Genomic DNA, 55,831 nt, shown 5'->3' with positions numbered 1-55,831 from the left:
CTAGGGGTTGTCTTCAAATGTCACGCCCACATCAGGAGCGATGCGAGGGTGACGGCTGCCTGGTAGGACTCGGCGGTCTTGTCGTAGCGGGTAGCGATGCCGCGCCATTGCTTCAGGCGGTTAAAGCAGCGTTCCACCACGTTGCGACGCTTGTAGAGCTGCTTGTCGAAGACCGGCGGGCGCCCGCCCCGGCTGCCGCGTCGGTGCCGATTGCGGGCCTGGTCGGCCCGCTCGGGGATGGTGTGGCTGATACCCCGGCGTCGCAGCCAGGTCCGGATGGCCCTCGAGCTGTAGCCTTTGTCGCCCAGGACATGGGAGGGCCGCACGCGGGGCCGAGGCGGGGCACCCGTATCGCCTCCATCACGGCGGTGAACTGGGTGCAGTCGTTGGTGTTCCCGCCCGTGATCGTGAAGGCGAGCGGGCGGCCCAAGGCGTCACAGGCCAGGTGAATCTTGCTGGTCAGGCCGCCCCTGGAGCGTCCGAGGCCGGGGCTGCGGAGCCCCCTTTTCGGGCCCCGGCGGCGTGCTGGTGGGCCCGGACGATGGTGGAGTCGACCGACACCAGCCAGTCGATGTCCCCGGCCGCGTCGGCGTGCGCCTGGGCGGCCCGGAGCATCCGCTCGAAGGTGCCGTCCGGCGCCCACCGGCGAAAGCGGGTGGCAGCGTGGCCCACGGGCCGTACCGCTCCGGCACGTCCCGCCAGGCCGTCCCGGTGCGGAACTTCCACACGATCCCGTTGAGCACCTTGCGGTCGTCCAGCCGCTTCCGGCCCCGCAGTGACACCGGCAGCAGCGGTCCGACGAACTCCCACTCGGCATCGGACAGTTCATGGCGACGTATCACCCGACCATGATCCACCACTCAAGATCTTTTGAAGACGCGGCCTAGGGCCATGGGCATCGACATCCCCTGGGCGCGCAACGAGGTGGCCCGGTTTCTCCATCTGACTGACTACGAACCGCCAAAACCGCCACGCACCGGAAGCGCCGCTCCGGCCTTCCCCGGTTCCCGTTCCACCCACGGCTCGCAGGCCGGCATCGTCGCGAGCGCCCACGGGAGGGAGCCCGTGCGCTGTGGCGCAGTGGGCACCGCCGGGAAGCGGTCACAGCGGCCGCCAGGAAAGTCAACGCCGAGGCGCGGAAGAAGATCGGGCGCCGCGACGTCGGAGAGACGAAGCTCTTCCAGCGCGTGTTCTCGCTGGACGCCCCGAAGGCGGACCAACCCCGGTTGCGGCTCATGGAGGACGACGGGAGCGACACTTTCCGCAGTGTCCACCGCGGAGCCATGGCGTTTGCTGAAGGGTGTTACGCGGCGATCCGCAACCCCAACAGCCATGAGGACGGCCTCCCGGAGCTGCCGGAGCACGGGGCACTCGAACAACTCGCCGCCTTCAGTCTGTTGGCCCGCTGGGTGGACGCAGCGACCGTGCTGACCGTGTGAGTCCACAGCCCCTGGGCTGGGATCAGCGGACGAGCTCCGCGACCGCGCGGGCCGCGTCCCTCGCAGGCCGGCCGACGCCGGTCAGTGTGGCGGAGGCCGGCCCGGTCCAGTCGCCGTAGCCGAGCAGGTGCAGGCATGGTTCGGCCACGGCCTGAGTGCCGGCGGTGAGGATGTGGCCACGCGTTTCCCGCAGCTTGAGTGGGGCGAGGTGGGAGAGTGCCGGGCGGAAGCCGGTGCACCAGACGATCGTGTCGGCCTCGGCCCGCGTCCCGTCGGCCCATTCGACGCCTCCCGGGAGGAGGCGGGTGAACATGGGCGCGGCCTTGAGGCAGGCCGCCGTCGCGTGCCGCGCGTACGAGCGGGACGGCGACGATGTCGCCGAGCGAGGCGACGCCACCGGTATCCGTACGGCCCTCGTCGAGGGCGCGGCGGCGGACGGTGGCGTCGAACAGAGCGCGGCCGCCGATGCCGTCGGCCAGGAAGCGGGGCTGCCGCTGGGTGACCCAGGTCAGCTCGGTGTCGTAGGCGAGGTCGGCGGCGATCTGTGCGCCGGAATTGCCGCCCCCGACCGCAATACGCGGCGGCCCGCGATCTCCTGGGGCGTGCGGTATTCGACGGTGTGCAGCTGTGCGCCGCCGAAGTCCCCGCGCCCGGGTCACCGCCGGCAGGAAGGGGCGCCACCAGGTCCCCGTCGCGCTGATGACCGCCCGTGCGCTCCAAGACCCGGAGTCGGTCTCCACCCGCAGGAGTTCACCGTCCCGATGCACGCCCGCGACGCGCACCCGCCGCTGGACGGGCAGGTCGTAACGCTTCTCGTAGTCGCGCAGATACGACACCACGTGCGCCGCGTCCGGATACTCCTCGCGCGCCTGCGCCGGCATGAGCCACCCCGGCAGCGAGGAGAACGCGGCCGGGGAGAACAGATGCAGCGACTCCCAGGCGTGCTGCCAGGCGCCACCCGGCACGGCCTGGGCGTCGAGGATGACGAACTCGATGCCCGGTCGGCGCAGGTGGTACCCGACGGTGAGCCCGGCCTGACCGCCGCCGGCCACCACGACCTGGGTCGCCTGTGTCATGCGGCGGGCTACTGGGCGGGCGCCCGGCCGGGCATGAAGATGAGCGCCACCAGCGCCAGTCCGACCACCGCGCCGACGAGTTGCATGCCGATGAAGCCCGCGACCGAGCCCGGCGCGATGCCCGCGAAGGTGTCGGTGAAGGCTCGGCCGATGGTCACCGCCGGGTTGGCGAAGGACGTGGAGGAGGTGAACCAGTAGGCGGCGCCGATGTACGAGGCGACGGCCACGGGGGCGAAGCGCAGCCGGTCGGTGCGGGCCAGGCCGAAGATCAGCAAGATCAGTCCGGCAGTGGCGACGACCTCACCGAGCAACAAGTGTCCTGCCGAGCGGTCGTGCGTGGACCACTTCACCAGCTGCTCGCCGAACATCGCGTCGGCCAGGACGGCGCCCGCGATCGCGCCGGTGATCTGCGCGGGGACGTACACGGCCGCTTCCCGAAGGGTGACCCCGGCACCTCCGCGCCGTGCCGTCCACCACTCGGCGAGCGTGACGGCGGGGTTGAAGTGCGCGCCGGAGACCGGGCCGAGCAGGGCGATCAGAACGCCGAGCCCGAAGACGGTGGCCAGCGAGTTGGCCAGCAACTGGAGGCCGACGTCGTGGGTCAGCTCGGTGGCCTGGATGCCGGAGCCGACCACGACCGCCACCAGGGCCGCCGTGCCGACCAGTTCGGCGGCGGCCTTGGCGACCAGCGGGGTACGGGGCGGGGTGGCCCCCGGGGCGGGCTGCGGCTCGCCAGCGGGAATGGCGGACCCCGTGGCGGACTCATGGGTGGCGGTCAACAGGACTCCTCAGTGCGGTCGCCTCGGGCGACGGGTACTCGGGCGACAGGGGTCAGGGGGCCGGCGATCAGGGGCAGGACCGCTTGACGTTGTTCTCGGCAGTGACACGCGCGGTCTCCGCGAGGTCGGCGAACTGGCCGGCGAGGGATGCGATGACGTCGGGCTTGAGCCGGTAGTAGGTGAACCGGCCGCACGGCTCGGTCTCCACGACCCCGGCTTCGCGCAGCACCTTCAGATGGTTGGAGAGGTTGGTCTGCTTGACGCCCGTCTCCTCGATCAGGTGCGTGCTGCAGAGCGTCTCCTGGGCGAGCAGGGTGACGATCTGGAGCCGGAGCGGGTCGGCCAGAACCCGGATCAGATCAGTGTCGACTGATGTCATCATGGACTGATACTTTCACATCATTCGGAGCTGATATCAGCTTGCGCTGAACCCTGGGATCCGTATCCCGTCGAAAGGGCTTCTCATGACTTCGTCCCCACCTCCCGTCCTCCCCGATCAACGCCTCGCGGCCGGAGCCGCCCGGCTCGCCGTCCGCTACCGGGGCCGTTTCTCGACCGAGACCGTGCAGCGCCTCGTCGCCGACTCGTACGCCCAACTCGCCGAGCACGCCCACGTACGCACCCACCTGGTCGTCCTGGCGGAACGCTTCACGGCCGAGCGGCTGGACGCGCTCGCCCACGTCGAGGGAGGACCCGGCGTCGGGCTGCCGCGGGTGCTGTTCGTCTGCAGCCACAACGCGGGACGCTCGCAGATGGCCGCCGCGCTCCTGGCCCACCGGGCACAAGGTCAGGCGGTCGTCTCCTCCGCGGGCACGCACCCGGCCACCGCCGTGGAACCCGTGGTCGCGCAGGCCATCACCGAGGCCGGCGCGCACATCGCGAACGCCTTCCCCAAGCCGCTGACCGACGAGGTGGTGCAGGCCGCCGACATCGTCATCACCATGGGCTGCGGCGACGCCTGTCCGGTGGTGCCCGGCCGCCGCTACCTGGACTGGCCCGTCGCCGACCCCGAGGGCGCACCGATCGGCGTCGTGCGCATCATCCGCGACGAGATCGACGCCCACATCACCGAACTGCTCGATTCCCTGCCGAGCCGCTGAACCCCCTGTCCGGCGCCACCGGTCGCACCACCCGATCCACACCGTAAAGGAAGAACCGATGTCCTCCAGCCCGCTCGCCTCCGTGCTGTTCGTCTGCGTCCACAACGCCGGACGCTCGCAGATGGCCGCAGGATTCCTCAACCACCTCGCGGGCGACCGGATCGAGGTACGCTCCGCCGGGTCCATCCCCGGTGACCAGGTCAACCGGGCCGCGGTCGAGGCCATGAAGGAAGTCGGCATCGACATCTCCGACCAGAAGCCGAAGATCCTCACCACCGAGGCCGTCCAGGCGTCGGACTACGTCATCACCATGGGCTGCGGCGACACCTGCCCGATCTTCCCCGGTAAGAAGTACCTCGACTGGACGCTGGAGGACCCGGCAGGCAAGGGCGTCGAGTTCGTCCGCCCGATCCGCGACGAGATCAAGACCCGCATCGAGGCCCTGATCGCCGAGATCGAGGCCAAGCAGGAGGCGTGACCACGGTGGCCGCGAGAGATGACGTACGCGAGGTCATCGTCATCGGCCCCGCCGGATACACCACCGCCCTCTACACCGCCCGCGCCGAACTCAAGCCCCTTGTCTTCGGCGGCGCCATCTTCGTCAGCGGCGCGCTGACCACGACCACCGAGGTCGAGAACTTCCCCGGCTTCCCCGAGGGCGTCGACGGCCCGGTCCTCATGGAGAACATGCGGGCCCAGGCCGAGCGGTTCGGCGCCGAGATGATCGACGACGACATCGTCGAGGTCGACCCCACCGGTGACATCAACACCGTCACCGACGCCGCGGGCACGGTGCACCGGGCCAAGGCCGTGATCGTCGCCACCGGGTCCGGCTAACGCAAGCTGGGCCTGCCCAAGGAGGACGAACTGTCCGGCCGCGGTGTGTCCTGGTGCGCGACCTGCGACGGGTTCTTCTTCCGCGACCGCGACACCGCCATGGAGGAGGCCACCTTCCTCACCCGGTTCGCCAAGTCGGTGACCGTCGTGCACCGCCGCTCCACCCTGCGCGCCTCCCAGATCATGCAGAACCGCGCCTTCTCCGACGACAAGATCTCCTTCGCCTTCGACAGCGAGATCGCCGAGATCAAGGAAGCGGACGGCAAGCTCGCCGGGGTCGTGCTCCGCGACGTCCTCACCGGCCAGACGCGCGACCTCGACGTGACGGGCCTGTTCATCGCGATCGGCCACGACCCGCGCACCGAACTTGTCCTGTCGTTCCGGGCGACCGGGCACAGTTGGGCGATACGGCTGTAAACAGTCATAGACGGGGGCGCCAGGGGACCGCTTGCTGCCGCTTTGCGCCATCGCCGATGGCAAGGGCGGCGAGGCCGAGCAGAGACCGCGCGCGGGAACACCGGGCAGACACCGGCGCCCCCTGGCCGGATCAGCCGGACAAGGTACGCCGACGACCGCCCCGCCAATCTGAACAACCAAACCGTGGGGCACTGCGCGAGAGGGCCGAGCGACCCCTCAGGGCCGTTTCCTTTACGAGTCCTTCGGGGATCTTGGCGGCCCTTGCCGACCAACGCCCATCCATGACGTTTCAGCAGCTCAGACGTAGTAGCCGTGTCGGCGCTTCTCGGCCCTTGTCAGTCTGTTCCTGTCCTCGCGTCCCCAACGCGTCATCAATTGGATCCCAGAGGATCGGGCCGAGGTACAGGGGGAACGATCGCACCAGCTCGGGAAAGGATCGCCCAGCGTCCCTTCGTCGGCAGGGGAACCGACCGCCGTCATCGCCCCGCCGATTCCGTTGCCCGGAATCAGCGGCGGTGCGCCGACCTCTCTCCGCAGCCGACCCGCGACCGTCGGACCGCTCCCCCGCGTCCCGCTTCGGCGCCTCAGGGAGAGCGGCACCGGATGCCCGCGTGAGACGGCTATGGGGGGGGCCACCCAGATGGGGTGCGTGTCGAACACGGTCTCGAACCGCGCGGCCGCACCCTCCTCGACGCGCCAGATGTGTACGAACCGTGCGACGCCGGTCTTCCCGGTCGCGCGATGAACTCCGCTGTAGGTGCCGGTCACGAAGACCCTGTCGCCGGTCGGGCAGATCTCTGCCGGGGCGACCGTGAAATCGTCCCAGTCCAGCGCGAGCGGCCCCATGGCCTTCGCCAGGACCTCTTCGCCTCCGTGGTAGGTCCCCGCTGTCGGGCTGCCCGCTGCGACCGTCCAAGTAATGGCAGGAGAGAGGCAGTTCAGAAAGGCGGCGGTGTCACCGGCCGCCAGGGCACGGTAGACAGCGGCCACCAGATCGGCGCCGGCGGACTCGGCGGCTGTCGGCCCGTTGCCGGGGTGGACGACGGCGGTTGTGGACATGGGTGATCCCTTCCCAGTGGTGGGTAGTTGGCTGACGGAAAGCTATGGCCGAGGACTGCTCACAAAACAGGCCGATCCGGTGTTCACCTGCGCCTCGCACCGTGCTTCCGGCTGCGATCGGCCAAGAGGCGATCGCCTCGAGGAGCTCGGCCCGTGAAGGCCCCGGCTCCGGATGGCGAGGCGCTCCCGTGCCCAGCCGCACCACGCGTTCAGGGAGGCCGGGCGGGGCGAGGGCCTCGTCCGGGGTTGCCAGCATCGAGGCGACCTCACCCATGGCGCGCAGGATCTCGGGGTCACGGAGTTTGGCGGCTTCGAGGAATTGCCGGAAATTCCAGTCCGGGTCCTCGGGCTCGTAGGGGATGCCGGAGATCTCGCCGTCGATCTGGGCGAGGCGGTGCCGGTCCCAGGCGGCCAGGCCCTGATGGATCGGGGCGAGGGTCGCGTGCGTGGCCTCGTCGAAGGCGAGGGCGAGCTTCTCCGGTTCACCGGGGCCCGTGGTGCGTACCAGATCGCGCAGTATCGCCGCATGGACCATGCCCATGGCCATGCCGAGGCCGAACTGCGGGTTGGTGGCGGCCCAGGCGTCCCCGACGCTCACCAACCCGGTCGCGACGGGCTGTCCGTCGCGTACGAAACGGCGGATCCTGCTCTCCGTACCGGACATGGCGAGGACGCCGGTGATCGGCTCGCCGGTCGTGGCCCAGTGCGCGACGTTCGGGTACAGCGCCACCGCCCGCTGCCAGGCCGACTCCCGACGCAGTGCACGCAGGAGCTGGTCGCGGCCGGATACGGCGAGGGACAGGGCCCAGGTGTCCGAGTCGCCGGGAACGGTGATCGTGGACACGCTGTCGTGGTGGTCGAGTGGCCAGGCGGCCTGCGTGGGGAGAGTCCCGTCGGTGGACCTGAAGTACCGGGTGTAGAGGCGGAACCCGATGTCCGCGTGGTCGTCGACGGGCCTGGCCGCCCCGACGTCGGTGAGCATCTTCGACACGGGCGAGTTGCGGCCCGCCGCGTCGACGACCAGATCCGCGTCCAAGGCTCCGCCGTGCCGGGTGAGCACACCGGCGATGTGCGGCCGGCCGAGGGTCCGGTCGGTGCCGGTGAGCAGCGCCGTCACCGGGGTGTTCCGGTGGATGGTCAGGCCCGGGGTGCGCAGTGCGACGGCGGTCAGCGCGGCCTCGACGAGGGGGCGGCGGGCCGCGATCGTGTCGAACCGTTCGTCGTCCGGGCGGCGGCCGCCGACGGTCGGGAGGTTCCAGGCCCCGGCGAGCATGTTGTGGGCGCGCCCGCCCCGAGTCATGAGCTCCGCCAGTACCAGGGGAAGCTCCGTGGCCAGGAGCTGACACGCCCGCGGCATCATGATGTGCGGGTGGCGGAACTGGGTGACCCCGGGCCGCTCCCACGCGTCGGTGTCGGCGGGCATCCCGGTGTCCCGGTCGACGACCGCCACCTGATGCCCGTCCCGGGCGAGCAGCAACGCCGTCGTCAGTCCGACGACTCCGGCGCCGATCACGACTGTCCTCACCGTACGACCTCCTCGATTGCGGTCCTCACGGTGCGAACGATCGGCCCGGAAGGTGGCCGGTTCCCAGTCCGGTTCGCTGCTCACTTTCCGGAGGGCAGCACTCCGTACAGCTCCCGTCGCCAGAGCGCGTCGCACAGCCGGTCGATGCCACCGGTCAGATGCCTGCGATAGGTACTGAACGGCAGCCCGAGCCGCTCGGCGACCGCCTCCTGCGTGGGAGCCCCGCCCAGGTACGTGGCCACCACCGCCCGGTGGCACTTCTCGCCGCCCCGTTCCTCGCGCAGCTCTTCGACCGCCTGGACGAGGACGTCGCGCAGCGACATGCCGTACTCGACGGCGAGTTTGCTGCGCGCCAGCGGACTGCCGGCGAGCGCCTCGGGTTTGCTCATCCCGCGCAGCCGCGTCGAACTCCTGCCGGGACAGCACCACGAGCTCCGCCGGTGCGACCGTCGCGTGCGGCCCGTCAAGCATCACCCGGGTCTTGAGGTCCAGCCAGGGCCCTGGCGGCTGGGCCCGCCAGTCATGGGCGAAGAGGGTGTACGTGAAGTCGCCGACGTACGGCGCCTCGGCGACCGGTGGCATGTCGAAGTGCCGCAGATGCGGCCCCCAGAGGTCGGCGTCCCGCATCACGATGTACGACCAGGCGAGGCACTCGGCGCGGAAGATGTCGCCCATGGTGTGCCACTGGATGAGATCCATGGGTGCGGAGGGCCGCTGATAGGCGGGCGGGTACACGGAGAAGCGGGCGATGCCCAGATACTCGCCGTCGCGGGGCGGAGCGGTGGCACGCGCGTGCGCCCAGGCCGCCGCCACCACCGGGTCGGCATCCGTGCCGACCGGCTCTTCGAGCCGTAGCCAGGCGGCGAAGGCGACAGTCTCGCCGGTGTGCGTGGAGCGATAGATCCGGAACGCCCCGGGCTGCTCGCCCAGCCAGAAACGGACGATCGCCGCGGACGCCTCACCCTCGGCCTCGACGGTGAGTTGGAGCACACGGCCGTGATCCTCCGGGCCGCACGGCTCCTCGTACACCTCGCCCTCGGCGCGCCAGGAGTGGAACTCCGACATATGGCCGTCGCCGCGGTACATGTAGAGCAGCGCCCCGACGGCGGGCAGCAGCGACCCTTCCGGTACGGCCCTGGCCTGCTCGTACAGATGCCGGTGCAGCCGCAGATGCAGTTCCTCGAAGCCCTCACGGTCGCGCCAGCGCAGATCCGCTTCCAGAGCCTCGCGGACCACATCGTGCGGGAACAGGCCCTGTGGACTGGACTCGATGAACGGCAGCGAGCGCAGCCAGTGGAACAGCGGTCCGGCCTCCTCCTCGCCGAGCATGACCCTCAGCAGCGACTCCGACGTCATGTACGCGTGCGCGCACACCTCGAGCGCCCGTCGGTGGCGGGGAGAGGGCACCTCGCCGACGAGTTCGGGCAGCAGTGTCTCGATCACCTCGCGGCTCGGCTCCCAGCGCGCGGCCGCCCGTTCGTCCTTGACTCCGACGGCCGCCGCGAGCGCGAGCGCGAGGGGGTGGCCGCCGGTGAACGCGAGCAGCGGGGCGTGGGCGGGGCCCGGGACGCCGCGGGCGTCGAGGAAGGCCATGGACTCGTCCGGGGAGAGGTTGCGCAGTGCGGTGACGTGGAGGAGATCCGACCAGCCGGGATCGGTGGTCCACCGCGGATCGGGTGTCAGCCGGCCGGCGATCACCACGATCGCCCCGGCCGGCAGCCGGGGCAGGAACCTGTCTCGGAGCCACCCCTCAAGGCCCTGACATCGCTCGAAGGTGTCCACGAGCAGTACGGCACGCTCGTCCGTGAGCGCCGCCCGCGCCTCCTGCTCGAAAGCGGCAGGCGTGGCCTGGGTCGTGCGGCCGTCCACCTCGACGACCGTACGACCCGCGGAGCGTGCCTCCTCCGCGAAGCGCCGCAGCAGCATCGACTTGCCGATGCCACCGGGGCCGTGCAGGAACATGACGGTGAACGCGCGCATGTCGCCGGCGAGCGCCGCCCGGAACAGGGCCAGTTCCCCCACCCTGCCGGCGAACGCGCGGTCCCGTGCCGCCTGCACCCGCACGCCAAGTTCCTCCGTCATGCCGTAGTCATCCCCTTACAACTCCGTGCGGCGCCGCGCCGCTACGACCGTACCGAGGGTCCGATCCCGCTGCCGGTCGGCACCACCCACATCCCGCCGCCCCGGTCCCGCCGCCCGGATCAGCGCCGCTCAGCCCTCGCCCGGCCGCTCGAAGACGAACGCGTGCAGCAGGGCGTTGACGAGGTCGGGACGGGTGGCGAAGGCGAAGTGGTCGGCTTCCCTGTCAAGTTCTTCTGTTCAGTGCCGCATGGCGCCGCTCGTTGATCCACTTCCTATCGCCGACCAGGTCGTAAGGGCCTGCGGCGATGATTATCTAGGGTTGTCAAGCTGAAGCAGCAGGTCAGAGCAAAAGCAGGCGTTCTGGCACGTTAGGCAAGTCTGGTTGCAGAGGGGAGATCTCCAGGGCTGCCCGCTGTCGTGCCCACAGACATGTCTGAGGGCAACGACTGGCGGATATCTCCGGGAGCCCCCGACCACTGAGGTCCAGCACGTCGGCTCGCGAAGAGGTCCCGGTCCGCGCCTTTGCTGCGGTCACCCACCGGGCAGCCTGCCGCTGGTCCCGGTGATTATCTAGTGCTGTCAAGTGTCTCTACAGGTCAACGGGTTGAAGCGGTGTAAGGCAAGTTAGGCATGTACGAGTGGGCTTCGCTCGGCCGATACCGTGGAGGCGTTGATCGTCCATGGCGAGTACAAGGGAGGGGTGGCGGTCACGGACCCGACCGGGTGGGGAGACCTGTTCACGCGCGATGTCGCCCGGTAGATGCCGCATAGGTCGGGGCCCCACGCCTCGCGACGGGTTGATCAGTCCTGCGCCACGTTCGCCGCGGTCACATTCTCGATCACGCGGCCGAGTTTGGTCTTGGCCCGGGCCAGGTCCTGGATGCGTGCGGCGATGCGGTCGCGTTCGATGATGAGCTGGTCGAGCATGGCGGGGGTCGCGACGCCGGTGCTCACGCACGGCAGGAGTTCGGCGACGGTACGGCTGGAGGGGCCGGCCGCGAAGAGGTCCTGGATGAGCTGGACCCGCTCCAGGGCTTCGTCGGGATAGTCACGCTGCCCACCGGGGCGTCCACGCGATTCCAGGAGCCTATCGGTGGACGAGCTCAACGCTCTCCCAGCTCTGTCGCACGTGGCGGGGTGCGGTGCCCAAGTGTGGGGCCCGGCGCCAGCGGTTAGCCTTTCGTGCTGCTGCCTCCGGAGGCCCGGTATGCTGCCTAGCAGGCGGCCACGACCGCCGACCGCTGAAGGGGTTTTCCGCTCACGCCGGGATCCTCGTTGGTAGGCCAAGCTGTCTTTCGACGCATCGTGCACCTGAAACCGCCTGCCTTCAATGCAGCGTGTGCGTGGGGCGCGCTGCTGTATGGAGTCAGATATGCTTACGAACCAGCCCAGGAAGTCGCGGAAGCGCACACGGGAGATCCGAGAGCAGAGCCGGGCCACCGGCACGCGGTACACCGAGGCGATGCGGGCGAACGACCGCCCCCGAGCTGTCGGCCAGCAGTTGCCGTCGCGTCTGTCGCCCACCCGCACGCTGCTGTTGCCGCTCCCGCAGGACGCCTTGGGGAACCGACGAAATGCACTGGTCAGCGCATACACGAAGCCGACGAAGATCGTTTCCCGTGAATACGTTGATCGTTTCCCACCGCCCAGGTGAGTCGGCCTTCGAGGTTTGCGGGCGGGAAGGTCGCCGAGGGCAGGGTGGGCCTGCTGTTTCGACGACGCTTCCTGCCTGGCGGCGGTCGCCTCCATCGACGTTCCCCCGAATGGGTCGTGTGCTGATCGCACTACTCGCCGTGCTCGGCGTCGACCTCATCGTTGTCTTCGCCTGCGTCGTGTACGGCCGCAAGTACTGGGTGAAACGGCAACCCGGCGCATTCCGCGGCGCCATCCGGGTCGAGAGCGGAAAGATCGACGGCCTCCGGCCCAAGTGGAGCCGGGGGTACGGACGCTGGGTCCGCGACATCCTCGTCTGGACCAAGGCCCCATTTCTGTTCCGCAACGTACTCATCCCCGCCGACGCACTGAATCAGCAACGACCGGCCCGTGACGATGAGGTCAAACGGCTCGGCGACCAACCCATCGTCATCCGGCTGAAAGCAAATGGCACATTCGCCGAGGTTGCAGCCAGCGAAGACGACGCGACGGTGCTCCTGGGCCCGTACCACCGACCCTCGAACCCCGACGATCGACACCCAGGCGTACCAACCAGCACGTGACCAGGCCCGACAGGCCCTCCGAAACAGCTGGGCGGTCGGCGGGCAGCAGATGCGCTCCGTGACCAGCTGGCTGCAGTCGTTGACGCTCCCGCCGGTCGTGGAACTGATCACCGCTCCCACCAGCCATGCGTCGCATGCCCTGCCTTGTGGAGCGGTGGTGTGCGACGGCACACTTCGCATGTGAGGACGCTCAAGCCGACAGCACGAACCTTCGAGCTGGTGGCCGTGATCGCGGATCGACTGGCTCTCGACTTCGATGAGACCGTCGCCGAGATGGACGCCGCCGCAATCGAGGCGGTCCCGGCGTTCGGGTCCGACGCCGCGATCGCGGCCGAACTGACCGCGAACCACCGCGGCCACCTGCAGCGCTTCCTCAGCTTTGCCCGGCACGCGGAGTCACCCCTGCCGACCCCGATCCCGCCCGAGGCGCTCGACGGTGCCCGCACTGTCGCACGTCGAGGTATCGACCTCGACGCGATCTACGAGAGCGCTCGGCGTGCCCAGCAGGTCGTGCTCGAACGCTGGATGGCCTGCGCGTACGAGGCAGTCGGGCCCGGGCCCGAGCTGATCGGCGTCACCGAGCTCTCGCTCTCGCTCGCCTTCCGCTACGTCGACCACGCGCTTCGTGTCATGCTCGCCGAGGCCCAGCGCGAACGCGAGGAGGTGATCGGCGGCGCACTCGCCAGGCGCACCGAGACCATCCGGTTGATCCTCGACGGCGCCCCCATCGACCCTGCGGTCGCCACTCAACGGATCGCCTACGCGCTCGACCGGAGCCACACCGCAGTCGTCGTCTGGGCTGAGCCGCCCGGTGCGCCGCACGGAGCGTTGGAGTCGGCAGCGTTTGTGCTTGCCCGCGCTGCAGGCGCGCGCAAGCCGCTTACGCTTCCCGCAGGAACGACCACGCTGTGGGCCTGGATCGGTATCGACGGGGAACCACCCATCCAGGATCTGCGTTCGGCGATGGTTCGGACGCATGACAGCCTGCGCGCCGCGATCGGTCCCGCTCGACATGGAATCGCCGGCTTTCGTGCCAGCCACGAGGCTGCTCTCACCGTGCACCGTCTGCTCCTCGGCAACCCCGACAGCGAACGGCTCGCGTCCTACCGCGAGCTCGAGGTCACCGTGCTGGCTGCGCAGGATCCACGCCGGGCGGCCGAGTTCGTCGCGACCACACTCGGACCGCTCGCCGAGGAGGAACCTACGGCGGCACGACTGCGCGAGACGCTCCGCGTCTATCTCGAGGAGGCCGAGAACGCGCCCCGTGCCGCCGCCCGCCTGTACACCCACCGAAACACGGTCCTCAAGCGCATCGGGCGTGCAACCGAGCTGCTCGGCTACCAGCCGGGTGAGCGACGGCTCGCAGTCGAGCTGGCGCTCGAGCTCAGGCGGCGTCTCGGACCGCCCGCCGGCTGAGCGCGCCGGGGTCGGCCATAGCAGCAAGGACCCGCGCCTGGGCTCTGGTCGGCGGCGCGACTGCTCTGGCTGCGCGGCGTGCGTGCTGCTCCGCGCGCTCCGGGTGCGCCGCCTGACAGGGGAGGTGGGCATCGGCTCCACGGGAACCCCGGATGGAGGACTCGCCCCGGGCGTCGGTCGGCGCCCGGGGCGAGGCTTCGACTGCGTGGTTCAGACCCGCCTGAGCAGCGCGTCAGGACCCAGGTCGGCGATCGACCGGTAGCCGTCGATCGCCATAAGCAGGTCCGCTTCGGCCAGCAGCGATTTAAGGACGTGCACAATGCCGTCGTCGTCGCCGCCGAGCGCGAGCCCGTATGCGTAGGGTCGGCCGATCGCGACGGCGGTCGCGCCCAGGGCGAGGGCTTTGACGATGTGTTCCCCGCCGCGCACACCGGAGTCGAAGATGACCGGGGTGCTGCCTGCGGCCTGCGCCACTGCGGGGAGCAGCTCGATCGCGGGGATGCCGCCGTTGGCCTGGCGGCCGCCGTGGTTGGAGACGTAGATGCCGTCGACGCCGGCGTCGATCGCGCGCCGTGCGTCGTCGGGATGGCAGATTCCCTTGAGCAGGAGCGGCAGCTTGGTCATCGACCGCAGCCATGCCAGGTCGTCCCAGTTGAGCGTCGGGTTGGCGAACTCCGAGGCCCACACGAGTGCCGCGGCCCGCACATCCTCCTCCGGGGGCTTGGCGAGCTTGGCCCGGAACACCGGATCGGAGAAGTAGTTGGCCAGGCAATGGCCTTGCAGCTGCGGGAAGTTGCCGATTCCCAGGTCGCGTGGCCGCCAGCCCAGCTGCCAGGTGTCGAGCGTCACGACGATGCCCTTGAAGCCGGCCGTCTCGGCGCGCGAGACGAACGACTCCGCGACCTCGCGGTCCTTGGGGGTGTAGAGCTGGAAGAACCCGGGTGTGTCACCGAGGTGCGCTGCGACGTCCTCGAGCGGGTCGACCGAGAGTGTCGAGGCGATCATCGGCACGCCCGACTTCGCCGCGGCGCGCGCGGTCGCGAGGTCGCCGTGCCCGTCCTGCGCGCACAGGCCGATGACGCCGACCGGAGCGAGCAGGAGCGGTGTTGGCAGTGACATCCCGAAGAGGTCGATCGAGAGGTCGCGCTGGGCGGCGCCGACGAGCATCCGTGGGATCAGGCCCCAGCGGTCGAACGCGGTGACGTTGGCGTCCTGGGTGTACTCGTTGCCGGCACCGCCTGCGACATAGGACACGATGTCCGGCGGGAGGGCAGCGTGCGCGCGGGCCTCGAGCTCCGCGTAGGTGAACGGCAGGTTCTCGCGCACACCCGACAGGCCGCGCATATAGACCTCGAGCTGGAAGTCGCCGAAATTCGGCGTCGCGTTCGTCATGATCAGTCGGACCGGCGGGCGGCGGGCGAGGAGATGCAGGTGAGCCCGTACATGAGGTGGGCCTCGGGCGCGACGGCGTGGTTGCCCCCCACCGCACGCAGGATGTTCACCGCGACACGCTCGGGCGGGTAGCCGCGACGCTCGTACATTTTCTGAGCCCGGCCGGACCGCCCGTAGGGGTCGGTGCCGGTGACGAGGACGACACGGCTGTTCAGGTTTCTGACTTTCATGGCTGGCTCGGGTTCCTGATCGTGCACGCGGACGGTGGGACACACGCTCTCGCCGAAGCGTTCATCCCTTGTTGGCCATGACGGCCCAGCGTACGGCGATCCAACGTCCGACGGGCGGGGAGATGCGGCTCGCGTAGTACAGGGCGTGGGCCTCGAGGCCAGCGGGGGCGACGGCACGGTTGCGAGCGACGGCGCGCAGCATGGTCTTGGCGACCTTCTCGGGTCGGGCGCCGGTCCTCTGGAAGAAGCTGAGGACATTGTCTGCCCGTTCCTCGGTGTTTACCCCGCGGACCGGGCCCGTGCGGATGATCGGCGTGTTGGTCGGCCCCGGGCAGGAGGCGGTGACGCCGATCTTGTGGGGGCGCATCTCCATGCGCAGGGCCTGGGAGAGCCCGAAGACCGCGAACTTGGTGACGGAGTAGGAGGACATGGCGGGGCTGGGCATATAGCCGGCCGCCGAGGAGACGTTGACGACGTGGCCGCCGCGACCGCGCTCGATCATCCGGGGGAGGAAGCGTTCGCAGCCGTGCACGACGCCCTTGACGTTGATCGCCAGCTGCCGGTCCCAGTCCTCGGGCAGGGTGTCAAGGAGACCGCACCAGACGCCGACGCCGGCGTTGTTTATGAGCACGTCGACCGCGTCGAACCGGGCGTGCACGGCGTCGGCGAAGACATCCATTGCCGCAGGGTCGGCGACATCGACCGTCTGCGCGAACACCTCGCTACCGAGGGCGCGGGCAGCTGCCGCGGTCTCGTTGAGGCCGGCTTCGTCGCGGTCGCAGAGGACGAGCTTGGCGCCGCGCCGGGCACTGAGCAGGGCGGTGGCGCGGCCGATGCCGCTGCCGGCGCCGGTGATGAGGACGACCTTGCCGTTGAGGTTCTTGAGCTTCATGGGTGACTCCGGTCGAAGGCGATGGTTGATGCGGCGGGGCAGGCGCGCCCGACTTCCTCGAGGGCACGCGGGCAAGGAGTCCGGGATCAGGCTTCCTCGTGACGGGGGGCAGACGTCTCGTGGCGAGTGGGGCTCGGTGCGAGGGTGCGGCGCAGGAATTCGAGCTGATCGGCCAGCGCGTGCGCCTGCGCCGATCCCGTGTAGACGTCCAGATGGTCGATGGGGTACTCCACCAGCTGGGCCCGGCTGCCCGCCTTCGCGGCGGCCCGGCGCGCGGGCGCTGGTGGCACGAGTTGGTCGTGAGTCCCGGCCTGGATGAGCAGCGGGCAGGTCACCCGTGAAATGAATCTGATCGGTCGGTTGAACGCCACTTGGAGCGCTGTGCGTGCGCACACCTCGTTGCGCCAGCCCGGGCCGGCGACGGCGAGGTAGGCCTGCAGGACCCCGTGCTTGACCATGATCGCGTTCGAGCCGAGCTCTCCGCCGACCGGAACGAGGTGAGGGGTGCGGCCGGTGACTGCCCTCAGCGCATCACGAAGACCGTTGATGGTTGCCCTGACCAGGTGGAACGGGCCGCCGTTGCGCGCCAGTTGCAGAATGACACCGACGCCGTCCATCGCCGGCGTCATCGAGATGACCGCCGCCACGCGCTGGTCCCGGGCAGCGACCACGACGACGTGGCCGCCCGCGTAGGAATTGCCCCAGAGCACGATCCGGGCTGGGTCGATTCCCGGCAGCCGACGAGCCTCGGCGATGGCTGCGTGATAGTCCTGCCGCTGGCGCAGGTAGGAAACGTCCTGTCGTGGGGTTCCGGTCGAACCGCCGAACCCGCGGTAGTCGAAGAGCAGGACGTCAAGGCCTGCAGCCGCGAGGCCCTCGGCGTATCTCAGGAGACCGCCGTCGCGGGTGCCCCCGAAGCTGGGCGCCATGACGACGCACGGCCGTCCTCCTGCGCCGTCGAACGCGTCACTGGTCGCCGGGAGATGCCAGGCGGAGCACTGGTCTTTGCCACTGGGGAAGGTGATCTCGTGCATGGTTCCGTCCCTGGTCGGTCTGGAGTGGGGGTGCGGCCGATCGGGGGCCGCCGGCCCGAGCGCGCGCTCTGTCCGGCGCTGCGTCGTGGCGTTGGGCGACCAACGTAGGGCGGTGGTGCGCCGAGAGGAATAGCCGTACGCACATACTTTGGCTTCCGAGGTGTGCTGTGGCACACCGGGAGGTCGCAGGCCGGACAACAGCGCATCATGGCGCGGCAAATGCGTCCGGCCCCGGGATGGCGGGCTGCTCGTGGACGGGCAGCCCGCCATCCCGTCACTGCCGTCCCGTCACTGCCGGGTCATGGCGATCCGCCAGCGCTCCTCGATCGGGATCAAGTGCTCCTGGTTGGCCGCGGTAGCGGCCACGTCGATCTGCACCCACCGGATCTCGCCGGTGAAGTCGTTGCCGCGCGCCGGGTAATCCGGCGTGACGGGCGAGCCCGACTCGCAGCCCACGTCGGCTGTCTCGTCGCCGGAGAACACGATGGCCTGGGTCACCGGCAGCTGCCCGCGGCCCACCTCGGCACCGTCCAGGTAGAGCGTGACGGTGCCGCCCTTCACCGAAGCCGTGGCGGGGGCATACCGCGAGGCGATGTCGGAACGAGCCCGTCGGGACCGGCAGGTCAGAAGCCTGCTGCTGGCCGCACTCTCGACGGCAGGCCGGACGAGGGCATACACCTGTGGGAGTGCGCCGACCCGCTGCGGCTGCCGCAGCGGGGGGCGCCGTGGTCACCGTCGAGCGGGAGGCGGCGACGAACACAGCGCCGCCCGCGGAGCCCAGAGGTGGCCCATGCCCGGGAAGAGTGCCTGGGCACCGAAGCCCACGTCGTCGAGCAGGATCACCATGACGTTCGGTGCGCTACAGCCGCAGCGCGGCCTCCAGGTAGGCGGTGAGGGCGATCCGGCCGTGGCGGATCACGTCGGGGTCGGGATCGCGGCGCTCCCGGAAGGCCAGGTCCAGGATCCGGTCGCCGAGCTCGACCGCCATCACGAAGACCAGCAGATCGGTCTGCGGGTCGGCCAGGCCGTCCGCGACGGCAAGGTCGTGCAGGTGCTCGGCGATGCGCCGGTGGTAGCGCAGCACCTCGGCCCGCACCGTCGGCGAGACCCGCCCGTCCAGCCACAGCCGGGCGGCGTTGTGGTTGGCCTGGAAGTAGGCGGCGAACGAGTCGAGCTTGCGCTCGACGAGCTCCGTCAGTGACGAGGGCGTCCAGCCTGCCTCATCCGCGGCGAGGAAGGCGCCGAGCCGCTCAAGGTGCTGTTCCATCAGCGCGTCGAGGATCTGCTCACGGTCGACGAAGAAGCGGTAGAGCGACGGCGCGGTGATGCCGGCGCGCTTGGCGATGGCACGGGTGGTGACGGCCTCGACGCCGTCCTCCTCGAGGAGGAGGGCTGCGGCGTCGAGGATCCGTTCGACGGTCTCGCGGCTGCGGGCCTGGACCGGCTGTCGACGGCGGCTACGAACGGGCTGGTCCTGGTCCCGCCCGGCACTGGTCGATTCCTCGGGTTCTGGACTCTTGACGACTGCTGACATGGGTGGGAGCGTAACGCGACTCGCGTTAGCTTTCTAGAGGGGTGGCCACATGGCAGCTGAATCCGAGCCGCAGCATCTCGGCGTCGTCGTTATTGGAGCCGGGTTCGGTGGGCTGGCCGCGGCCCACTCGCTCAAGGGCGACGGTGAGGACTTCGCCGTGCTGGAGCGCGAGCAGGAGGTGGGCGGCGTCTGGCGGGACAACAGCTACCCCGGCTGCGCCTGCGACATCCCGTCGCACCTGTACTCGCTATCCTTCGCGCCCAACCCGCACTGGACCCACGCCTTCTCCCAGCAGTCCGAGATACGCGACTACCTGCGCCAAGTCGCCTGCGAGCACGGGCTGCTCCCCCACATCCGCTTCGGCTGCAGCCTGCTCGGGGCCGCCTGGGACGACACCGCCCAACGCTGGCGGATCGAGACCAGCGCCGGACCGCTCACCGCTGATGTGCTCATCGACGGCAGCGGCCCCATCGCCGAGCCGTCGCTCCCGGACCTGCCTGGTCTGGACGGTTTCGCCGGCGAGGTGTTCCACTCGGCCCGCTGGAACCACGACCTCAATCTGACCGGCCGCAAGGTGGTAGTCATCGGTACCGGTGCCTCGGCGATCCAGTTCGTGCCCGCGATCCAGCCGATCGTCGGGCGAATGACCGTGGTGCAGCGGACGGCGCCGTGGGTCACCCCGCGGATGGACCGTGCGACGACCCGCCTCGAGCGGCGGCTGTACGCAGCCGCGCCGTGGCTGCAGCGGCTGATACGCGGGCGGCAGTACTGGATGCGTGAGCTGGTGACGTGGAAGGTCATGGTGTCGCCGCGCGTTCGGCGGATCGCGACCAAGGCCGCGCTGTGGCACATGCGACGGCAGGTGGCCGACCCCGCGCTGCGCGAGCGGCTGACCCCGAACTGGGAGCTGGGCTGCAAGCGCATCCTGATCTCCAATGACTGGTATCCGGCCCTGTCGGCGCCCAATGTCGAGGTGGTCAGCGCCGGCGTCCGCGAGGTGCGGGCGCACTCGGTGGTCACCACCGATGGCCGCGAGCACCCCGCCGATGTGATCATCTTCGGCACCGGGTTCCATGTCGCCGACCCGCCACTCGCGGACCACTTGCGCGGACGCGACGGGCGGACCCTGGCCGAGTGCTGGAACGGCAGCCCGCACACCTACCTCGGCGTCACCGTGACCAACTTCCCCAACCTGTTCCGCCTCGGCGGCGCGGGCAGCGCGACCGGCCACAACTCCCATGTGTTCCAGGAGGAGTGCCAGGTGGCGTACGCGATGGACGCCCTGCATCTGATGCGCGCCCGCGGCATCACCAGTGTTGAGGTCCGCGCCGAGGAGCAGCGCGCCTACGTCGAGCAGCACACGGCGCGGCTGGCCGGCACGGTCTGGTCGGTCGGCGGCTGCAACAGCTTCTACCAGGGCGCCGACGGCGTGGCCTCGCTCAACTGGCCTGACGCGACCTGGAAGTACCGCCGCGCGACCCGCCGCTTCGATCCCGCCCCCTACGAGCTGCGCACCACCGCCGCCGTCGCACCCACCGCGAACTGAGCCCCCACGCTCTTCCACCACATCACGACAGAGAGACCTGGCCATGACCAACCTCGCGCACAACCTGACAGCCTCGGTGACACGCGACGACGACGCCCCCGCGATCCTCCTCGGCGACACGCTGCTGACCTATGGGGAGCTCGACGAAGCCAGTGCCCGCGTGGCGGGGCTGCTGCGCGACCGTGGCGTGCGGCCCGGTGACCGGATCGGCTGCATGCTGCCCAACGTGCCGCAGTTCGCCGCGGTGTACTACGGCATCCTGCGCGCCGGCGCCGTCGTGGTGCCGATGAATGTGCTGCTCAAGTCGCGTGAGGTGGCCTTCTACCTGGGTGACTCGCAGGCCACTCTGGTCCTGGCCTGGCACGGTTTCGCCGAGGATGCCGTGGCCGGCGCGGCCACCGCGGGCACCGAGTGCCTGCTGGTGACGCCGGGAGAGTTCGAGACCCTGCTCGCCGCCACCACCCCCCAGGCCGGGATCACGGAGTGCGAGGCGTCGGACACCGCCGTCATCCTCTACACCTCGGGCACCACCGGCACGCCCAAGGGCGCCGAGCTGACTCATGCCAACCTGACCAGCAACACCCAGGCCTCGATCGACCTGTTCTCGCTCACAGCCGGTGACGTGGTGCTCGGCGCGCTGCCGCTGTTCCACGTCTTCGGCCAGACCTGCGGTCTCAACGCCTCGATCGCCGCCGGCGCCTGCCTGGCACTGGTGCCGCGCTTCGACGCGCACGCGGTGCTGGAGACGATCCAGCGCCAGCGGGTCAGCATCTTCCAGGGCGTGCCCACGATGTACGTCGCGCTGCTGAGCCACCCGGAGCGGGCGACGTTCGACGTGGACAGCCTGCGGCTGTGCGTCTCGGGCGGCTCGGCGCTGCCCGTGGAGGTGCTGCACGCCTTCGAGGCCGAGTTCAGCTGCATCATCGTGGAGGGCTACGGGCTGTCCGAGACCTCGCCGGTGGCCTCGTTCACCCACCCCGACCGGGTGCGCAAGCCGGGGTCGATCGGCCAGCCGGTCGACGGGGTGGAGATGAGGCTGCTGGACGTTTCGGACGGCGTCGGCGAGATCGCCATCCGCGGCCACAACGTCATGAAGGGCTACTGGGGGCGCCCGGAGGCCACCGCCGCGGCGATCGACACCGACGGCTGGTTCCGCTCCGGTGACCTGGCCCAGGTTGACGAGGACGGCTACTACTTCATCGTCGACCGCAAGAAGGACCTGATCATCCGCGGCGGCTACAACGTCTACCCGCGCGAGATCGAGGAGCTGCTGTACACCCACCCTGCAGTGCGCGAGGCAGCCGTCGTCGGCATCCCCCACCCCGCGCTCGGCGAGGAGGTCTGTGCCGCCGTCGCGCTCAAGGACGGCGTCACGACCACCCCCGAGGAACTGCGCGAGCACGTCAAGGCCCAGGCAGCGGCGTACAAATACCCGCGGCACGTGTGGATCGTCGAGGAGCTGCCGAAGACGTCCACCGGCAAGATCCTCAGGCGCAGCGTCGAGGTGCCGGCGAGCGTGACCGCCGCCCACACCGCGGGCTGACCCCACCCCTGGAGGCTGCCTTCTGCCATCGGCAGCAACGGCAGAAGGCAGCCCCGGGTCTTCCTGTATCCCCCGCAGCCCCCGTACCGGCCCCTGCGTCGGCAGCCAGCGTCCCGACAACGAGAGAAGGAGGCGACATCGAATGAATGAAGCATCCACCGTAGCCATGCCGCCGCCCGCGGGGCAACCGACCGCCGGGGCAGCCGGCGAACCGGGCGGGACCCGCAGATACGCCTGGGGCGTGTTCGCGATGGCGTTCACACTCGTGATGTCCGACTATCTCTCCCGGCAGTTGGTCGTGTCGATGTTTCCGCCAACGACTATGGCCTGTACGACATGATCGGCAACGTGTGGGAGTGGACGCCGGAGTGGTACGCCGAGCACCGGCGCCTCGCGACCAACACCCCGACCTGCTGCGGCGCACCACGGCCGCGTGTCAACCCGGATGGCGGCGAGGAGGCGGACAGCGCCGAACCCGGTCAACACCAGCGCATCCTCCGCAAGGTGATGAAGGGCGGATCGCACCTGTGCGCGCCGAACTACTGCCGCCGCTACCGTCCCGCCGCACGGCTGCCCCAGCCGATCGACACCTCGACCTGCCACCTGGGCTTCCGCTGCATCGTCCGCCCGGCTGCGTGAACCGCCGGGCGCGTGCGCACGTGGACCATCGACGCCTTGCACCGCGATGGCGAGCGTGTGGTCCAGAGCCTCCTCCCCCTGCCCCAAGGAGAATCGCCATGTCGGCCGCAGCCACTCCCACCAGTCGCCCCACCGCCGAGCCGCTCCCGGCCACCGGGCTGACCCCCATCCCCGAAGCGGACCTGATCTTCCCCCGACCGCCGGTCTTCGACGATGCGGCCACCGAGCGGCGCCACCGCAAGGAGCGGCTGGCCGCAGCCCTGCGCCTGTTCGGCCGCTTCGGCTTCGAGGAAGGCGTCGCCGGCCACATCACCGCACGCGACCCCGGGTACCCCGACTACTTCTGGGTCAACCCGCTCGGTGTCTCCTTCAAGCACATCAGGGTCAGCGACCTCCTGCTGGTCAACGGTGACGGCGAGGTCGTCCAGGGGCGGCACAGGGTCAACCGGGCGGCGTTCGCGATCCACTCCGCGGTCCACCAGGCCCGCCCCGACGTCATAGGCGCGGCACACAGCCACTCGGTGTACGGCAAGGCCCTGTCGGCCACAGGCCAGCATTTGGAGCCGCTCACCCAGGACGCCTGCGCCTTCCACCAGGACCACGGTCTGTTCGACGACTACACCGGCGTGGTGAACGACCCCACCGAAGGCAGGCGCATCGCCGACGCTCTCGGCTCCCACAAGGCGGCGATCCTGCGAAACCACGGCCTGCTCACCGTCGGAACCTCCGTCGATTCCGCCGCGTGGTGGTTCATCACGATGGAGCGATCCGCTCAGGCGCAACTGGCAGCCAAGGCAGCCGGCCCGACCGTCAGCATCACGGATGAGAACGCCAAGCTGACCCACTCCCAGGTCGGCAGCGAGTTTGTCGGCTGGTTCCAGTTCCAACCCCTTTTCGAGCAGATCTCGCGGACCGATCCGGACCTGTTCGAATGAGCTTGCGGGCTGCCCCCGCACGCGACACAGCGGCGCCCGCGGCGTGCTGCGGCCACCCGTACGCCTAGAGGCACGGCCTCGACGGCGTGGCCGGCGTCAGTCACGTACTGCGCCGCCTGCTCGCCGAGTTCGGCCTCAACCCGGCCCTGTCCGGCTGGACCCGGCTCGCCGAGCGCACCCCTGGCGTCCTGGTCCGCGCCGGGGAGAGCCCCTGGTGACGGCCCGCCAAGTCCGATACCGAACCAAGCCCACCCAACCATCGCAGGAGCCAGCCATGACCGACCGCAAGACCGTCCTCGTCGTCGTACCGTCGCACGTCGGCGGACGCAAGGTCGGCGCCGTCTTCGCCGCCGCCTTCGCCGACCGGGCCGATGTAACGGTGGTGGAGGCCACCGGCGAGGATCCGGAGGCGCTGTCCCGCGCCCGGGTCCTGGTCACCGCCCTTGCACCGGTCACCGGGGCGGACATCCAGGCCGCGCCGCGCCTGGAGTTCGTCCAGTGCTCCAGCCACGGCTTCGACTACGTGGACCTGGACACCGCACGCGCCCGCGGGGTGACGGTGTGCAACATCGGCTCCACCGGCGCCGAACACCGGGAGGTCGCCGAGCACACCTTCGCGCTCCTGCTCGCGCTCGCCAAGCAGCTCGTCCCGGCTCATACCGCGCTCGCTGTCGGCGACTGGGCCATGGACCGCCTGCGGCCGTCGCTGACCGGACTCGCGGGCAAGACTCTCGGCCTGGTCGGCTTCGGGGTGGTCGCCCAGGAGGCGGCCCGCCTGGCAGCCGCGTTCGACATGACGGTGCTGTATACGGCGCGCAGCGAGCACGCCGAGGCAGCCGAGCGGTACGGCGCGCGCCGGGTGCCACTCGAGGAACTGCTGCAGCGCTCGGACGTGGTGTCGCTGCACGTCCCGCTCACCGAGGAGACCCGGCAACTGCTGGACGCCGACCGGCTGTCGCTGCTGAAGCCCACCGCATTTCTGATCAACACGGCCCGGGGCGCCCTCGTCGACCAGGAGGCCCTCGCGGACGCGCTGGAGGCCGGTCGGATCGCGGGAGCCGGCCTCGACGTCTTCGACCCCGAGCCCCCGGGACCGGAGCTTCGGCTGCTGCGCGCGCCCAACGTGGTGCTCACCCCGCACATCGCGGGCGCCACCCGCGACACGGTGCCCCGGATCGTCACAGCCGCGATGGAGAACACCACGGCGTATCTGGACGGCAAGCCTCCGCGCGACGTGGTCTACGGATGACAGGGAGAGCCGATCAGGGCACGCGGCTGTGCTGAACCCGCTAACGCCACGACGGTGTGGTCGACGGCGGAGTGCACAGCGACCCGTTGCCGCACGGTAATACGTACTACGAATGATTGGTTCCACAGATGACTTCTGCTCCGCGCCGCCAGGCGGATCGCCTCTACCACGAACTCCTCGCCCCCCAAGAGACCGAGGACGTGCGCGCGGCGGTGCGCGCGTTCGCTGAGAAGCACGTCGCCCCGCACGCTGCAGCCATCGCCGACGGGGATGAGCGTACGGACGGCTTCCCGCGGCATGTGTTCGACGCGCTCGCCGCAGCAGGCGTCCTCGGTATTCCGCTGCCCGCCGATGTCGGCGGCCACGGACTGGCTCACCCGGCGACCGCTGCGGCGGTTGCCATGGAGGAGCTGGCCTACTACTCCAGCAGCATCGCGGCCGTCTTCGACGTGCAGGGCGTCCTGGCGGGCAACTCGCTCAACCAGGGCACCGACGCGCAGCGCAAGCGCTGGCTTCCCAAGGTGGTCGACGGATCGCTGGTCGGCGCGTTCGCCACCACCGAGCCGGATGCCTCCAGCGACCTGTCTCCGCAGGCCGCGCAGACCGTGGCGACGCGCTCAGAGTCGGGGTGGGTCCTCAACGGCCACAAGTGCTGGATCTCCAACGCTCCGGTCGCCGGGTTCGTCCTGGTTCTGGCCCGCACTGGCGAGCGGCTGAGCATGTTCATCGTCGACACGGATCTGCCCGGCGTCGAGGTCGGCGTGCCCGACCGCAAGATGGGCAACCGCGGCCAGGTCACCGCCGACATGCACTTCAACAACGTCGAGCTCTCCGACGACGCACTGCTCGGCGGTGTTGAAGGAAAGGGCCTGCGGCACGCGCTGACCACACTGACGTACGGCAGGATCGCCATCGCAGCCGCTGGTGTCGGCATGGCCCAGGCCGCCTTCGACCACACGGTGGCCCACCTCTCGACGCGGCACACCTTCGGCCGACCGGTCGCCTCCAACCAGCACTGGCAGTTCCTGCTCGCCGACCGCGCCACCGAGATCGAGAACGCCCGTTCGCTCTACACCAAGGCCGCACTACGCCTGGACGCTGGCAATCCTTCTCCGGATCCGGAGGTCGCCATGGCCAAGCACTACGCCACGCGATTGTCGGTCGACATGGCGCGCGACGCCGTCCAAGCATTCGGCGGTCTCGGCTTCGCCCGCGAGCGCGGCGCTGACGGTCGACTCGGACCCGTTGAGGCGATCTACCGGGACAGCAAGATTGGTGAGATCTACGAAGGGACCAACGAAATCCAGAAGTGGGTCATAGCCCGCCAGATCTTCGGCCGGGACGTCATCGGCTGAACAGCCCGCAGCATCGCCATGGCACGTCACTGGTGAACGAAGTGGTTCCTGCGGTCCGGGCAGACTGCGTCTGTCCAGCCGGCGTCGCGGTCTTCATCGACCCGGCCACCATGGTCACCAGTCTGGGCGACCTGGAACGGGCTGGATACGCCGTGCCGGCACTGGGCATGATCGGCTGTCCTGAGCGGCGCCCGATCGCCGTCTGCGGTGAAATGGCCTTGTCGACCTCGCCGCCGAGGACGGCGAGGGGAAGCGCCCTGGAGGAGTCGACCATGAACGCGCGACCGGGCACCTCTGAGCCCCGCGGGCGGTCCGCGGCACGTGGTGCCCGGGTTGTGCTGGACGAGCAGGGTGCCGTCGCCGAGTGGAGTGCGCAGGCCCAGGATCTGCTCGGCTATCCGGCGGACGAGGCCCTGGGCCGCCCTGTGACGGCACTGCTGTTTGCCGGGGAGCGGTCGGCCTCCGCAGGCCTCACGGAGGAGACGCCGAGCCCTGGTGAACGGTTGGCCGCCCGGCATCGGGACGGGCACCTCCTCGATGTCCGCGCACAGGTGCGCCTCCTCGTGCAGGACGGCACCGTGCGCTGGGCAGTGGTCCTGAAAGCCGCAGACGGCACCGATGAGCAGGTGCTCGATACGGCACTGCTGAGGGCGCTGCTGACCGAATCCCCACTGGGAGTGCAGGTCCTCGACCCCGAGCTACGGGTCGTCCGCATGAACCTCGCCGGGCCGGGACCACGGGGAGTGGTGGGTGAGGAGGCCATCGGGCGCCTCGCTCGTGAGGTGGCTCCGGGCGTGATAGATGACGCTGCGGAGCAAGTGCTCCGATCGGTGCTGGAGACCGGTGAGCCGGTGATCGACTTCGAACACACGGGCCGCCCCCCGTCCGACCCCGATCACGATCACACGTACTCGGTGACGCTCCTGCCACTGAAGGATGAGAACGGAAGCGTTCTCGGGGTGTGCGTCACTTCGCAGGACGCGTCTGAGCGGCACCGGGCACAAGCGCGCCTGGCCCTGCTGGTGGAGGCGGGCACCCGGATCGGTACGACGCTGGACGTGATGACGACGGCCGAGGAGCTGGCCGTGGTCTCGGTGCCGGCCCTTGCCGACGTCGTCGCGGTGGACGTCCTGGACGAAGTGTTTCACGGTGAGGCGTCCCCGCCCGGGCCGGTGAGCGCCGAGGCGCTCGTGCGGCGCGCCGCTTTCCACGTTGCCCAAGGGCTGGACGTTCAGCCGGCGTACGCTCCGGACGAGCTGGTCCCGACCCACCCGTCGTTCTTCACCGCGTGCCTGACAGACCTGCAGCCCCGCCTGTTGCGTGACCTGAAGGCCGACCGCGAGTGGTCCACCCTTGAGCCCCACCGAGCCGACATCGTGCGCAGGGCCGGCACGCACTCCATGATGGTCGTACCACTCACCGCCCGCGGTGTGATGCTCGGCCTGGCCAGCTTCTACCGGACGAGGACCACCGATCCGTTCGAGGAGGACGATCTCGCCCTCGCCACCGAACTCGCCGCCCGGGCGGCCGTGTGCATCGACAATGCGCGGCAGTACGCGCGCGAGCACAGCGCGGCGCTCATCCTGCAGCGCAGCCTGCTTCCGCAGCGCCTCCCGGCCCAGAACGCGGTGGAGGTGGCCTGGCGCCACGAGCTCTCCCGAAACGTCGGGGACTGGTTCGATGTCATCCCGCTCTCCGGCACGCGGGTGGCTCTCGTGGTGGGGCACCTGGCCGGGCAGAGCATGCAGGCAGCGGCGGACATGGGTCGGCTGCGCAGCGCCATCAACGCCCTGGCCGCGCAGGACCTGGCCCCCGAGGAATTGCTCACCCAGCTGAACGACCTGGTGACCGGCCAGGCCGATGCCCAACCTCCCGACGACACCTCGGCAGGGACGCCTCTGGCAGGGGTCAGCTGTGTGTACGCGGTCTACGACCCCATCTCCCGACGGTGCACCTTCGCCCGGGCCGGCGAGTTGGCACCTGTGATCATCAAGCCCGAAGGCGCGGTGGAATTGCCCGACGTCCCGTTCGGCCCACCGCTGGGCCGCGGTCGTCCGCCCTACGAGACCGTCGAAGTGGAACTACCGGTGGGAAGCGCTATCGTCCTGTCCACCAGCAGCCTCGTCCAAGGCGGGGACCCGCAAACGGTGCCGGCCGGTCTGCGGCAGATCCTGGCCAGCCCCCACCGGCCCATGGAAGACACCTGTGACGCCGTGGTCCGCGCACACCAGGACAGCGGGGAGGACAGCATCACGTTGTTGCTGGCACGCACCAAAGGCCTCAGGGAGGGCCAGGTGGCGGCCTGGACCCTGCCGAACGACCCGGCGGTCGTCACCACCGCCCGCACGCTGGCCCGTCGGCAACTCGCCAACTGGAGCCTGGAAGAGTTGGAGCCCACCACCGAACTGATCGTCAGCGAGCTGGTCACCAACGCCATCCGCTACGCCAGCGGCCCCATCCATCTCCGCCTTATCCGCGACCTCACCCTCATCTGCGAGGTCACCGACGGCAGTAGCACCGCCCCGCATCTGCGCCATGCGTACGAGACCGACGAGGGCGGCCGGGGTCTCTTCCTCATTGCCCAGCTCACTCGCCGTTGGGGCACCCGTTACGCCGGACGGGGCAAGACGATCTGGGCCGAGCAGGCCCTCCCCCTGGCCGATCACGATCAGGTCGAGGCTGCTTGATCACCCGCAGGTTGCGTCCACGGAGGCGGTATACGGGTCTCCACCTGATCCGGAGGCTCGACCTCTGGCCTCAAGGCCAGCCCTCGACGTCATCGAGAACGCGGCCCTCAAGGCCGCCGACGGGTCGAAGATCGACGCCGACGCCACGGGGTTCACAAGCAACATGATTCGCGCCGACCGCACCGTGTACGACGCGCAGCGCAGGGTCGACGCCGACGCGCGGGCCCGCGCCAAGGCCCTCAGTGCCGATGCCGCTGCCGCCCTGACCGGCTACCTCGCCCTTGGCCTGCTGGTGATCGCCGCCCTCGTCACGGCCGCTGTCCTCGCCGGCCGCTCCATCACCCGCCCCCTCGACGCCCTCGCCCGCGAGGCCGACGACGTCGCCCAGCGCCGCCTTCCCGAGACCGTGGCCCGTATCCAGGCCGGCGAACTCGTCCCGGCCGAAGGCGGCGGACGGCCGCCCAGCAGCGCACAGGAAATCTCCCGTGTCGTCGCCGCCCTGCACAACGTCGAACGCACCGCCGTCGGCCTGGCCGCCGAGCAGGCCGTGCTGCGCCGCAACACCGCCGAGTCACTGGCCAGCCTCGGCCGCCGCAGCCAGGGGCTCGTGCGCCGTCAACTGGCCCTCATCACCGCCCTCGAACAGCAGGAGCTCGACCCCGAGGCGCTGGCCGAGCTCTTCGAACTCGACCACCTCGCGACCCGTATGCGCCGCAACGCCGAGAGCCTGCTCGTCCTCGTCGACGAACGCAGCCCCCAGATCAGCAGCGTGACCGCCGGCAGCCTCGAACTCGTGCAGTCCGCCATGGGCGAGGTCGAGCAGTACCGACGGGTCGCCCTGGCCGAGATCGAGCCCCGGCGGATCAGCGGCCGCGCCGTGGCCGAGCTGTCTCACCTGCTAGCCGAGCTCGTCGAGAACGCCCTCTCCTTCTCCCCGCCCGATCAGCCCGTGGACGTCCACGGATGGGGGGACGGCGACGACTACTGCATCGCCGTCGTCGACCACGGCGTGGGCATGTCCCCCGAGGGCCTGGCCCGCGCCAACGCCCGCATCTCCGGGGAGGAAGCCTTCCTCGTCGCTCCCACCCGCTACCTCGGCCATTACGTCGTTGGCCGCCTCACCCGCCGCCTCGGCGTCGAGGTCCTGCTCTCCGACACCCCCGGCGGGGGCGTGTCCGCTCTCGTCACCCTCCCCGCCCGGATCCTCGCCCCCGACGAGGCCCCGCCGCCGGACCGGCGGACGCACGTCTCCTCCATGCTCAACGGCTTCCGGGCGGGCGTCGCGCGCGCCGAAGCCAGATAGGAACAGCCCGTGACCTCCGCGCACCAGAACTTGGCCTGGCTCATCTCCGACTTCGCCCGCACCGCTGACGGCGTCACCCACGCGGTCGCCGTCTCCTCCGACGGCCTCCTCATCGCGGCCTCCGACGGCCTCAGCCGCGATCTCGCCGACCATCTGTCCGCCCTGGTGTCCGGCATCGTGTCCCTCACCCAGAACGCCGCCGACACCTACGGATTCCGCGGGATGAAGCTCGTCATGATCGAAATGCTCGACGGGTTCATGATGGTCAACCACATGCGAGACGGCTCCTGCCTCGGCGTCCTCGCCGGGGAGGGCTGCGACATCGGTCTCGTCGGCTACGAGATGGCCGTCCTCGCCGACCGCGCCGGCGCACTCCTCACGCCGCAACTCATCGGTCAACCCCATCCGTCTCCGTTCGTGCGCTGACGTGGGTCGCCGCTGCTGTCTGGACGGTGAGAACAGGACGCAGAACGTCGGGCGGGCAGGGACCGTGGTCCCTGCCCGCCCGACGTGTCCATGGTTCATGGCTTCCGGATCAGAGGTGCTTCGGTGCGGGCAGCGATGTCCTCGGCGGTGACCCCGGGTGCGGTCTCGACGAGCGCGAGGCCGGCCGGTGTGACGTCGAGGACGCCGAGGTCGGTGATGATCCGGTGGACGCACCGCTCGCCGGTCAGCGGCAGGGTGCACTCCTCGACGATCTTGGGGGTGCCGTCCTTGGCGGTGTGTTCCATCAGGACGATGACGCGGCGGGCGCCCTGGACGAGGTCCATGGCGCCGCCCATGCCCTTGACCATCTTGCCGGGGATCATCCAGTTGGCCAGGTCGCCGGTGGCGGAGACCTGCATGGCGCCGAGGACGGCGGTGTCGATGTGGCCGCCCCGGATCATGCCGAAGGAGAGCGCCGAGTCGAAGAAGGAGGCCCCGGGCAGGACGGTGACGGTCTCTTTGCCGGCGTTGATCAGGTCCGGGTCGACCTCATCCTCGGTCGGGTAGGGGCCGGTGCCCAGGATGCCGTTCTCGGAGTGCAGGACCACGTGGATGTCGGGGGGAAGGTGGCCGGGGATGAGGGTGGGCAGACCGATGCCGAGGTTGATGTAGGAGCCGTCGGTGAGTTCGGCGGCTGCGCGGGCGGCCATCTGGTCGCGGGTCCAGGCCATCAGGGTCGTACCGTCCTCTTCTCGATCTGCTTGTCGGCCGCCTGTTCAGGAGCGAGGGCCACGATCCGCTGGACGAAGACGCCCGGCAGGTGGACCTCGTCGGGGCTCAACTCACCGGGCTCGACCAGCTCTTCGACCTCGGCGACGGTGGTCCGCCCGGCCATCGCGGCGAGGGGGTTGAAGTTGGCGGCGGCGCGGCGGAAGACCAGGTTGCCGTGGCGGTCGCCGCGCCAGGCCCGTACGAGGGCGAAGTCGGTGGTGATGCCGTGCTCCAGGACGTGCGGGCGGCCGTGGAAGTCGCGGGTCTCCTTGGGAGGGGAGGCGACGGCGACCGAGCCGTCGGGGGCGTACCGCCAGGGCAGACCGCCCCGCGCCACCTGCGTTCCCACGCCCGCCGGGGTGTAGAAGGCGGGGATGCCCGCGCCGCCCGCGCGCAGCCGTTCGGCGAGGGTGCCCTGCGGCACCAGCTCCACCTCCAGCTCGCCGGACAGGTACTGGCGGGCGAACTCCTTGTTCTCACCGACGTAGGACCCGGTCACCCGGGCGATGCGTCCGGCGGCCAGCAGCACGCCCAGCCCGCGCCCGTCGACGCCGCAGTTGTTCGACACGACTTCGAGGCCGGTCGCGCCCTGCTCGTGCAGGGCCCGGATCGCGGCCTCGGGTACACCGCTGAGTCCGAAGCCGCCGACGGCCAGTGACGCGCCGTCGGGGATGTCGGCGACCGCCTCGGCCGCGCTCGCGCGGACCTTGTCCATGGGTGGGAGGGCCTTTCTGCTGCTACTGGTGAAGGGCGTCGGAGATCGACTTGACGCCGCCGTGCGCCGTAAGGCCGCCGTCGACCGGGATCTCGGCGCCGGTGATGAAGGACGACTCGTCGGACAGGAGGAAGACCACGAGCGGGGCGACCTCCTCGACCGTGCCGGTGCGGCCGAGTGGCGTCTCCCGGATGTTCGCCTCGCGGAACGCGGGCGCCGCGGAGGCGGTCATGTGCGTCTCGATGAAGCCGGGATGGATCGTGTTCAGGCGGATGCCGCGGGGTCCCAGCTCCATGGCGGCGGTCCGCGACAGACCGCGCAGCGCCCACTTGCTGGCCGTGTAGGCGACCGGGTAGTGGCCGGTGAGCGCGGCGGACGAGCCGACGTTCACGATCGAGGAGCCGGGTGGCATCAGCGGGGCCAGGTGCTGGATGCCCAGCAGCGGGCCGGTGACGTTGACCGCGTGGACCCGGGCCATGTCCTCGGGGCGTACGTCGTCGATCCGGGCCCGCCAGGTGACGCCCGCGTTGTTGACCAGGCCGTGCACCTGCCCATACGCCTCACGCAGGTCGGCGGCGAGTTCCGCCCAGTCCTTCTCGCTCGTGACGTCGAGACGGCGGCAGCCGGGTGACTCCGTGACGTCGGTGGCGATCACCCGGGCGCCCTCGCGGGTCAGCGCCTCGGCCTCCGCGGCGCCCTGGCCACCGGCCGCGCCCGTGACCACGACGACCCTGCCGAGGAGCCTCCCCCAGCCTTCGGCCGGGAGGTGCCCCCAGGGATGGAGATCGGTCACGGCCGCTCCCTCGTGCGGCGTCGGGCGACGGGAACGGTCATGGGGTCCGGGCCGGCCACCACGGTGTTGGAGACGGAGCCGATGCCCTCGACGGTGAGGGTGACCGTGTCGCCGGGCTTCAGGGGAGGCGGGGACTGCTCACCCCGTACACCCCACAGCTCGGCCAGGCAGCCGCCGTTTCCGCAGGTCCCGGAACCGAGGACGTCGCCGGGGCGGACAACGGTGCCGCGTGAGGCGTAGGCGACCATCTCCTCGAAGGTCCAGCTCATGTTGGACAGCAGATCCTTGCCCACGACCTCGCCGTTGATCTCGGCAGTGAGCGCCAGACGCAGGAAGCCGTCCGCGTCGCGGTACTTCCCCAGCTCGTCGGCGGTGACCAGGTACGGACCCAGCGTGGTGGCGGTGTCCTTGCCCTTGCAGGGGCCGAGGCCGACCTTCATCTCGGCGGACTGCAGGTCCCGGGCCGACCAGTCGTTGAAGACGGTGTAACCGACGATGTGGTCGCGGGCCTGCTCGGGGGTGAGGTCGCGGCCCTCCTTTCCGATCACGGCGGCGACCTCCAGCTCGAAGTCGAACACGCTCGACCCCGGCGGCATGGGGATGTCGTCGTGCGGCCCGTACATCGCGTAGGGGTTGCCGAAGTAGAACGTCGGGGCCGCGTACCACCGCTCCGGTACCCCGGCAGCCCCGTCCACGGACCGCCGTACGCCCTCGACGTGTTCCTCGAAGGTGACGAAGTCCCGCACGGTGGGCGGCTGGAGCGGCGCCAGCAGTCGTACATCGGAGACGTGGGGGCCGGCCGGCACGTCGAGCATCGCGGAGCCCGCGTCGAGCAGTTCGGGCAGACCTCCGCCCTCGGCGAGCAGGCCGGTCAGCGAGCTGACGCCGGGAAGGGGGTAGAGCGTACCGTCCTCTTCGACGACGGCCACCTGGCGTCGGTTGCGGTACTCGTACGTGGCGAAACGCATGGCGGTTTCCTGTCGGCTGTCGGCGTGAGGGGTGGGCACGAAGGCCGGGGGCGCGGCAGGGGAGTCAGGGCAGTGACAGGGTCACCGCGCCCCCGGGGACTCAGGGCTTCGCCGATCAGACCGGCGGGGCGACGAAGACGCCGCGGTCGACGTCGTTGAACGACTCCTTGGTGACCAGTTCGTTCATCGGGTTGGCCGTGCCCCACTGGTCGGTGACCTCGGGCTTGGAGAAGTCGTAGACGTGCGGGTGCCAGGTGTCCTCGTCCAGCAGCTCCAACTCCGTCGTGTACTCGACGGTGTTGCCGTGCGGGTCGAGGAAGTAGGTGAAGGTGTTGTCGCCCGCCATGTGCCGGCCCGGACCCCAGATCTTGCGGGCGCCGGAGCGGATGACACGGCCGGAGCCGCGCATGTACTCGTCGATCCCGCGCATCTCGAAGGAGATGTGGTGCAGGGAGGTGTGCGGGCCCTTGGCGATGGCCATGGAGTGGTGCTGGTTGCTGATCCGCATGAAGTGCATGACGTCGCCGATGCGCGGATGGCCGAGCGTGTCGGACAGCCGGAAGCCGAGGTGCTCCTCGTACCACGCCCTGGTCCTGTCCAGATCCGGCGAGTTGAGGACGACGTGCGACAGCTTGACCGGGATCGACTCCTTCTCCTCGATCTTGCGGTGCTGCCGCACCTCGACGTCGGCGGAGACCTCGATGGTGCGGCCGTCGACGTCGAAGAAGCGGAAGCCGTAACCGCCGCCGGGTGTTTCCACCTTGCCCGGCTGGGTGACCAGCTCAACACCCCCGGCGAGGAGTTGCTCGGCGAGCGTGTCCACGTCGGCCGGGCTCGCGGCGCCGTAGGAGACGAGGTCGAGGCGCTTCTCGTCGGCCTTGCGCAGCCGTACGACGTACTGCTCGGGGGAGCCCTCGGCGGCAAGGAAGGAGATGCCGGAGTCCTCGGCGACCTTGGTCAGGCCCCAGACGCCGGCGTAGAAGTCGAGTTGCTTGTCGTAGTCCGGCACGGCGAGGTCGACGTGTCGGAGGTGGGTGAGCAGGCGGTTACTCATGGGGTCCTCCTCAGACGAGGTTGAGCAGAGCGGCGGCGTTTCCGCCGCGGACGGAGTGGAAGTCGGTGTCGGGCAGGTCCGCGGCGCGCAGCGCGCCGAGCGGGTCGTCGGTGCCCATGTCGAAGGGGAAGTCGGAGCCGAGCAGGACCCGTTCCCGGCCGACCGCTCGCAGCAGCTCCCGCAGCACCTGAGGGTCGTGGACGAGGGAGTCGAAGTACAGCTGCTTCAGATAGCTGCTCGGTTCCCGCACACAGCCCCGGGCGTCGGGACGGGCCCGCCAGGCGTGGTCGGAGCGGCCGATGTGGGTGGGCAGGTAGCCGCCGCCGTGCGCCGCGACCAGCTTCAGGCTCGGATGACGGTCCAGGACGCCGGAGAAGATCAGGTGGGAGAGGGCGACCGCGTTCTCGGTGGGCTGGCCGACGGTGTTGGACAGATACCACTGGTCCAGGCGCCCGTCGAGGGTGCAGCCGAACGGGTGCAGGAAGAGGAGGGAGCCCGTCTCCTCAGCACGGGACCAGAAGGGTTCGTACGCGGGATCCGACAGTTCGCGGCCGGGCGCGTGCGAGGAGATCTCCACACCCCTCAGCCCCTGGTCCAGAGCGTGGTCGAGCAGGCCGACCGCGAGGTCGGGATGCTGGAGCGGGATCAGGCCCAGGCCGTGCAGGCGGTCGGGAGCCTTCGCGCAGTGTGCGGCGGTGCCCTCGTTGGCCAGCCGGCAGACCTTCTCGGCCAGTTGAGGCTCGGCCCAGTAGTGGTAGTGGGACGGCGAGGGGCTGACCAGCTGGATGTCCACGCCCTGCGCGTCCATGGCCGCCAGGCGCACCGCGGCGTCCGTCAGCTTCGGCACGCGCGCGCCGACCATCGGACCGCTCACTGCCAGGGCCGCCGGGCCGTTGCGGCGCGCGTCGAGGGCACGGGCCTCGGCGAGACCGGGATGACCGGCGACGGCCTCCTCGACCTCCGGGAGCAGGAGGTGGGCGTGGACGTCGATGGTCGGGGATGCGGTGGTGGTCACGGGCGCTCCTTGAGGAGGTTCATGGTGCGGCCGACCAGCCCGGCCATGTCGGCGTCGCGCACACCGTCCAGCTGCCACTGGCCGATCTGCATGGACCCCGCGACGACGGCGCGCACCCGGGGAATGCGGCGGTCGTAGTAGGCCTGGAGCAGCTCGTCGTCCCACTCCCGTCCGCTGGTGAGCAGCTCGGCGAGGACGAGGGCGTCCTCCAGTGACATCGCCGCGCCCTGGGCCAAGGTGGGCGGGCAGCAGTGGGCGGCGTCGCCGATCAGCACGACCCGGCCCCGGTGCCAGGAGTCCTCGACCAGCAGGCGGTCGAACCAGGTGTAGTTGACCTTCTTCGGGTCGGTGATGTGCTCGGTGATCTCCGGCCAGACCCCGCCGTAGCTCTGCGCCAGGCGGCGCATCTCGTCGGCGTAGGTGGCCGGGTCGATGGAGGTGCGGTCGCGGCACGCTTCGACGACGTACGCGTAGATGGTGTTCTCGCTGGTGGGGCAGTAGCCGGCGATGTAGGCGGGGCCGCCGTAGGCGAGGTCGGTGCGTGTCACGCTCTCGGGCCGCGGGGCGGCGATGCGCCAGATGGCCATGCCGGTCGGCTCGGGTTTGTCCGTGATGCCGATCGCGGCGCGGGTGGCGGAGTTGAGTCCGTCGGCGCCGATCACCAGGTCGTAGCGGCCCTCGCTGCCGTCGCTGAAGCGCACCGACACACCGTCGGCGTCCTGCTCCAGCGCTTCGGCGGTGATGCCGAGGCGAACGTCGGCGCCGGAGGCGCGGACCGCGTCGATGAGGATCTGCTGCAGTTGGGGGCGCTGCATGCCGATGGTGGCGGGCAGGTCCTTTCCGCCGGTCTGGATGTCCTCGGCGACGAACAGGACGGAGCCGTCGGGGGCGGTCACGCCCAGCGAGCCGAAGGCGTATCCGGAGGCTTCCACCTGTTCCCACACGCCCAGTTCGCGCAGGACCCGCAGGGCGTTGCCCTGGAGGGTGATGCCGGAGCCGGTGGTGGCGTTCCAGTCGGGCCTGGCCTCGATCAGGTCGACGGCGATGCCGGCACGGCGCAGCAGGACGGTGATGGCGTTGCCTGCGGCGCCGCCGCCGATGACCAGGATGGAACGGGCGGGGCTGGTGGGGCTGTCAGCCATGTCGGGGATACCTCCGGGGTTGGGCCGCGCGACTTCGGGCGGCGTGGGCTGCGGCTCGCCCGCTGCGAGTGCGGACCAGGGGTGGGGACGGGGGTGCGGAGCGGGTGGAGCGGTGGGGGCCGGATGCGCCGCTGCTGTCCGGGGAGGGGCGCATCCGGCAGCTGTGCGGGCTATTTGACGGCGATGGGGTTGACCGGGGAGCCGACGGCTCCGGTGATGGGCAGGGGCGCGGCGGTGAGCCAGAACTCGTACACGCCGTCGTCCGCGCAGTCCGCGGCGAGGGCGTCGAGGTCCCACATCTCGCCTATGAGCAGGCCCATGTTGGGGATGACGACCTGGTGCAGCGGCTGGAAGGCGTCCTCGAACTCGTTGGGCCGTACCTCGAAGCCCCAGGTGTCGGTGGCGATAGCGGCGATCTCGCTGCCGTGCAGCCAGCCGGCGGTGGTGAACGACAGGCCGGGCGCGGGCCCGCCCGCGTAGTCGCCCCAGCCGTCCCGCCGGGCGCGGGCGAGATGTCCGGTGCGGACGAGGACGATGTCGCCGCGGCCGACGCTCACCCCGTGGGCCTCGGCGGTCGCGGTCAGGTGCTCCGCGGTGACGGCGAAGCCGTCCGCCAACTCGCCGTCGGCTCCAACCACTTGGCCCACATCCAGGAGCACCCCACGCCCGGCGACGTACGGGGCCATGTGCTCGATGCCGGTGACGAGGTCGCCGTCGGAGGTGACGACCTTGTCGGCGCGCCGCCCGTTCCAGGCGAAACCGTGGTCGAAGATGTGCCCGAGCCCGTCCCACTGGGTGGAGCACTGCAACGGCATGGCGATCACGTCGTCGGCGCCGCCGATGCCGTGCGGGAAGCCCTGGTTGCCCAGGGCCGCGTCGGTCCCGGTGTCGAGCATCGTGTGCACGGGGTTGGTCCGCCGACGCCAGCCCTTCTGCGGGCCATTCATGTCGAACCGCTGCGAGAGCGAGAAGCTCACACCCCGCCGCACCAGCGCAGCGCCCTCGCGGCGCTTGGCCTCGTCGAGGAAGTTCAGCGTGCCGAGCACATCGTCCTCGCCCCAGCGCCCCCAGTTGGAGTACGCCTTGGCGGCCTCGGCGATCGCGCCCTCGGGGTCGTGGCGGTTCACGAGGCTTCCCCGACGCATCGGGTGCGCTGCGCACCCAGACCCGTGATGGACCCCTCCATCACGTCGCCGTCGCGCAGCAACCGTCCCCAGTGCATGCCGTTTCCGGCCGGGCTGCCGGTCAACACCAGGTCACCGGGCAGGAGTTGGGCCGTCCGGGAGATGTACGACACCAGGCGCGCGACCCCGAACAGCATGTCCTTGGTGGACTCGTCCTGCATGATCTCGCCGTTCAGCCTGAGCGTGACCCGCAGGTCACCGGGGTCGGCGATGGACCCGGCCGGAACGAGCCACGGGCCCAGCGGGGTGAAGCCGGGGGCGTTCTTGCTGCGCAGCCAGTCGGTGCCGATGGCCTTCATGTCCCGGCGGAAGACGGTGGCACGGTCGGTGAGATCGTTGGCGATCGTGTACCCGGCGACGTACTGCAGGGCCTCCTCGACCGTCACCTGGTAGGCAGGCTTGGCAATGACGGCCGCCAACTCCAGCTCCCAGTCCGGCTGTTCGGCCCAGGAGGGCAGGACGACATCGTCGTACGGGCCGGTGATCGCGCTCGGCAGACCGATGAACACGTAGGGCAGGTCCTCGGCGGCCCGGCGGTCCATGACCGCGGCGATCTCCTCGCGCGCCTCCTCGACCGTGCGCGGGTCGTCGGGGGAGCGGTGGGCGACCTCCAGGTCGATCACGTGCTGCCGGTAGTTCGCGCCGGACTGGAAGATCTGGCGCGGCTCCAGCGGGGCGTGCACCCGCAGGCCCTCCAGCGGTCGCCAGTCCAGGGCCGGCTCGTCCGCCAGGGCGTGCAGCACGGGCAGGGCCTCCTCCCAGCGCTCCACCACGGCACGCACGCTGGACGGCGCCCAGGTCAGGGCTGTGGTCAGGTCGAGAACCCGGCCCCTGGCCAGCAGACCGGGGAACGGTTCTCCGTCCGGAAGTGCGAACGTGCCGAGCACGAACGGGCCGGCAGGTTGCGCGAGCGTTGCCATCAGATTTCCTCCTGCTGGGATGGGGTCTACTGTGACCCCGATCGACCAATCACGGAAATTAATCCTGTGGATGCGCCATATCCATGTCGTGGATGACTCTCGCTGTTAGGTGATTGCCCGGTGAACCTGTCCCGACTCGACCTCAATCTGGTCCTCGCCCTGCGCGCGCTGCTGGAGGAGCGCAACGTCACCAGGGCCGGCGAGCGCATCGGCCTCAGCCAGCCCGCCATGAGCGCTGCGCTGTCCCGGCTGCGCCGCCATTTCGACGACGAATTGCTCGCCCGCACCGGCAACGCCTACGAGCTGACCCCGCTCGGCGCCGCCTTGCGCGAGCGCAGCGCCACCGCGTGCGACCTGCTGGAGCGGGTCTTCGCCAGCCAGGCCGACTTCGACCCGGCCGCGGAGAGCCGCGAGTTCACCCTGCTCGCCTCCGACTACGGGGCGGCCGTGTTCGGTGCCGCACTCGCTCGCACCCTGCACGAGGAGGCGCCCGGCATCCGGCTCACCTTCCAGCACCCGGCACCGTCCGTCGTGGAGAACACCGCCACGGTGCTGAGCACCGTCGACGGACTGCTGATGCCGCACGGCGTCATCGACGGCTTGCCCGCCGTCGACCTCCACCAGGACCGCTGGCTGTGCCTGGTCGCCGACGACCACCCCGAGGTCGGTGACGAACTCACCCTGGACCAGCTGGGGCGTCTGCCCTGGGCCGTCTACCAGCGTCCTTACGACGCCCCGGCGGCCCGCCAGCTCAGCATGATAGGGATCAGTCCCCAGGTGGAGGTGTCCGTGCAGACCTTCCAGCTGCTGCCCCTCATGGTCGAGGGCACCCGTCGGGTCGCGATGATCCAGGAGCGCCTGGCGCGCAAGGCGGTCCGATCCGCCGCGGTGCGTGTCCTGCCCTGCCCCTTCGAGGCGGTGCCGGTGCGGGAGGCGATGTGGTGGCACCCGGTGCACGCGCAGGACGCGGGCCACATCTGGCTGCGGCAGAAGGCCGCGGAGGTGGGCGCGACGCTGGCGGGCAACGGCTACGGCAATGGCAAGGGCCCGGGGAAGGCCGTGCCCGTCGACCGGAGCGCGGGGCTGCCGCCGGGCCGGCTCTGACCGGACCCGGCGGCAGCCCGTGATCGACGCGCTCTCGGCGGTCGTCCTGCGCACCGTCAGGCCAACTGCTCCGGCAACGGCCGGGGATCGACGGCGCCCACCCGGCGGCGGGCCGCCCACAGCCCCGCCGCGACGAGGGCGGCGGCCAGCCCCAGCACGCCCACCGCACCGGCGAGCGTGCCGACGGCAGACTCCCCGGCGAGCAGCACCAGCGGGCAGACGAACTCACCGCCGAAGAAAGCCGCCATCCACAACCCCGTGCCGCGGCCGCGGTCCTCGAACGCCAGGCGGGACATGGCACTGGTGAGAAGGGCGGGCAGCAGCATGCCGGTGCCCACACAGTTGACGACCGCCCCGATGACCAGCAGCGGGGCGTTGCCCGCGAGGAACATCACGCCGAAGCCGACCGCGCAGACCGCGAGAACGACGGGCAGCATCGGGTCGGGAGAACGCTTGAGCCGGGCGAAGGTGACCGCTCCGCCCACGGTGGCGGCACTGGCGATCGCGGTGGCCAGTCCGATCACGCCGGTGTTCTCCACCCCGAGGTCGTCGAGCAGGTACGACATCTCTACCGGGACGGTGTAGAAGACCATCGCCCCGAAGAAGGTGAGGGCACAGATGCCGCCCAACTGCCGCCAGGGGAACGAGCGGCGGGCCTCCGTCTCGGCCGGAGTCTCGTCACCGTCCGCACGGACCGCCGGGTTGGGCAGGGCGGTTGCCATCAGCGGGGCGAGCACCAGGCTCACGGCGTAGACCCAGAAGGGCACGCGCCAGCCCGCTGATCCGGCGGCGCCGCCGAGCACGAAGAAGACGGTGGCCGACGCGGAGGCGCACATGGTCTGCAGGGCGAGGTACTTCACCCGCCGGTGACCGCTGTAGTAGTCGCCGATCAGGGTCGTGCAGCAGGTCATGATCGCGGCCTCGGCGACTCCGACCAGGGCGCGGCTGGCGATGATGCCGCCCAGCGAGTCCAGCCAGAGCGGAGCCGTGCCGAACACGGCGTACAGGAGAGTGGCCACGATCAGCAGGCGCTTGCGGCCCACCCGGTCCACGATCACACCGGCGAACGGGGCCAGCAGCGCCAGCGCCAGCGCCGGAACGGTCAGCGCGAGGGGCACCAGCGCTTTGGCCCCCGGGACCGACGCGAAGTGGTCCTGCATCTTCGGCAGCACCGGGGCGATCAGCACCGCCCCCAGGATCGGCAGACAGCTGCCCGCCATCAGAAGGGTCACCCGCAACAGATGCGCCGGGCCCGACTCGGCGACGGCTGACGGAGCGGTGGCATCGACCGCGGCGGGAGGCGGCGGGGGCACGGAACCGGGCATGGCGACTCCAGGGGACGGCGTAAGGGAGCGGGCATGCCTCACGGGCACCGACGGCGCCCGGCATGCTGGGGGAACTCGCACGCCGGCAGCGTCCGGACAGCGGCGTGCGGTAGCGACGACTATGGGGGCGCCAAGGCGCCGGTGCCATCCCCAGCGCAATCCGAATCCCGTATCCGGGTTATCCACGCGGTGGATGGGGTGGGCAACTGTCACGCGGACGGAAGACGTGCACGGCCGGTCCTGCGCGCGAACAGCGGTGTCCCGGAACTCGGTCGTCCCGGCCCCCGGGACACCGCCCGCAGCCGGCAGCCGGCACGGTCGCGCACGCCAGGTAGCGTCAGCGGACAGGCAGCGGCAGGACGCGCCGATAGGCGGCGACGGCGACGACCGCGACCACCACATGCATCACCATCAGCGCAGCGACGGCCAGCGGCCCACTGCCGGGCGTACCGCCACCGAGCAGGGACAGGTCGGGCGCGAACGACACGACCACGAGCACGGGCACCAGCCACCGCAGCAGCCCCGCCGGGTTCTTGGCGACACGACGGACGACCGCCCAGCCGATGGCGCCAAGGACGACGCCGAACACCGTCAGCGGCGCGTACGCGGAGAGGTGCAGCGGATCGAAATCTTCCGACGCCCCCGCCGCGTGGGCGAGGAATGCGACCACCACGTTTCCGAGGACGGCCACGACAGCCGCCGCGAGAAGCCCCGCGACCACGGTCAGGCCGCGGGAGCGCGGCGCGGGCGGGGCGGACGATACGGCTTCGGGGACGGAACCGGACATGGGGACCTCCTGCGGAGAGCTCAAGAACGACAGGCGCAGCGCCAGAAAGGAAGGCGTTTGATTCCTCAAACACTGGAGACGCTACCCCCGAAATGTTTGATCAGGCAAACATCTCGGTTAGAGTGGCCGCCATGACATCCCCCCGGTGGCTCACTCCCGAAGAGCTGCGAGCCTGGATCAACTTCCTCGACTGCTCGACGCTGCTGAGCGACTACCTCGATCAGCAGTTGCGGCGCGACGCGGCCACGACGCACGCGGACTACAGCCTCCTGGCCCGCCTGTCCGTGGCACCCGACCGCGCCCTGGGGATGTCCTTGCTCGCCGAGCAGTTGAAGTTCACCCGCAGCCGCCTCACGCGCGCGGTGATCCGCCTGGAGGAGTCGGGCTACGTGCGGCGCCGGGAGGATCCGGCCGACGGACGGGGACAGCTGGCCGAACTCACCGAGGCCGGCATGGAGTTGATGGCCAAGGCCGCCCCCGGCCATGTGGCTGCCGTCCGCCGCGTGGTGTTCGACGCCCTCAGCCCTGAACAGGTGGAGCAGCTCGCCACCATCACCGCCACCGTGGTCGCATCCCTCAAGCAGGCCGGCGAGGAGGACGCCTACCCGTCGGCCCTGCCGTGGCATCGCCGCTGACTCCGAGAACCTCGAAGTCCGACAACCATCCCGGGTGGCCACAAGGCCACCTGCCCAAGCCCGTTCGGGAGAACGCCATGCGCGTCGCGATCACCGGGTCCACCGGACTCATCGGATCCGCCCTCACCCACTCGCTCCTCACCGACGGCCACCAGGTCGTTCGCCTCGTCCGCGACCGGTCGGCGCGCCCCGCGGGGGACGGCAGCGAGGCGGCGCAATGGGATCCGATCGGAGGCCACGTCCAGCCCGGTGCGCTGGACACTGTGGACGCCGTCGTGCACCTGGCCGGCGCCGGGGTCGGAGACAAGCGCTGGAGCGCCGCGTACAAGGAGGAGATCCGCCGCAGCCGCGCACTGGGAACCCGGACCATCGCGCGGGCCTGCGCCGAATCGTCCACCCCACCCCGCGTCCTTGTCTCCGCATCCGCGACTGGTTACTACGGCGGCACCGGCGACCGGACGATCGAGGAGAGCGCGCCACCCGGGGACGACTTCCTGGCTGCCGTCTGCGTCGACTGGGAGGCCGCCGCAGACACTGCCCGAGAGGCGGGCATCCGGGTGGTGCACCCCCGCACCGGCCTGGTGGTCTCCGCCAAAGGCGGCGCCTTCGGCAGGCTCTTCCCGCTCTTCCGCTTCGGCCTGGGCGGCCGGCTCGGCTCCGGCGACCAGTACTGGCCGTTCATCTCGCTGACCGACCACATCGGGGCACTGCGCTTCGCGATCGACGACGAGACGCTCACAGGCCCCGTCAACTTCACAGCCCCCGAACCACTGACGAACCGCGAGATCACGCGAGCGATGGGCCGCGCCCTTCATCGCCCGACGATCGCCTCCGTTCCTGCCTTCGCCCTCAGAGTGGCGCTCGGCGAGTTCGCCGCGGGCATCACAGGCAGTTGCCGCGCCGTCCCTGCGGCCCTGCACAAGGCGGGCTTCACCTTCGGCCACCCCACGATCGACAAGGCACTCCACTCCGTTCTCCACACGAGCTGACAGGTAGGGATGGACAGCGTCCTGGTTCCAGACGAGCGTCTCGATGCGCCGCTCGATCTGAGCGCGGCCGGTGAGGAAATGACACAGATCTGAGACTGAGAAACCGCTGAGCCCGCTGCTGCTAGGTACGAACTCGCTGGTCAGAAGAGCGTCTAATTAACCGGCGCGCAGGAGGGCCTCCCGGGCCGCGCCGAGGATGTCCTCGTCCCTGCCTGCGTCTCGGGGCCGTCCAGGCAGCCGTACCTCACCCACGGCCCGGTGCAGTGCTGCGCACCCCTGGACCACACAGCGCTGCTCTACAGGCCGTCGCCCTGAAGCGCCCTCATCAAGCCTCCGACGGCAATGCACAGGACCTGAGAGGCGCAGGTCCTGCCCATGCCCCTCTCCCTTGCCAGCTGTCCCTATGCGTGTCCCGGCGACCCAGCTGGACAGGACCCGCTTGCCACGGGGTACTTGCGGACGCACATCCCCTGCTGCTGAACCTGGCTATTTCCCCCGCCCTGCAGGCAGGGACGGCCCTCGAAATCGTCGCTATCCGCTTCAGACCGCGTTTGAGATCTCTGTCGACCGTGCGCGAGCAGATGCCCTAGTGCCCTGCGCCTTAAGTTCGATGAATATGTGTAGTGTGTTGCTGGCATGGTGCGCAGGTCAGGTGGGGGGCGGCTCAGGGGCGGGTCAGGGTTGATCCCGATACCCGGAGCCCGGGCGGCTGAGCAGGGTTGATCACGTCGCAAGGACCGCTCAGCCAAGCCGATCTCACGGAGTCTCACCATGAAGCCCCTCGCCTGTCGTGCCGCCACCCTCGCCGTGGCCTGCTCCGCCCTCGTCGGCCTCACCGCTGGATCGGACACCCAGGCCTTCGCCGCGAGTGGCTCGAACTCCAGTGCCACGACGGCCTTTCCGGCACTGAACCCGGCCACCCTGGAGGCCGCCATCCAGACCCGGCCCACCGACGGCGCCGCCGGTGCGATCGTCCGGGTCGGCGAGCCGGGCCAGTTGTGGAAGGGCTCCACCCTGGACAGCCAGACCGGCCGCAAGATCCCGGAGAACGCGCACTTCCACGCCGGCAGCATCTCCAAAGTCTTCGAGACCACTGTCATCCTCCAGCTCGCGGCCGAGGGACGGATCGACCTCGACCAGACCGTCCAGTACTACATGCCGGGTCTGCTCCCGGACACCTTCCAGCCGATCACCGTCCGCGAGCTGGTCAACTACACCAGCGGCCTGCCGAACGTGGACGAGGGCAAGCCCGCCGAAAGCGCCGACGAGACGATCGCCGACCGATACACATACCGGACCTTCGACGAGATCATCCAGGGCACCCTGCGCCCCGCCGACCGCTCGTGGCCCGGCCCGCATTTCGCCCCCGGCACCAAGCAGGAGTACAACTCCCTCGGCTTCCGGATCGCGGGCAAGCTCATCGAGCAGATCACCGGCCACTCCTTCAAGGAGGAGGTCACCGACCGCATCCTGGAACCGGTGCACCTCGACCAGACCTCGGTGCCCGAGGGCGACCCCGAGATGCCCCGGCCCTACCTGCACGGCTACATGACCAACAGCCAGGGCAACGCGGTGGACGTCAGCGAGCAGGGCGGCGACCCATCCAACATGATCTCCACCCCGGCCGACCTGGACCACTTCATCACCGCGCTGCTCCAGGGCCGCCTGCTGCCCGCCGCACAGCAGAACGAGCTGTTTACCCTGCCCAAGGACAACGAGGGCAAGCTCGTCCCGTTCGTCGGCGGCAGCTCCTGCAACAAGGTGGCCTGCTTCGGCGCCGGTCTGATGTCCACCCCGCTGCCGAACGGCACCGTACTCTGGGGCAAGACCGGCCACGACGACGGCTACGCCAACGGCATGTTCGCCACCCGCGACCTGTCCGTCCGCGCCGTCTACTCGGTCTCCAACCTCGGCCTCGACTTCGGCGCCTCGACCCCCCTGTCCAATCGCCTGCTGGGAGCCGTCCTGACACCCGCCGTCTAGCGTCCTGCGCCGGGAATTCGATCAAGATATGAGGCGAGCCGCTGGAGGATCTCATCGGCGTCCTTCGTCCAGACGAAGGGCTTCGGGTCCTCGTTCCACTGCGCGGTCCAGGTGCGGATGTCGCGCTCCAGGGCCTGGAGGTTCTTGTGGACCCCGCGCCGTATCCGCTTGTCCGTCAGCAGCCCGAACCATCGTTCGACTTGGTTGAGCCAGGATGAGTACGTCGGGGTGAAGTGCGTGTGGAAGCGTGGGTGGGCCTCCAGCCACTTGCGAACCACCGGTGCCTTGTGGGTGCTGTAGTTGTCACAGATCAGGTGGACGTCGAGCTGGGCGGGGACCTCCTTGTCCAGCTTGGCGAGGAACTTCTTGAACTCCGCAGCCCGGTGGCGGCGGTGGATGGAGCTGATCACCTCGCCGGTGGCCACGTCCAGGGCGGCGAACAGGGTGGTGATGCCGTGGCGGACGTAGTCGTGGGTACGGCGTTCGGGCATGCCCGGCATCATCGGCAGCACCGGTGCCGAGCGGTCCAGCGCCTGGATCTGGCTCTTCTCGTCCACGCAGAGAACCAGCGCCTTCTCCGGCGGGTCGAGGTAGAGGCCCACGATGTCGCGGACCTTGTCGATGAACTGGGGGTCGTTGGAGAGCTTGAAGGTGTCGACCTGGTGCGGTTTGAGACCGAACGTGCGCCAGATCCGCCCCACGGTGGACTTGCTCAGGTCGCTCTCGGCCGCCATGGATGCCCGCGACCAGTGCGTGGCGTCCTTCGGGGCGCGTTCCAACGTGGCGACAACAACCGCTTCCACCTGCTCGTCGGAGATCTTCCGAGGAGCGCCAGGGCGCGGCTCGTCGGAAAGGCCGTCCAGTCGGGACTCAAGGAAGCGCCGACGCCACTTGCCCACCGTCTGTGGCCAGATGCCGAGTTCGGCGGCCACCTGCTGGTTCGACTTTCCCTCCGCGCAGCCCAGCACGATCCGGCATCGCTGGGCCAGAGCCTGCGCGGACGTCGCCCGCCGTGACCAGCGCACCAGCGTCTCACGCTCGCCATCGGTCAACGTCAGCTCGGCCATCGGCCGTCCCATGCGCGCCATGCCGGCAACAGTACACATATTCATCGAATTCCCGGCGCAGGACACTAGCCTCTGCGGATGGACGAGAGATTTCCTGTGGTCGGGAACTTCAGAGAACTTGAGCGCGGCTGGCCAGACGGGCCGTCGCTCCGAGGCTCCGTCCGCGATAAGGCGCCGGCACAGGCCCGCGAGCTAGGGCCTGTTCTGAGTTGAGATCACAGGATCGGTCATTCCCGCTTCAGGAGGGCGCTGGCTGCGGTAGACCGGTCGCGTGACTCGTGGTGATCTGACCGATGCCGAGTGGGAGTTGATCGAGCCGCACCTGCCGCTGGGGGCGTTCGGACCGATCCCTGACCTGCGCAGCTACTTCAACGCGGTGATGTGGCGGTTCCGCACCGGCAGCCCCTGGCGGGATGTGCCGGAGAGCTACGGCTCCTGGTCGACGATCTACGACCGGTTCCGGATGTGGGCGCATGGCGAAGTCTTCCAGGCCCTCATGGAAACGATGATCGCCGAGGCGGCGGCCCGCGACGATGTCGATCTCAGCCTGGTCAGCGTGGACTCGACCGTTGCCCGCGCGCATCACCACGCGGCGGGCATGGTCGTCGACCCGGAGCTCCTTGAGGACCTGGAGAAGGCCGTGGCGGAAGAAAAGGGGCTGCAGCAAAGGGGCAAAACAACCCCGTAGGTGAGGGGTCCGCGGACAGGGAGGACCCCGAGCGGGAACAGCGCCGCGCCGTGCGCCGACGCCGCAGGGCCCGACTGCGGGCCGCCGAACTGGGCCGCTCCCGGGGCGGGCTCACCAGCAAGGTCCACCTCGCCGTCGAGCGACGCTGCCGCCCGCTGGCCATCATCCTCACCCCCGGGCAGTCCGCGGACAGCCCGCGCTTCATCCCGGTCCTCAAGAAGATCAAGGTGCGCGTCCCGGTCGGCCGCCCCAGGACACGGCCGGACGCGGTCGCCGGAGACAAGGCGTACTCCTCCCGCGCCAACCGCGCCCACCTGCACAGACGCAACATCAAGGCAGTGATCCCGGAAAAGACCGACCAGGCCGCCAACCGCAGGAAGAAGGGACGTTCCGGCGGCCGCCCGGTCAGCCACGACGCCACGCTCTACAAAGATCGCAACACGGTCGAGCGCGCCATCAACAAGTTCAAGGAATGGCGGGGACTGGCCAGCCGGTACGACAAGACATCCGAGAGCTACGCCGCAGGACTCCACCTGCGCGGATCCATCCTCTGGTTACGCAGCCTGCCAGCCCTCCCGTGATCTCAACTCAGAACACCTAGTCGAGTACCTGCGGAACGGCACAGTCCTGGTCGCCGCGACCACACTCGTACACGATGTCCTCAGCCCTTCCCATGCCGTGATCGGCGGGTGGCACCTGCTGACGGACGGGCGCTGGCTCTGGCACTCCGATCTGGCCTACTACGTCGAGCGTTATCACGTGGCGCTCGACCAGCGGTTCCTCGCACATGTGCAGGGCAACGACTGGACTGTTCCGCAGCTCACTGACGAGGAGCTGCTCGCGCTGGAGGCCGCACCTTCCGGTGACGTCACTGGCTGACTCAATTTTGCATCAGCAGAACCGTTGATCACCGAGAAGGGATCCGCGTGAGCGGTCGGGGCCCTGGCCGTGAAGCCGTTCCTCTGCGTGTGAGGCGGCGAACCATGATGTCGATCATCGCCCATCGGATCATCGACTCCGAGTGTGCCGGGCTGGTCTCGTAGTCCCGGGCAAGGCGCCGGTGGGCGGTGATCCACGAGAACGTGCGCTCCATCGCCCAAGCACACTGCGCTTATGGATAGTCAAAGCAGTGAGCGGACGCCGATAATTGGCCGTGAGGGTCTGCAGCGGTTGGTCGCTGTGGCCCAACGGTTGCGGGGCCGGCTGAGTGACGAGGGGAACGGGTCGTCATGCGAGACGACAGTGACGTCGGCCCCAGACAACGATTCCGGTGGTGCCGGACGGGCAGGTGTGGGCGGCACTGCCGGAGGTGAACCGGCAGGCGGTGGTGGGGCAGTTGGCGCGGCTGGCGAGCCGCGCGTTGTCGGCCGCCGCGACGGCGAGTGAGCGGGACCGGCGATGACCTCGGTGATGCCGTGGGAGCGGCCCGGCAGCAAGATCGACGACCGTCACCTGCAGCGACTCGCAGTGATCTATGTCCGCCAGTCCACCCGTCAGCAGCTCGTCGAGCACCAGGAGTCGACCCGGTTGCAGTACGCCCTGGTGGACCGGGCGGTCGCGCTGGGCTGGCAGGCGGACCGGGTCCTGGTGATCGACGAGGACCTGGGCAAGTCGGGGTCGAGCGCGGTGGCCCGCACCGGCTTCCAGCGTCTGGTCACCGAGATCGGGCTGGACCACGTCGGTCTCGTGCTGGGGATCGAGATGTCCCGTCTGGCCCGCTCCGGCAGGGACTGGTACCAGCTGATCGAGCTGTGCGCCCTGTCGGGTGCGGTGCTCGCGGACACCGACGGGGTCTACGACCCGGGCGAGTACAACGACCGGCTGCTGCTGGGGCTCAAGGGCACGATGAGCGAGGCCGAACTCCACCTGATCAAGCAGCGGATGTGGAGCGGGCGCCTGAACAAGGCCCGCCGCGGCGAGCTGGCCTTCCCTCTGCCCAGCGGTTACGTCCGCCGCCCGTCGGGGGAGGTCGCCTTTGATCCGGACGAGCAGGTGCAGACCGTGATCCGCCTGGTCTTCGCGCAGTTCGAGCGGCTCGGCACCTTGCACGGTGTCCTGCGCTATCTCGTCGACCATGACATCCAGTTGGGCATCCGGCTGCGGGAGGGGCCGGACAAGGGCACCCTGGAATGGCGAAGGCCGAACCGGATGACGCTGCAGACCCTGCTGCACAATCCCGCGTATGCCGGCATCTATGCCTACGGGCGGCGCCGGGTCGACCCGCGCCGCCAGGACCCGGCCCGGCCGAGCACCGGACGGGTCGTCCGCTCCCGGGACGGATGGCATGTGATGATCCCGAACGTCCTGCCCGCCTACATCACCGTCGCCCAGTTCGAGACGAACGAGGCGAAACTGGCGGCCAACCGCGCCCGCGCCGAAGCCATGGGCGCGATACGAGGCGGCCCCGCGCTCACGGCCGGGCTGGTGCACTGCGGACGCTGCAACCGGCGCATGAGCGTGCGCTACCACACCCAGCACAGCAAGGCCCTGCCCGAATACGTGTGCGCCCGGGACATGACCAACTACGGCGCCCAGAAGAGCTGCCAGCTGCTCAACTCCGCCTGCGTGGACGCCTTCGTCGAACAGCAGGTCCTCGCGGCACTGACGCCCGCCGCCGTCGAGGTGTCCCTGCGCGCGGCCGACCAGGTCCTGGCCGAGCGGGCCGAGCTGGAACGGCTGTGGGCGCAGCGGCTGGAACGCGCCGCGCAGGACGCTGACCGGGCCCGTCGCAGCCATCACCTCGCCGAGCCGGAGAACCGCCTGGTCGTACGCCAGTTGGAGAAGGAGTGGGAGGGCGCCCTGGCCGTCCAGCAGAGGCTTGGCGAGGACTACGACCGGTTCACCCGCAGCAGTCCGCACATCCTCACTCCGGCCGAGCGGCAGACCATCACGGCTCTGGCCGGCGACATCGAGGGTTTGTGGCGTGCGCACAGCACCACGACAGCGGACCGCAAGGAGATCATCCGCGCGGTCGTCGACAAGGTCGTCGTCACCGTGCTCGGCACCAGCGAGCAAGTGAAGGTCACGATCGTCTGGGCCGGCGGGACCACTACGGCGGGAGAGGTTATCCGCCCGGTCCAGCGGCTTCAACAGCTCAGCTACTACCCGCAACTGACCGATCGGATCCGCGAACTCGCAGGCCAGGGCATAGGAGCCAACGGGATCGCCGACCGCCTTCAGGCCGAGGGCTTCCGGCCCGCGAAGGGCGGCAAACGGATCTCCGCAGCCACCGTCCGCGACCTCATGCGCCGCCTCGCCTGCCCCGCAGGCCGTGTCCACCAGCACCGCCCCGCACCACCGGGCGAGGAGCCCGGCCCGGACGAGTGGTGGCTCAAGCACCTGGCCGCCGAGCTGGACATGACCACCTCCACCCTCTACGCCTGGATCAACCGCGGCTGGATCACCACCCGCCGGGAGAGCTGCTGGCCTCACCGGCTCATCGCCCACGCCGACCAGCGAGAACTCGACGAACTCCGCGAACGCCGGACCCGTCCGCCTGGCTGGTACAGCCGCCGCATCTGGACCGAGACCGCCGAAACAGCGGAGCAACAGACTCCATGAGTGCACTGTGCTTGACAGATCTCCACAGCCCACCGCTTGGGTTGGACCTGGAAACCGCGCTGGTCGGGGGATTTGCGGACGATCTCCAGCTCGCGGCCGAGGATGATGGCGGTCCAGTCGACCAAGCGGCCGGCGAAGCCCTGGTCAGCCCAGACTTTTAGGACGCCCGGGTGGTCAAGGCGAGTCCAGAGCAGCGGGCGACGACCGCCGTCGCGGTCCTGGACGTTCGCGGCAACAACGTGGACGGCCAGGAGCAGGCCGAGGGTGTCGGTGACGATGAATCGCTTGCGTCCTTTGATCTTTTTGCCCGCGTCGAAGCCCCGGGTCGCGGCGGGCACGGTGTCTGCAGTGCGGACGGACTGCGAGTCGATCAGCCCCGCGCTCGGCTCGGCGGCTCGCCCGTCGGCCTCGCGTGCGCGCCATCACCATCAGCCCGGAAGCCGGCGCCAAGCAGTGGCAGGCTCTGGAGTACGGCGGCCCGGAATGGCAGAAGATCTACTTCCGGCTCCGCAACAGCGTCGAGGGCTACAACGGCTACGCGAAGAACCCACTGGCCGAGGGCATCGAGGCTGCGGGCTCCCGCCGGATCCGCGGCATCGCGGCCCAAACGATCCTTCTGGCCTTCCAGCTCGCCCATGCCAACCGCCGCAAGATCAAAAAATGGCTTGAGACTCTCGCACTCGGCGGCGAGCGCCCCCGCCGCCGCACCCACCACAGGCGCAAAACCAAGGAACGCGGGACCTGGACACCCACCGGCCATCTGGCGGCAACCGCCTGATCTGGCCAGCGCAAGCACGCTCCGAAGCCCGAGCCGGAAGCGGCCCAGAAGTCAGACGAGAAGCAGAGCGACGCACTGTTCGACACCGCGCAGACGGAGGACGAGGCCCCCACCGCCGAGTAAGGAGGGGTATGACCGCCAGCAACGGCAGTACGCAGTTGACCCGGGCCGAGAGTGATCTGCTTCAGGCCCTCTCGACCCGATGGACGATGCACATCCTGCTGGCCCTGCATGCCTTCGATGGCTCGGGACGATTCGGTGAGATCCACGCAGCCGTCTCCGGGATCTCCAACCGCGTGCTCTCCAGCCGCCTTGCGGACCTGGAGAGCCGCGGGTTGGTGTCTAGGAACGTGACCGCGACGCGTCCGGTCACCATCACTTACCGGCTCACCAGCCTCGGCCGGCAAGTCGCTATCGCCCTGACGTCCTTGCGCGAGGTAGCGGAGAACCTTCAAACTTGAGCCCGGTCAAGAATCCGTGTTGTCAATCTTTACCTGGCCGCAAGTGCGAATCTGGAGACCGAAAGTCAGTCGCATTTGAGCACCGCACCCGCAAGCATCAAATGACTTATTAATTTCCGAATGTAACCTTTCCCTGCTCCAATTCTGTGGCGAAAAAAACTGCGGCCGCTTTGAGGATGCTATTCACCCGACGCAGCTCTGCGTTCTCCTGTTCGAGTCGACGCAGGTGAACGGCGTCGACGTGCGGTGACCCCGGATGCCCGTCGGCCGCAGCGTCGGCCTTTCTGACCCAATGCCGCAGCACCTCGGGGTGGACACCGAGCAACTCCCCCACTCGCCGGACCGTGCCCGACCGGCCAGGATCGTCCTGCCTCAGCTCTCTGACCATCCGGACCCCCCGCTCGATCAACTCAGGCGGGTACTTCCTCGCAGCGGGCATGCGGGTTCCTCTCAAGGTATCTCTGCCGTCACGGCCAGCGCTGGACTACGAGCCTGAACACATCACGATCAGCGATCGATTATGCACAACTGTTCATGGCAGTCAACTGTGTCCGAGTGTTCGAGTCGTTTGCGTGCCGCGACCGAATCAACCAGACCCGCAACTTCACGTATTCGGTATGCATGTGCGGCGCCTACGAGAAGCGCAGGGACTCACTCTTGAGGAGTTGGCGGAGCGCAGCGGGATGAGTTTTCGCGGCGTGCTTTACATTGAGCACGGGCAACGCAATCCAAGCTTGACGACCCTGCTCAACCTTGCGCGCGGCCTCAAGGTTTCACCGTCCACCCTGCTGGCCGTGTTCGATGCATCCAAAGCCGTGGATTCCGAGTAGTGCGAAGTTTCTGGCAAGAGTTGCTACTGCGATTGAACGCGTGATGTCGGAACGCTGAGCCCTGGCGGTGTTGCACCATGCGTAGCCGTGGTCCATGGCACAGCGCGCCACTGCCGCTCCGGGTTCGGGTCTGTACGGCCTTCGCTGGACACACCCGCGGGTGAAGGGGCGCAGGACCTGCCCGGCCTCGGTGGTGCCCAGGCGGGAGAGCCCCCGGTGCGAAGAAGGCCGGGGCGGGCAGTCAGGTGGTGGGCGAGCGGAGAGGGACGACGTTGTCCGGGGGCGGGGTGTCGGATGCTGGGTCCCGTGTTTGGGTGAGAACGGCGCTGGCAAGGGTGAGGCGGGTCACCCGCTGTCGTAGATCTGCGATCTCTGCTTTCTGGTTCGAAATGGTCTTCTTGAGCTTGGCAACGGTTTCGCGAAGCCGTTTCTCGTTCTCCGGAATCTGTTTCGTCTCGGCGCGGACTCGTTCGTAGAACTCGTTCTTCAGGTCGACGTGCCGCTTGAGGAGTGCCATGCGGTGGACGCCAGCCTCGGCGGCGAGGGCGACGACGGTAAGGCTGCCGTTGGAGACGGTGGGCTGTCCGGCCAGGAGCCGGTCCATGGCCTCGCGGATGCGGGCGCGCTCGTTCTGGTGCTGCTGGTTCATGTCAGGGCCTCGGCGGGTTGGGCGGTGGCGTCGTGGGTGTCGGCGGTGGCACGGAGCCGGTCGGCATTGGCCCGTAGGCGCTTGGCGACGGGTTCGGGGAGGCGAGCGGCCTTGCGGTCGATCGTGCGGGCCCGCTCGCGAAGGAGGCGAGCGTGTGTGTCGGTGCGGACGGCGTTGCCGCAACCGGGACGGCAGGCGTACTGGTTCGGAGCCGTCGCGTCCGGAGCGGGCTCGCAGAGCGCGTTGTCGCGCTTGAACGCGCAGATCAGCAGGGCGTCGGGGTTGTCATAGAGCACGACGCCGTCCCGGGCGAGGAACTGGGCCGCCTTCCTTGCGAACGTGTGGGGGACGATGCGCCCCTCGAAACGCGGTGTCTGGGCGGCGCCGATCAGCGCGCGTCGGGCGGCGGGGCCTGAGATCTTCTCTCCGGCGGCGACGCGATCACGTAGGTGGGCAGCGGTGTCTGCGGCTGCGAGGGCGGTCTCGACATCGAGGACGCTGTGGATGCCGGTTCGGCTGCGGCTCCCGTAGCCGGTCGAGGTACGAGCATCCAGGACGGTGCGCATGTGGCCGTACTGAATGGCGAGGGCTATCAGCCCGCCGGGACGGCGGGCGATGTGCCAGGCCAAAGTCCTTCTGAACCGGGACAGGCCAACCGAGCCGTGGGGATCTTCAGGGATGACCTGGTCTGGCAGGCCATGGGCGTGCGCTTCGCGGTTGGCCCATGTGATGAAGTGCTCGACCCGCAGATTCAGGGCACTCTGCTTCAGCGTGCCGTAGTTGCCGCGCTGGTGGGTGAAGTCGTGGTGGGCGGCGCTGAGGAGGAGCTCGCCATCCGGGACGATGCGTTCCAGCGCGCGGATGGCGCGGACGACGGGCGCGATGGCGACCCAGGGGACTTCACGTTCCCTGCCGGCGGAGAGGTGGTTGCCGTCGTCGTCTGTGACGTTCTTGAAGTGGTGGCTGCGGATCAGGTGCTGGCCGATGATCCCGTCCTTGTCCGGCTCGGGGTCGGGGCAGCACCCGGCACGCAGGCCCTGGACTTCCTGCGGGCGCATGCCGGTCAGATAGAGGCAGATGATCATGGCGACAGTTCCCAGGTGCCGCATGAGGTCGGCGGCCTCGGTGAAGTCCAGATGCTCGCGCCAAGGCTTTCCGCTGATCCGGCCGGTGACCGGGATGCGCATCGGACACGGCCCGGGACGCTCGGCGGCCAGCACGGTCAGTCCGCATCGGTTGTTGAGCCGGTCGACCTGGCCGAGACTGGCCCCGGTGGTGGCGGCGATGAACCTGCGGGCCAGCATCGTCTCGCCCTTGTGCGCGGTCGCCGGGATCGGGGCGCCGCTGCTAACGAGAGGCAGCAGGTATGACTCCAACGCCCTCTGGCTGGCAGGGGTGGCCAGGTTAGCTGCCGCGAGTTCGGTCATGCGGCGGTTCTCTGCCCAGGTGGCCAGGATGTCGTCGGCGAAGTCCTCGACCATCCGGATGGACCACACCAAAAGCGGTCCAATGACCTGCGGATCGAGCGGCTCGGTCGAGTTCTCCACCCCGTCGGCCGCGGCGTCCGAGGAAGGCAGGTGATCATCGACGCCCTCGGCGAGCCAGGGAGGGCGGCTGATCCCCGCAGGATGCGGAGTGAGCTGGTCGAACGACCAGAGGGCGGCCAGCCAGCCGAGCACTCGTTCGCCGTGGCGACGGCCG

Annotated in this window: 51 protein-coding genes and 9 pseudogenes (1 of these 60 only partly in view); 27 read left to right on the top strand and 33 right to left on the bottom strand. The window is 69.6% G+C overall.

Annotation, left to right across the window (positions count from 1 at the left end; translation table 11 throughout):
- Positions 1-20: 20 nt before the first annotated feature.
- From SMIR_RS44675 to SMIR_RS44665, 3 pseudogenes are all read right to left on the bottom strand, one after another.
- A pseudogene (locus tag SMIR_RS44675) lies at positions 21-401 on the bottom strand (transposase); the annotation flags it as partial.
- A 44-nt stretch (positions 402-445) separates the two neighbouring features.
- A pseudogene (locus SMIR_RS44670) lies at positions 446-643 on the bottom strand (hypothetical protein); the annotation flags it as partial.
- Positions 644-719: 76 nt separating this feature from the next.
- A pseudogene (locus SMIR_RS44665) lies at positions 720-782 on the bottom strand (hypothetical protein); the annotation flags it as partial.
- 285 nt (positions 783-1,067) lie between these two features.
- Here SMIR_RS44665 and SMIR_RS36530 point away from each other — a divergent pair.
- Positions 1,068-1,439 (top strand): annotated as a pseudogene (locus tag SMIR_RS36530) (TIGR02391 family protein); the annotation flags it as partial.
- 22 nt (positions 1,440-1,461) lie between these two features.
- Here the strand turns inward: SMIR_RS36530 and SMIR_RS45035 are convergent.
- The 4 genes and pseudogenes from SMIR_RS45035 to SMIR_RS36515 all read right to left on the bottom strand — a co-directional run bounded on the left by SMIR_RS45035 (position 1,462) and on the right by SMIR_RS36515 (position 3,676).
- Complete coding sequence (locus tag SMIR_RS45035; RefSeq protein ID WP_422664540.1) at positions 1,462-1,836, bottom strand: hypothetical protein; 375 nt, start codon at positions 1,834-1,836, stop codon at positions 1,462-1,464.
- Between the two features lie 148 nt (positions 1,837-1,984).
- Positions 1,985-2,515, bottom strand: a pseudogene (locus tag SMIR_RS45030) (NAD(P)-binding domain-containing protein); the annotation flags it as partial.
- Positions 2,516-2,523: 8 nt separating this feature from the next.
- Positions 2,524-3,294 carry an aquaporin gene (locus SMIR_RS36520; protein ID WP_168489494.1) on the bottom strand — a complete coding sequence of 257 codons (771 nt, stop codon included), beginning with the start codon at positions 3,292-3,294 and terminating at the stop codon, positions 2,524-2,526.
- A 67-nt stretch (positions 3,295-3,361) separates the two neighbouring features.
- Positions 3,362-3,676: an ArsR/SmtB family transcription factor gene (locus SMIR_RS36515; protein WP_212727965.1), complete on the bottom strand. Its 315-nt coding sequence runs from the start codon at positions 3,674-3,676 to the stop codon at positions 3,362-3,364.
- A gap of 82 nt (positions 3,677-3,758) precedes the next feature.
- Between SMIR_RS36515 and SMIR_RS36510 the strand changes: the two genes are divergently transcribed.
- The 3 genes and pseudogenes from SMIR_RS36510 to SMIR_RS36500 form a co-directional block, all read left to right on the top strand.
- Positions 3,759-4,394 (top strand): arsenate-mycothiol transferase ArsC, encoded by a 636-nt coding sequence (locus SMIR_RS36510; RefSeq protein ID WP_168489497.1) that lies wholly within the window; start codon positions 3,759-3,761, stop codon positions 4,392-4,394.
- A 58-nt stretch (positions 4,395-4,452) separates the two neighbouring features.
- On the top strand, positions 4,453-4,872 hold the full coding sequence (locus SMIR_RS36505) for an arsenate reductase ArsC (protein ID WP_212727964.1): 420 nt from the start codon (positions 4,453-4,455) through the stop codon (positions 4,870-4,872).
- Between the two features lie 5 nt (positions 4,873-4,877).
- Positions 4,878-5,600, top strand: a pseudogene (locus SMIR_RS36500) (NAD(P)/FAD-dependent oxidoreductase); the annotation flags it as partial.
- A gap of 345 nt (positions 5,601-5,945) precedes the next feature.
- Here the strand turns inward: SMIR_RS36500 and SMIR_RS36495 are convergent.
- The 3 genes from SMIR_RS36495 to SMIR_RS36485 form a co-directional block, all read right to left on the bottom strand.
- Positions 5,946-6,707 (bottom strand): nuclear transport factor 2 family protein, encoded by a 762-nt coding sequence (locus SMIR_RS36495; protein WP_212727963.1) that lies wholly within the window; start codon positions 6,705-6,707, stop codon positions 5,946-5,948.
- On the bottom strand, positions 6,604-10,314 hold the full coding sequence (locus SMIR_RS36490; protein WP_212727962.1) for an FAD-dependent oxidoreductase: 3,711 nt from the start codon (positions 10,312-10,314) through the stop codon (positions 6,604-6,606). Before SMIR_RS36490 ends, SMIR_RS36495 begins: the two co-directional genes overlap by 104 nt.
- Before the next feature lie 801 nt (positions 10,315-11,115).
- Complete coding sequence (locus tag SMIR_RS36485; RefSeq protein ID WP_212727961.1) at positions 11,116-11,421, bottom strand: MerR family transcriptional regulator; 306 nt, start codon at positions 11,419-11,421, stop codon at positions 11,116-11,118.
- Between the two features lie 656 nt (positions 11,422-12,077).
- Here SMIR_RS36485 and SMIR_RS36480 point away from each other — a divergent pair.
- Both SMIR_RS36480 and SMIR_RS36475 read left to right on the top strand, forming a co-directional pair.
- Positions 12,078-12,530, top strand: coding sequence for a DUF2550 family protein (locus SMIR_RS36480; RefSeq protein ID WP_212727960.1), 453 nt, complete (start codon positions 12,078-12,080; stop codon positions 12,528-12,530).
- A gap of 180 nt (positions 12,531-12,710) precedes the next feature.
- Positions 12,711-13,946 (top strand): PucR family transcriptional regulator, encoded by a 1,236-nt coding sequence (locus tag SMIR_RS36475; protein ID WP_212727959.1) that lies wholly within the window; start codon positions 12,711-12,713, stop codon positions 13,944-13,946.
- Positions 13,947-14,156: 210 nt separating this feature from the next.
- Here SMIR_RS36475 and SMIR_RS36470 read toward each other — a convergent pair whose 3' ends face one another.
- The 6 genes from SMIR_RS36470 to SMIR_RS36445 all read right to left on the bottom strand — a co-directional run bounded on the left by SMIR_RS36470 (position 14,157) and on the right by SMIR_RS36445 (position 19,028).
- Positions 14,157-15,338, bottom strand: coding sequence for a lactate 2-monooxygenase (locus SMIR_RS36470; RefSeq protein WP_212727958.1), 1,182 nt, complete (start codon positions 15,336-15,338; stop codon positions 14,157-14,159).
- 2 nt (positions 15,339-15,340) lie between these two features.
- Positions 15,341-15,568 carry a hypothetical protein gene (locus SMIR_RS36465; RefSeq protein ID WP_212727957.1) on the bottom strand — a complete coding sequence of 76 codons (228 nt, stop codon included), beginning with the start codon at positions 15,566-15,568 and terminating at the stop codon, positions 15,341-15,343.
- A 61-nt stretch (positions 15,569-15,629) separates the two neighbouring features.
- Positions 15,630-16,460 carry an SDR family NAD(P)-dependent oxidoreductase gene (locus tag SMIR_RS36460; RefSeq protein ID WP_212727956.1) on the bottom strand — a complete coding sequence of 277 codons (831 nt, stop codon included), beginning with the start codon at positions 16,458-16,460 and terminating at the stop codon, positions 15,630-15,632.
- A gap of 86 nt (positions 16,461-16,546) precedes the next feature.
- Positions 16,547-17,494, bottom strand: a complete 948-nt coding sequence (locus tag SMIR_RS36455; protein ID WP_212727955.1) for an alpha/beta hydrolase — start codon at positions 17,492-17,494, stop codon at positions 16,547-16,549.
- A 288-nt stretch (positions 17,495-17,782) separates the two neighbouring features.
- On the bottom strand, positions 17,783-18,172 hold the full coding sequence (locus SMIR_RS36450) for a hypothetical protein (protein WP_212727954.1): 390 nt from the start codon (positions 18,170-18,172) through the stop codon (positions 17,783-17,785).
- Positions 18,173-18,353: 181 nt separating this feature from the next.
- Complete coding sequence (locus SMIR_RS36445) at positions 18,354-19,028, bottom strand: TetR/AcrR family transcriptional regulator (RefSeq protein WP_212727953.1); 675 nt, start codon at positions 19,026-19,028, stop codon at positions 18,354-18,356.
- A 49-nt stretch (positions 19,029-19,077) separates the two neighbouring features.
- Here SMIR_RS36445 and SMIR_RS36440 point away from each other — a divergent pair, with 49 nt between their 5' ends.
- The 10 genes from SMIR_RS36440 (at position 19,078) to SMIR_RS36395 (ending at position 30,711) form a co-directional block, all read left to right on the top strand.
- Positions 19,078-20,574: a flavin-containing monooxygenase gene (locus SMIR_RS36440; RefSeq protein WP_212727952.1), complete on the top strand. Its 1,497-nt coding sequence runs from the start codon at positions 19,078-19,080 to the stop codon at positions 20,572-20,574.
- A 43-nt stretch (positions 20,575-20,617) separates the two neighbouring features.
- Entirely contained in the window at positions 20,618-22,117 is a 1,500-nt protein-coding gene (locus SMIR_RS36435) for a long-chain-fatty-acid--CoA ligase (RefSeq protein WP_212727951.1), read from the top strand.
- Positions 22,118-22,270: 153 nt separating this feature from the next.
- Positions 22,271-22,756, top strand: a complete 486-nt coding sequence (locus tag SMIR_RS36430; protein ID WP_212728469.1) for a formylglycine-generating enzyme family protein — start codon at positions 22,271-22,273, stop codon at positions 22,754-22,756.
- A gap of 98 nt (positions 22,757-22,854) precedes the next feature.
- The gene (locus SMIR_RS36425; protein ID WP_212727950.1) at positions 22,855-23,691 is read left to right on the top strand and encodes a class II aldolase/adducin family protein; all 837 of its coding nucleotides are present in this window, start codon (positions 22,855-22,857) and stop codon (positions 23,689-23,691) included.
- An 86-nt stretch (positions 23,692-23,777) separates the two neighbouring features.
- Positions 23,778-23,909 carry a hypothetical protein gene (locus SMIR_RS44425; protein WP_283959592.1) on the top strand — a complete coding sequence of 44 codons (132 nt, stop codon included), beginning with the start codon at positions 23,778-23,780 and terminating at the stop codon, positions 23,907-23,909.
- Positions 23,910-23,965: 56 nt separating this feature from the next.
- Positions 23,966-24,940 (top strand): 2-hydroxyacid dehydrogenase, encoded by a 975-nt coding sequence (locus SMIR_RS36415; RefSeq protein ID WP_212727949.1) that lies wholly within the window; start codon positions 23,966-23,968, stop codon positions 24,938-24,940.
- A gap of 128 nt (positions 24,941-25,068) precedes the next feature.
- Positions 25,069-26,295, top strand: coding sequence for an acyl-CoA dehydrogenase family protein (locus SMIR_RS36410; protein WP_212727948.1), 1,227 nt, complete (start codon positions 25,069-25,071; stop codon positions 26,293-26,295).
- 272 nt (positions 26,296-26,567) lie between these two features.
- Positions 26,568-28,982, top strand: coding sequence for a SpoIIE family protein phosphatase (locus SMIR_RS36405; RefSeq protein ID WP_212727947.1), 2,415 nt, complete (start codon positions 26,568-26,570; stop codon positions 28,980-28,982).
- 163 nt (positions 28,983-29,145) lie between these two features.
- Positions 29,146-30,285, top strand: coding sequence for a sensor histidine kinase (locus tag SMIR_RS36400; RefSeq protein WP_212728517.1), 1,140 nt, complete (start codon positions 29,146-29,148; stop codon positions 30,283-30,285).
- A gap of 9 nt (positions 30,286-30,294) precedes the next feature.
- Positions 30,295-30,711 carry a roadblock/LC7 domain-containing protein gene (locus SMIR_RS36395; protein ID WP_212727946.1) on the top strand — a complete coding sequence of 139 codons (417 nt, stop codon included), beginning with the start codon at positions 30,295-30,297 and terminating at the stop codon, positions 30,709-30,711.
- 95 nt (positions 30,712-30,806) lie between these two features.
- On the opposite strand, the gene SMIR_RS36390 is transcribed toward SMIR_RS36395, so the two are convergent.
- The 9 genes from SMIR_RS36390 to SMIR_RS36350 form a co-directional block, all read right to left on the bottom strand.
- Positions 30,807-31,442, bottom strand: a complete 636-nt coding sequence (locus SMIR_RS36390) for a CoA transferase subunit B (RefSeq protein WP_212727945.1) — start codon at positions 31,440-31,442, stop codon at positions 30,807-30,809.
- Positions 31,442-32,197, bottom strand: a complete 756-nt coding sequence (locus SMIR_RS36385) for a CoA transferase subunit A (RefSeq protein WP_212727944.1) — start codon at positions 32,195-32,197, stop codon at positions 31,442-31,444. Before SMIR_RS36385 ends, SMIR_RS36390 begins: the two co-directional genes overlap by 1 nt.
- A gap of 22 nt (positions 32,198-32,219) precedes the next feature.
- The gene (locus tag SMIR_RS36380; protein ID WP_212727943.1) at positions 32,220-32,990 is read right to left on the bottom strand and encodes an SDR family oxidoreductase; all 771 of its coding nucleotides are present in this window, start codon (positions 32,988-32,990) and stop codon (positions 32,220-32,222) included.
- Positions 32,987-33,958, bottom strand: a complete 972-nt coding sequence (locus SMIR_RS36375) for a fumarylacetoacetate hydrolase family protein (RefSeq protein WP_212727942.1) — start codon at positions 33,956-33,958, stop codon at positions 32,987-32,989. The genes SMIR_RS36380 and SMIR_RS36375 overlap by 4 nt, the downstream gene beginning before the upstream one ends.
- A 115-nt stretch (positions 33,959-34,073) precedes the next feature.
- Positions 34,074-35,012 carry a VOC family protein gene (locus tag SMIR_RS36370; protein WP_212727941.1) on the bottom strand — a complete coding sequence of 313 codons (939 nt, stop codon included), beginning with the start codon at positions 35,010-35,012 and terminating at the stop codon, positions 34,074-34,076.
- Between the two features lie 10 nt (positions 35,013-35,022).
- On the bottom strand, positions 35,023-36,027 hold the full coding sequence (locus tag SMIR_RS36365) for an amidohydrolase family protein (RefSeq protein WP_212727940.1): 1,005 nt from the start codon (positions 36,025-36,027) through the stop codon (positions 35,023-35,025).
- Positions 36,024-37,169 carry an FAD-dependent oxidoreductase gene (locus tag SMIR_RS36360; RefSeq protein WP_212727939.1) on the bottom strand — a complete coding sequence of 382 codons (1,146 nt, stop codon included), beginning with the start codon at positions 37,167-37,169 and terminating at the stop codon, positions 36,024-36,026. Before SMIR_RS36360 ends, SMIR_RS36365 begins: the two co-directional genes overlap by 4 nt.
- A 170-nt stretch (positions 37,170-37,339) precedes the next feature.
- Positions 37,340-38,314: a cyclase family protein gene (locus SMIR_RS36355; RefSeq protein WP_212727938.1), complete on the bottom strand. Its 975-nt coding sequence runs from the start codon at positions 38,312-38,314 to the stop codon at positions 37,340-37,342.
- Positions 38,293-39,273 carry a fumarylacetoacetate hydrolase family protein gene (locus SMIR_RS36350; protein WP_212727937.1) on the bottom strand — a complete coding sequence of 327 codons (981 nt, stop codon included), beginning with the start codon at positions 39,271-39,273 and terminating at the stop codon, positions 38,293-38,295. The genes SMIR_RS36355 and SMIR_RS36350 overlap by 22 nt, the downstream gene beginning before the upstream one ends.
- Positions 39,274-39,393: 120 nt before the next feature.
- Here SMIR_RS36350 and SMIR_RS36345 point away from each other — a divergent pair, with 120 nt between their 5' ends.
- On the top strand, positions 39,394-40,377 hold the full coding sequence (locus SMIR_RS36345; protein ID WP_212727936.1) for a LysR family transcriptional regulator: 984 nt from the start codon (positions 39,394-39,396) through the stop codon (positions 40,375-40,377).
- A 56-nt stretch (positions 40,378-40,433) separates the two neighbouring features.
- On the opposite strand, the gene SMIR_RS36340 is transcribed toward SMIR_RS36345, so the two are convergent.
- Entirely contained in the window at positions 40,434-41,702 is a 1,269-nt protein-coding gene (locus SMIR_RS36340) for an MFS transporter (protein ID WP_212727935.1), read from the bottom strand.
- A 337-nt stretch (positions 41,703-42,039) separates the two neighbouring features.
- Complete coding sequence (locus tag SMIR_RS36335) at positions 42,040-42,489, bottom strand: DUF6069 family protein (RefSeq protein WP_212727934.1); 450 nt, start codon at positions 42,487-42,489, stop codon at positions 42,040-42,042.
- 131 nt (positions 42,490-42,620) lie between these two features.
- Here SMIR_RS36335 and SMIR_RS36330 point away from each other — a divergent pair, with 131 nt between their 5' ends.
- The 3 genes from SMIR_RS36330 to SMIR_RS36320 all read left to right on the top strand — a co-directional run bounded on the left by SMIR_RS36330 (position 42,621) and on the right by SMIR_RS36320 (position 46,096).
- Positions 42,621-43,124: a MarR family winged helix-turn-helix transcriptional regulator gene (locus SMIR_RS36330; RefSeq protein ID WP_212727933.1), complete on the top strand. Its 504-nt coding sequence runs from the start codon at positions 42,621-42,623 to the stop codon at positions 43,122-43,124.
- 77 nt (positions 43,125-43,201) lie between these two features.
- The gene (locus tag SMIR_RS36325; RefSeq protein WP_212727932.1) at positions 43,202-44,113 is read left to right on the top strand and encodes a TIGR01777 family oxidoreductase; all 912 of its coding nucleotides are present in this window, start codon (positions 43,202-43,204) and stop codon (positions 44,111-44,113) included.
- A gap of 771 nt (positions 44,114-44,884) precedes the next feature.
- Positions 44,885-46,096, top strand: coding sequence for a serine hydrolase domain-containing protein (locus SMIR_RS36320; RefSeq protein WP_212727931.1), 1,212 nt, complete (start codon positions 44,885-44,887; stop codon positions 46,094-46,096).
- Here the strand turns inward: SMIR_RS36320 and SMIR_RS36315 are convergent.
- Positions 46,093-47,184: an IS630 family transposase gene (locus SMIR_RS36315; RefSeq protein ID WP_422664487.1), complete on the bottom strand. Its 1,092-nt coding sequence runs from the start codon at positions 47,182-47,184 to the stop codon at positions 46,093-46,095. The two genes, SMIR_RS36320 and SMIR_RS36315, sit on opposite strands and share 4 nt — an antisense overlap.
- 250 nt (positions 47,185-47,434) lie before the next feature.
- Between SMIR_RS36315 and SMIR_RS36310 the strand changes: the two are divergent.
- Positions 47,435-48,432: pseudogene (locus SMIR_RS36310) on the top strand (IS5 family transposase).
- Between the two features lie 97 nt (positions 48,433-48,529).
- Positions 48,530-48,730, top strand: coding sequence for a hypothetical protein (locus SMIR_RS36305; protein WP_212727930.1), 201 nt, complete (start codon positions 48,530-48,532; stop codon positions 48,728-48,730).
- 28 nt (positions 48,731-48,758) lie between these two features.
- Here the strand turns inward: SMIR_RS36305 and SMIR_RS36300 are convergent.
- A pseudogene (locus SMIR_RS36300) lies at positions 48,759-48,950 on the bottom strand (IS5 family transposase); the annotation flags it as partial.
- A 174-nt stretch (positions 48,951-49,124) separates the two neighbouring features.
- Between SMIR_RS36300 and SMIR_RS44420 the strand changes: the two are divergent.
- Complete coding sequence (locus SMIR_RS44420; RefSeq protein ID WP_282190273.1) at positions 49,125-49,253, top strand: hypothetical protein; 129 nt, start codon at positions 49,125-49,127, stop codon at positions 49,251-49,253.
- Positions 49,250-51,412 (top strand): recombinase family protein, encoded by a 2,163-nt coding sequence (locus tag SMIR_RS36295; RefSeq protein ID WP_168498024.1) that lies wholly within the window; start codon positions 49,250-49,252, stop codon positions 51,410-51,412. The genes SMIR_RS44420 and SMIR_RS36295 overlap by 4 nt, the downstream gene beginning before the upstream one ends.
- A 29-nt stretch (positions 51,413-51,441) precedes the next feature.
- Here the strand turns inward: SMIR_RS36295 and SMIR_RS45025 are convergent.
- Positions 51,442-51,789 (bottom strand): annotated as a pseudogene (locus SMIR_RS45025) (transposase); the annotation flags it as partial.
- 35 nt (positions 51,790-51,824) lie between these two features.
- Here SMIR_RS45025 and SMIR_RS36290 point away from each other — a divergent pair.
- Both SMIR_RS36290 and SMIR_RS36285 read left to right on the top strand, forming a co-directional pair.
- On the top strand, positions 51,825-52,190 hold the full coding sequence (locus SMIR_RS36290; protein ID WP_249938531.1) for a hypothetical protein: 366 nt from the start codon (positions 51,825-51,827) through the stop codon (positions 52,188-52,190).
- A gap of 131 nt (positions 52,191-52,321) precedes the next feature.
- On the top strand, positions 52,322-52,651 hold the full coding sequence (locus SMIR_RS36285; protein WP_212727929.1) for a winged helix-turn-helix transcriptional regulator: 330 nt from the start codon (positions 52,322-52,324) through the stop codon (positions 52,649-52,651).
- A gap of 109 nt (positions 52,652-52,760) precedes the next feature.
- Here the strand turns inward: SMIR_RS36285 and SMIR_RS45020 are convergent, their stop codons facing one another.
- Positions 52,761-53,090, bottom strand: a complete 330-nt coding sequence (locus SMIR_RS45020; protein WP_212727928.1) for a transposase — start codon at positions 53,088-53,090, stop codon at positions 52,761-52,763.
- Between SMIR_RS45020 and SMIR_RS44660 the strand changes: the two genes are divergently transcribed.
- On the top strand, positions 53,089-53,481 hold the full coding sequence (locus tag SMIR_RS44660; protein ID WP_349636915.1) for a helix-turn-helix domain-containing protein: 393 nt from the start codon (positions 53,089-53,091) through the stop codon (positions 53,479-53,481). The genes SMIR_RS45020 and SMIR_RS44660 overlap by 2 nt on opposite strands.
- 241 nt (positions 53,482-53,722) lie before the next feature.
- Here the strand turns inward: SMIR_RS44660 and SMIR_RS36270 are convergent, their stop codons facing one another.
- Both SMIR_RS36270 and SMIR_RS43830 read right to left on the bottom strand, forming a co-directional pair.
- Entirely contained in the window at positions 53,723-54,130 is a 408-nt protein-coding gene (locus SMIR_RS36270; protein WP_212727926.1) for a hypothetical protein, read from the bottom strand.
- Positions 54,127-55,831, bottom strand: the 3' portion of a protein-coding gene (locus SMIR_RS43830) for an integrase (RefSeq protein ID WP_249938647.1). Its footprint extends 401 nt past the window's final position; only the last 1,705 of its 2,106 coding nucleotides appear in the window; the start codon falls outside the window, past its right edge — the gene reads right to left on this strand; its stop codon occupies positions 54,127-54,129. Before SMIR_RS43830 ends, SMIR_RS36270 begins: the two co-directional genes overlap by 4 nt.

Source organism: Streptomyces mirabilis (assembly GCF_018310535.1).
Lineage (GTDB): Bacteria > Actinomycetota > Actinomycetes > Streptomycetales > Streptomycetaceae > Streptomyces.
Note: the sequence above shows the minus strand (reverse complement) of the source record. Positions and strands in the feature narration are given on the sequence as shown.

Excerpts from the sequence above, each read along its gene's own strand:
- SMIR_RS36515 (WP_212727965.1), bottom strand. The coding sequence starts at position 3,676 with ATGATGACATCAGTCGACACTGATCTGATCCGGGTTCTGGCCGACCCG.
- SMIR_RS36510 (WP_168489497.1), top strand. The coding sequence starts at position 3,759 with ATGACTTCGTCCCCACCTCCCGTCCTCCCCGATCAACGCCTCGCGGCC.
- SMIR_RS36505 (WP_212727964.1), top strand. The coding sequence starts at position 4,453 with ATGTCCTCCAGCCCGCTCGCCTCCGTGCTGTTCGTCTGCGTCCACAAC.
- SMIR_RS36495 (WP_212727963.1), bottom strand. The coding sequence starts at position 6,707 with ATGTCCACAACCGCCGTCGTCCACCCCGGCAACGGGCCGACAGCCGCC.
- SMIR_RS36490 (WP_212727962.1), bottom strand. The coding sequence starts at position 10,314 with ATGACGGAGGAACTTGGCGTGCGGGTGCAGGCGGCACGGGACCGCGCG.
- SMIR_RS36480 (WP_212727960.1), top strand. The coding sequence starts at position 12,078 with ATGGGTCGTGTGCTGATCGCACTACTCGCCGTGCTCGGCGTCGACCTC.
- SMIR_RS36470 (WP_212727958.1), bottom strand. The coding sequence starts at position 15,338 with ATGACGAACGCGACGCCGAATTTCGGCGACTTCCAGCTCGAGGTCTAT.
- SMIR_RS36465 (WP_212727957.1), bottom strand. The coding sequence starts at position 15,568 with ATGAAAGTCAGAAACCTGAACAGCCGTGTCGTCCTCGTCACCGGCACC.
- SMIR_RS36460 (WP_212727956.1), bottom strand. The coding sequence starts at position 16,460 with ATGAAGCTCAAGAACCTCAACGGCAAGGTCGTCCTCATCACCGGCGCC.
- SMIR_RS36455 (WP_212727955.1), bottom strand. The coding sequence starts at position 17,494 with ATGCACGAGATCACCTTCCCCAGTGGCAAAGACCAGTGCTCCGCCTGG.
- SMIR_RS36445 (WP_212727953.1), bottom strand. The coding sequence starts at position 19,028 with ATGTCAGCAGTCGTCAAGAGTCCAGAACCCGAGGAATCGACCAGTGCC.
- SMIR_RS36440 (WP_212727952.1), top strand. The coding sequence starts at position 19,078 with ATGGCAGCTGAATCCGAGCCGCAGCATCTCGGCGTCGTCGTTATTGGA.
- SMIR_RS36435 (WP_212727951.1), top strand. The coding sequence starts at position 20,618 with ATGACCAACCTCGCGCACAACCTGACAGCCTCGGTGACACGCGACGAC.
- SMIR_RS36425 (WP_212727950.1), top strand. The coding sequence starts at position 22,855 with ATGTCGGCCGCAGCCACTCCCACCAGTCGCCCCACCGCCGAGCCGCTC.
- SMIR_RS36415 (WP_212727949.1), top strand. The coding sequence starts at position 23,966 with ATGACCGACCGCAAGACCGTCCTCGTCGTCGTACCGTCGCACGTCGGC.
- SMIR_RS36410 (WP_212727948.1), top strand. The coding sequence starts at position 25,069 with ATGACTTCTGCTCCGCGCCGCCAGGCGGATCGCCTCTACCACGAACTC.
- SMIR_RS36405 (WP_212727947.1), top strand. The coding sequence starts at position 26,568 with ATGAACGCGCGACCGGGCACCTCTGAGCCCCGCGGGCGGTCCGCGGCA.
- SMIR_RS36400 (WP_212728517.1), top strand. The coding sequence starts at position 29,146 with ATGATTCGCGCCGACCGCACCGTGTACGACGCGCAGCGCAGGGTCGAC.
- SMIR_RS36390 (WP_212727945.1), bottom strand. The coding sequence starts at position 31,442 with ATGGCCTGGACCCGCGACCAGATGGCCGCCCGCGCAGCCGCCGAACTC.
- SMIR_RS36385 (WP_212727944.1), bottom strand. The coding sequence starts at position 32,197 with ATGGACAAGGTCCGCGCGAGCGCGGCCGAGGCGGTCGCCGACATCCCC.
- SMIR_RS36375 (WP_212727942.1), bottom strand. The coding sequence starts at position 33,958 with ATGCGTTTCGCCACGTACGAGTACCGCAACCGACGCCAGGTGGCCGTC.
- SMIR_RS36370 (WP_212727941.1), bottom strand. The coding sequence starts at position 35,012 with ATGAGTAACCGCCTGCTCACCCACCTCCGACACGTCGACCTCGCCGTG.
- SMIR_RS36360 (WP_212727939.1), bottom strand. The coding sequence starts at position 37,169 with ATGGCTGACAGCCCCACCAGCCCCGCCCGTTCCATCCTGGTCATCGGC.
- SMIR_RS36355 (WP_212727938.1), bottom strand. The coding sequence starts at position 38,314 with ATGCGTCGGGGAAGCCTCGTGAACCGCCACGACCCCGAGGGCGCGATC.
- SMIR_RS36350 (WP_212727937.1), bottom strand. The coding sequence starts at position 39,273 with ATGGCAACGCTCGCGCAACCTGCCGGCCCGTTCGTGCTCGGCACGTTC.
- SMIR_RS36340 (WP_212727935.1), bottom strand. The coding sequence starts at position 41,702 with ATGCCCGGTTCCGTGCCCCCGCCGCCTCCCGCCGCGGTCGATGCCACC.
- SMIR_RS36335 (WP_212727934.1), bottom strand. The coding sequence starts at position 42,489 with ATGTCCGGTTCCGTCCCCGAAGCCGTATCGTCCGCCCCGCCCGCGCCG.
- SMIR_RS36330 (WP_212727933.1), top strand. The coding sequence starts at position 42,621 with ATGACATCCCCCCGGTGGCTCACTCCCGAAGAGCTGCGAGCCTGGATC.
- SMIR_RS36325 (WP_212727932.1), top strand. The coding sequence starts at position 43,202 with ATGCGCGTCGCGATCACCGGGTCCACCGGACTCATCGGATCCGCCCTC.
- SMIR_RS36320 (WP_212727931.1), top strand. The coding sequence starts at position 44,885 with ATGAAGCCCCTCGCCTGTCGTGCCGCCACCCTCGCCGTGGCCTGCTCC.
- SMIR_RS36315 (WP_422664487.1), bottom strand. The coding sequence starts at position 47,184 with ATGGCGCGCATGGGACGGCCGATGGCCGAGCTGACGTTGACCGATGGC.
- SMIR_RS36295 (WP_168498024.1), top strand. The coding sequence starts at position 49,250 with ATGACCTCGGTGATGCCGTGGGAGCGGCCCGGCAGCAAGATCGACGAC.
- SMIR_RS36285 (WP_212727929.1), top strand. The coding sequence starts at position 52,322 with ATGACCGCCAGCAACGGCAGTACGCAGTTGACCCGGGCCGAGAGTGAT.
- SMIR_RS44660 (WP_349636915.1), top strand. The coding sequence starts at position 53,089 with ATGCGGGTTCCTCTCAAGGTATCTCTGCCGTCACGGCCAGCGCTGGAC.
- SMIR_RS45020 (WP_212727928.1), bottom strand. The coding sequence starts at position 53,090 with ATGCCCGCTGCGAGGAAGTACCCGCCTGAGTTGATCGAGCGGGGGGTC.
- SMIR_RS36270 (WP_212727926.1), bottom strand. The coding sequence starts at position 54,130 with ATGAACCAGCAGCACCAGAACGAGCGCGCCCGCATCCGCGAGGCCATG.